Genomic DNA, 57,671 nt, shown 5'->3' with positions numbered 1-57,671 from the left:
GACTATACGTATTCACTAGAAAATCATTCGGTGTTGAGGCCGTCACTGCGCCATTGGAATGAGCCACCAATGTCCACCCCCCACCACTGGTGGTCATGTCACAATAAACCTCATAGGCCACGCCCGCACCAGCGCCATCGGGATCAATCACATAAATACCGTCGCCTTTCGAGGCCCCGGCATTCAGAATCGCTTTACATGAAGAATAGATCGTCTGGGTGTCTGTTTCCTTAATCCATAAATTTACTTCCGCGGCCCCGTGTGAGACTCCCATATCCTCCGACGCGGGAATGCCTGGCGGAGTCGATCCCCAAACGACGAAAGAACCAATCGCGTAAAACCAATTTGCGTGATTCACAGAACCATCGATATACGAGGAATTGCTGGCCGGCCCATGGGTGCCGTTTGAAAACTCTAGACCGCCCCAATAGTTCGAGTAAGCTTGCACGAAGTCCGTCTTGTAACCCGCAACGACCACGTCGGCACGAGGGCTGGTGGTTTGCCACCATAGATTTCTAAAACTTTCCCCGGGCCAAGTGATCCGAAAGTGATAACGATTGGTGGGGGTTTTAAAATAATCCATTTGATTGAGGATAGAATAAAGGCTGTTGTTGGGATCCGACGTGTTTTTAGCATCGGCATCCGCGGCGTTAGCAAAAAATCCTCCTGCTTGTTGATGTTTGAACAACCGAGTCCAGCCACCACCATCGGTCGTCATGTCGCAGTAGACAGGATAAGGAGAACTTCCCGAGGGGTCGATGTGATAGATGCCATCCCCGACTGAACCGCCATTGTTTAAAATGTCCCAGCAAGACTTGCAGCTTTGCAGCGCTAACCCCGGCACCGTCGCGGCTCGAAACGAACTCCACTCTGCCGCGGTCTTAGTGGACACAAAGAAGTCATTCGAGGCATCAGAATTCACAATCTTTTTGCAAACATTGTGGGCGTAAATAGCTTTCGTTGTCCCGCGCACAACCTTAAAACCACTATCGACGGTGTCAATTCCCATCAACGCCAAACCCAAGACGGAAAGCGCAATGAATTTCAGAAAAAGTGGCATTTTACTTTCCATCCACAAGAGCCTTTTCCAGTCTTTCCAGACGAAGTTTCAGTTCCAGATTCTCTTTTTCAAGTTGCTGAAATCTTTCTTCGGCGCGCGCTTGCGCTTGCACCCGTTGCTGATGTTCTTCTTTCAAAGCCTCCACCAGTATCGCGACGATATTTCCATATTGAACGGCCTTATACCCCGAGACCTTGTCGGTCTTAACTAACTCGGGGAAAACCTCTTCCACTTCTTGCGCAATAAAGCCCACAGTTTTTTCGTCGGTGCTTTTCCAAACGAAATTGACACCACGAAGCTTCAACGCTTTTGCCAAAGCTTGTGGCAGTGTCACGATGTCTTTCTTCAGGCGTGCGTCCGAAGTATAAAGATAAGCCGTTGCCTTCACATTCCCATTCACCTCTAAAGCTTCGCTCGGGGCCGTGGTGTTAATACCGGTATTGCCTGAAGACAAGATCGTGATTTTCGCCGTGTTGTTCGGGCCGATCTGCAAAGAACTGGCAACCGCGTTCGTAAGACCCGAACCGATCGTCACACTGTTTGAGGCTGTCACGGTGTTGCCTCGGCCAGCGACGTAAGAGTTACCTGCGTTGGCGACCGTGTTATTGCGACCAAAAAGATCCAGACTATAGGAAAAATTCAGAAGAGTTGTTGAAATCGCGTTGTTCGAACCGATGATGTTCATCGCACTGGCGTTACCCCCGCCCGAATTGGTGATGGAATTGGAGGAGCCGATAACCCAGTTTAACGCATTCGTGAAAGTGCTGTTGCCAGTCCCCATGATGGCAGTTCCATGCACTTGAAAATTTGCGACCGGACTTACCCCGACGCCCACTTCGCCCGAAGATAAAACTGTCAGGCGTGCGGTATTGTTTGTTTTGATATCCAGATTCGTCGCAGACGTGGTTCCCAGCGAAGTCGCTGCGCCGAAGTTATTTCCGCCGTTGACAAAGACCCCATCAGTTCCAGTCTTTGGCAGATCGTTGGAAGCCAAAGCGCGAAAGCTCGGGGCTGCGGCAGCACCCGAAGCCGGGCCAGCAAAAACTAAATTGGCCGATTGAGTTGCGAAATTAGCGGCACTCACGGAAATCGGTTGGCAAATGAAAGTATCTGTCGAAGATTGATACGTCAGCGTTTGCGCAGAGGTGCAAGTGGAATTTTCAAAAACCCCACCAAAAGGTGTGACCGTGGATTTGATGTCGCCTAAGTTGACGGTGCTTAAGCGCGTCACCCAGGACAAGTTACCCAACGCATCCGTGCCCAGCACCTGATTGGCCGAACCCACGGCTGTGGGCCATTTCAAAGTGTACGAACTTGTCACCGCCGCCGGGGCCTGAAGTGTGACCGTGTTACTGCCAGAATCGCGATACACATGGGAAGAAACACTCACAGCACCCGCATTGAAGCTTCCTGAAGCGTCTCGTTTCACAATTGTCGAAGCCGTATTTAGATTTGTAGCCGCGTTGGCAGCCACCGTCGCCGTATTGATATTGGCGGCCGTCGAGCCACCCACTGCGTTCACCGTCGCAATCACGGCCCCTGACCCACTGGCAGAAACGTCGCCGGTTAAAGATGAAATCGTGCCGCCGGCATTGTTATCCGAAGACGCGATCCATTTGCCGTTATCAAATTTTAAAAATTGTCCATGGCTTGGCGCCACGGTGAAATCGACCGGCAAACCTTTGATTTTATCCACACTTGTGGAAGTCTGTGTGCCGGAAACGTCGCCCGCTAAAGTTCCTGAAAGATTTGTCGCCGTCGTTGCGGCCGCAGCACTGCCGACAGTTAAACTTGCAGTATTTGTACACTGCCACCCGAGCGTGACATTCCAAGTAAGAAGCTGGCCCGAAGCGCAGGCCATAGGAGCGAAAGTGTCTCCCGTAGATGAATCGGTCATCACCAGACGATTGATTCCAGGATTTACAAAAAGTTTGGCGGTACTTACAGCTCCATCGGCAATATGACTTGTTTGCACCGCATTCGTCGCCAATCCAGGGCTGGGATAGGAACCAGACAATGCGCCACCCGCGGCGCCGTTGGGAGGTCGAGAATTTGTAAAACGAGAATCATTTCCCGCCGCCACGGTTCCCGCGACAGTACCCACGTTCAAGGTGATTTCTGGATTGACCGTATCGGCAGAGACTGCAAGATAAGGAGAGCTGCCGCTGGCAGCTGTCACCGTTTGCACGGTGCCACCGCTCGCCCCGGAAACTCCCGCGCAACCAAATTTTTTTGTCGTTGCATCCCAGGTCAGAAAGTTACCTGCAGAACAATTTAAATTGTCGTTCACTTCATTTTTCAAAACAAAATCAGTTGAAACGTGCGAGCCCAATTGCGCAGCCGACGCCGCAAAACCCGAAAACGGAACTGTGCGAATTTCATTATCAGGAGAAATGGTCTGCCACGAAGCCCCATCATGAAATTTAACTCTTAAAAAACGTCCATCCGTCAAACCTGGGTTGTAGGGCGAGCCACCGTCACAGGTAAAGGCCGTACCATTGCTGAAGGCGTCTAAGATCGTAAAGGTCGGTGAAGCGGGAAAGCTATGGGACGACCCGATCTTTACATCGAACACACCATTGGAGTTCGTCATATCGATATGATTAAGCTGTTCACGGTAAAGCACGCAGACTTTATTAGGCGCTAAGACTTCGAACTGAAAAGCCACGGCGTTATACTCCAAGGGAGCACCCGAACTTTTCACGATACGACCTTGATAAGTAAGCGCGGCGGGCGCTGCAAACGCAGGTCCACCTAAGAAGAACAGAGCTACCAGTAACGTTCCCGTCTGTTTCATACTCTTCTTATCGGAACCCATCTATGGGAACCTTAGTTACAATCTGGGAATACAACGGATTTTCATGTATTTAATTCGCAATTGGCGTGGTATTTCGCGGAACAAGACCCGAGCTCTTATATTCCACCCTCGGTCGCTTTAGCCCATCTTAGAAAGACCACATTTGCCAGAAGAACGGCAGCGAGCGATGCATACACCAGATATTTAAAGTCGCTGGTGCTCGAAAGAACACTGCCCGCGCCAAAAAGCAAAAGCGTCGCCAAAGTCGTCGTCAAGTGACTGAAGGAATTGAGCTGTCCTCTTTTTCCCTCGGGAATCATTCTTTGCCGCAACTCAAACTCTCCGTTGGAAAAGCCATACAGACCGATTCGCGAAAGCAAGATGCAGGATAAAAAGATGTAAGTGCTCCAGGAGGTCCCGAACGAAAACGCCACGATGCCCACGCAAAGGGTGAGTGCTTGAAAAGCCAGGTGCACTTTTGAACTTTCAATCAGTCCGACTTTTTTTACCAACACTGGAAAACTCAAAGTCGAGAACAGCCCAAAGATCGCCCCCAGTCCGCGAAAAACTCCGATCTCGGCTTCCGGCAACGCCATTTTGTCTTTCAGATATCCTGCTAACAAAACACCATGTGGACTGAGGACCGACAGCCACAACAGAGCGTAACTGAAGATCAACCAGAAAATCGGGCTCGTTAAAGAGTCCTTCCAATTAAAATAAAAAAGTTCGGCCCAGCTTTTCGCCGAACTGACTTCTTTGTTTTTCAGACCGGACTTTTTAATCACGTTGGTCAAAAGCAGATATTCCGGGGCAAAAGAAAGCATGTTCCAAAGAGCAATCAAAAACAGACCGAAGTGGTGACTGTACACCGAGCTCAAAGAAAAAAGAACGCCAGCAACAATCGGTGCACCCACCTCTGTCCCCAAATCAATACGCCGTAACCAACTGTTGAAATAGGTTAATTTTTCCGCGGGCACCAGGGTTGGAGCCAGATCGTTGCCAACACTAATATCGGTGATCAACGAACCCAATGACGCTAAAATCCCCACGCCAGAAAGTAGCAAAAACAAAGTGGCAATCCATAAATCCGACGGCGCGCCCGTATGAACAGCTTCATCAAGCACATAGAAAATAACGACACCACCAAGAACGGCAACAAATTGAATCCAGACGCCGGCCTTCACAACCCGCAGACGTTGATTGGTATCAATCCAGCGTCCCACCCAAGGCGTTAGCAGAAAGCCGCCGATTTTGATAAGTAGATAATAAAGAGCGGCGATTTGAATCTTCCCCGGAAAGACATGCAGAAGTGCGAAAGGAATAACAAAATCCCAAGCCTGGTCGCCGGACCTTGTCAGCAAACGGCCTAAAAGAATCTGGGTTTCCATCGTAAATAACTTTTTCATCACTCTTGACATCCTATCCCCGGGGAGGGGATATTTAGCACATGTCAAACAAAAAGCAACATGCAAGTCACGAGGATGTTTCGAAAAGGTTAAAGCGCGCCAAAGGGCATCTGGAAACTGTGATTGCGATGCTTGAAGAGCAGCGAGAATGCGTCGATGTTGCGCGCCAACTCCACGCCGTCACCAAGGCAATTGCTGCGGCGAAAAGCGTTTATATTCACGATCACATCGAGCACTGCCTGGACGGCAATCACAAAAATATTGATCTGGACGAGATCAAGGAAATCACAAAATATATTTAACTCGTCCGTAAAACGCTAAGGCTTTGCGGGCTGAATCTTCACCTTAAGTTCTTCAACCTTGCCTTTAACTTCAGACTTTACACCCAGCGAATAAGGTTCTTTTCCACCAGGAAGACCGAAGACCTCGTAAGAGTCTCCGTTATTTTTAAATTGCAAAGTCTCGGTTTGGCCGTTCTTAAGGGCGGTGACGGAAAGAAGTTTATGATCTTTGTTGAAGTCGAGTTCGGCGGCCTTCTTTCCCACGAAGAAAAGTTTGGCGGTTCGATCACCAGGCACCACTTTAAGAATCAGCAAACGCCCCTCTGCGCCGAACTGAGGGTCGCCGGGACGCGGAGGCTCTTGCGCCAAAGTCAGCGATGAGAACAACGCCGTGACGACGATTACGATCAATTTAAGATGCTTCATAGAGTTCCCTTCTTTAGGTCCTCTTTAGGATATCTTCTTTTTGCCAAAAGCCCAAAGGTTCTTCAGTTTTTTTCCCAAACGTAGATCAGATTTTCTTCACCCATCTGAACTGCCAGATAAAACTTCCCGTCCTTTAGCCAAGCTTTCGACCAGCTTTGATAGCCCAAGCGCATGTCCATATCCTGATGACAGCTAAAAGCGTTCTGAGGATTCACCCAGACGACCTGTTGCACCAGTTTTCCTTCGGAAAATTCATAGAGGGCGCGACGCTCACAGAACCCTTGCTCGCCTTCACGGTGATAGCGCAGAGTGTTCATTCCCGTATCTTCGAACTGATACTGAATTTTCAAAGAGGGGTTCGGCAAAGGCATCGGTTCACCCTGATAGATCAGACTGGTGAAAATCCACAGTCCTAGGATCGAGTTCGCAAGCATCAGAACCCCCTTTCAGCCAAAATGGCGCGCGCGGCCTGAAGATCTTCTTCCGTGCTCAATACCAGCGGCAGGACCTCGCGAAGATGCACGCCAAAATCCTGAAAATCACTGGATGGTACCAGCCGATTCAAAGTCAAAAGAGCAATTTGTCGTCCCCGGTCAGGGCCAAATCGAGTCGCTAAAGACCACAAAGTTCCACTGACAATTCCCGAGTCATGATAAAGACCGCCGTTCTTATCCGACAGCTTCAAATCATTCACAACAGAGCGACGGAACGGCCCCTTTAAATAGGCCGTTTCGCCCATGTTAGGGTTATTAAGTTGAGAGGCGGTGAAAAAATCTGCGAATGCCTCGTTCAAAGAACCGCCCTCCCCTTCGTAAGGCAGTCGCGCCACCGCCTCAATCAGGGCATGCACACTTTCATGCACGACAATGGAAGGATCCTGCGGAATGCGAGAATAGAACTCATCATCCCCGGCACCGAGTCGAATTTTGCCTTGATAATAGAAGGCCGCATTGGTTTTTTCCGGAGCGCCGACATGGATCTCTGCTTGAAGCTGAAAAGGAATTTTCACGTTCAGTTTATTTTCGAACCACTTTAAAGACTCTTCAATAAAATAGAACACCTGCACTTGATCAAAGCGGCTGTCTTGGGGATTGAATTTCAGTGGTTCAGTCACGCTGACGATTTTCGCAGAGGCTTGCGAGCTCACAAGAAGGCGAGAATTCGCCAACGTTGGTTGTGCTCTTAAATCTTTCAGCACCACTTCTTGGATCTGACTTTTTTTGGGACCTTTAGGGAAAATGGCGGCAACAGTGTCATGAAACTGCGAGCCCACTCTTTTCACGCCGCGAACCTCAAGCAGGCGACTCAAACGCACTTCCCAAGGAACCCCTTTTTGATCAGTATAAACCACTCGCCATAATGGTTCATAGAAACCACGATTGTAGGCTACGATCATCTCAATTTTTTCTGGGGCAAATTTACGAAAAATAGGGAAAGCCGTTTTTAAATCCTTGGCAATGGACACTTTCTTCAAGGCAAACTCGTCAAGTTTAAGTTGACTTAATTTCCCCTCTTCTAACGAGACGGATGCCCGCACCAGAACGTCGTCCCCGGTAGAATCTTTCAGATTTTTGACAAAACTATTTTCTACCGGAACACCCTGCACTCTCTGCTCGCGAAGTTCGACGACTTCGTCCAAGGATTGCATTTTCGAGGGCAGAGTTAAATTTACGTCATTGAGGCTTTGCAGGGCTGACGGCGGCTCACCTTTACGCCATTCGATAGGTTGCAGACCTTTTTTTTCTCCACACGACACCAAAAATAAAACAGCAATAAGAATAAGTTTTTTCATGGAGCGCGCCCCTCAGTGACATGAAATCACAAAGGGACCTTTGCAGATCCCTTTTGCGAACCGTGATTATTGAATTAGCTACTCAACGATCAAAGATTTTTCAAGGTAAGTTCCGTCGCCATTTTCGAAACGCAAAACGTGTTTGCCGGCAGCGAATTTACCCAAACGAACTTCTTTTTGGAATGGGATCAAGACCATCAAACACATGCCAGGGCTGACAGAGGCGATGGACTTGATTTCATGAGAATAGGTATCCAAGTGGCTCACATCCGCTCTTTTCCATTTATAGCATCCGTTTTGGAAAATTCCGTTCACAACCACAAAGACGTCAGACGCAGAATCGAAACCGCCTGGAACGTAAACACCGTTGATGCCAATCTGCACTTCTTTTTCAACTGGCTCTGCTTGACCAGCAAATGCGTTCAGACTCATAGAAACCATGGCTGCCAATATTAATTTTGCGATTTTCATAAATACTCCTTTTGTGGTTGTGAGCCTTTCGCTTCATCTTGAATGAGCATCCGAGCTCAATTGAATAAATACCACCGTGTAGACCCCCGGAATATGTCCTGGATCATAAACCCCGTGTCAGCCATAAGATTTCAGTTTTAGGAAATCTTCTGTTATGACTTATATAAAACAAGGAGACTGCATATGATCCCACGTTCTATTCTGGTTGCCGACGAACCTCACGCGACAGACGAACAAGCCAAAAAAAGATCGGCCTTAGTACAAAGACTTGGCTCCGATCTTTCCGTTATGCTGGAATGCCCCGTGGACTTAGTCTACGTGCATCATCTGAATGAGCATCTTGCGAAAAAAATGTTGAATGGGGACAGCAGAAGGAAATTTGTAGACTCACTTACAGAGAAATATGCACCCGTTCTTCGTAACTTTCAAAGACCTGGCAAACTCTTTGTCAAGCTGGGTTGGCCTATTGAAGAGATCGTTAAACTTGTGACCAAAGAAAACTTTGAAGGACTTGTGTTAGGCACGCGCTCCCTTCAGGGAATCGAAAGATTCTTCCTGGGCAGTACGGCCGAAGAGGTTGTCCGCAATGTCAAACGCCCGGCATTCATTCTTGGCCCTGGAGCTTTAAAAGAAGACTTCCACTTGGGAGAACACAAAAAGAAGCACTACCTTGTGGTGACGGATCTTACTAAAAAGTGCCGTGCGGCAGAAACCTATGCGGTGAGCTTCGCGCAAAAGACCGGCGCAAGTCTGACTTTCTATTATTCGCTGGCGGAAACAATGAGTACGGCACAACAGTTTGCCTATGCCTCTGGCGAAGCTTTGCCGACCTTCAACACGATCTTCGACGACATGAAAAAAGACGCCGAAGTCTCGATGACTAAGAAAATCGAACGCCTTAAAAAGAAAGGCCTGGACTGCTCTTTCCACATCGAATCGGAAAAGGCGAATCTGGTCGAAGCCGCATTGGCTTATGCCGGAGACAAAACGCAATTAATCTTCATGGGTCATCAAAGCCATGGCATTATCGCCAGCACCGTGCTTGGAAGCAACTTGCGTGCGATGGTCGCCACTGCCAAAGTACCAGTGGTCGTCGTACGTTCCTAATTTTTTTATTCAGGTAAAGACGCCGGGCTTGCATTGCAGGTCCACGTCTTTTAGATTTTGTTGGGGGGGCTTCTATGGCGAAGTTTTTAAGTCTTGTGGTGTTTTTTGGTTTTGGTTCGTGGGCTCAGGGGGAAGTTAAACCCTACATGGATCAAATGCTCAAAGAGATTTTCGTATTAAAACCTTATATCGTTTCTGACGTCGAGTATCGCGATCCGAAAAACTTCGAAAAGATCGACGAATCATTAAAGAACATGGTGTCTTTGAGTGAAAAGATCTCGCATGAGGGAAAAATCAAAAAATCGGGATTTGCCATTTCCAGCAATGCTTTGAATCAGCAGCTAAAAGAAGCGGAACTTATCTATCGCGTCGGCAATAAAGACTATTCACTGTGGATGCTGCGTTCGACTTTGAGTGTGTGCATGTCCTGCCACACCCAACTGCCGGCCACATCGACAAAGTTTGAGTTTTTCAATAAAGAACATGCGCTGACAAAGCCTTATGACGAAGCTGAATTCTTATTTATCGTCCGCAACTTCGACAAAGCCGTGCCTCTTTACGACGAGGTCATCGCTGACTATCCCGGTAACGGAGTGCCTTTTGAAAACGTCGAAAAGGCTGTCGCTCGCAAAGTTTACTACTTTGTTCGAGTCAAAAGAGATCTACCTGGCCTCATCAAGTCCTTAGAAAAGAATCAAAAGAACAAACAGCTGCCTGAGCTCCTGAAGAAAAAAATCGCAGGTTTTAAAAAAGCAGCCGAAAAAATGAAGAAAGAAGGCTACGCTGAGTTCAATGCCGACCAACAGGCCGAACTAAAAAAATATGTTGAGACTGAACTTAAAGACGAACTGCAAGGGGACTTTGAATTTTCCCCACAAAAAGACATCGCCTATCTGAAAATTTCCAGCGTACTTTATAAATACCTGGATCAGTATCCTGATACGCCTCTTAAACCGGATATTTTATACTGGCTTTCTTTCTGCGAAAGACGCTACGAACAAAAAGCCTTTTATTCGCTACCAGAACTCTACCTCAAACAATGTGTTCTGGAACATCCAGCCTCCGCTATCGCCCCCTCCTGCCTGAAGGAATATCAAGACTTGGTCACGATGGCCTACACGGGTTCTTCCGGCACGCATCTTCCCAAAGATGTCGATCGCGAACTGAAGAGCATGAAAGAGCTTATTCAAAAGATGAAGAAATAGATCCCCAAGCCCGCCTACGCGGGCTTTTTTATTTTCCTTGTTGCGCAAAAGAAAGAAAATTTACAGAGAGTAAGAAGATTTCATCGGCTTCGCCTATGGTGCCATACTTCTTCCTGAAGTTTTTGACAAAGGACTGCAGCTCGTTCAGGGCTTTTGTTTTATGCTGCTCAGACACTGCCATATAGGACACACCCATAAAACCCTGATCTTCGGGAGGGTTCCGAGAAACAAGCTCACGAGTTCTTTCCAGGCTTTCCAAACGAAGCTTTTTGACAACTTCCGTGGGCATTCGTTCGGAGCCGTAGCGCAGCTCCGCTTTAAATACTTCCCGATATCCCCCGTCTTTCCATTCAACAATCTGCATCTGCTCAAGATGTTTTAAGGCATTGCTCGCCTCTTGTTTTGAAACGCCGAAGTACCGGGCGATGCTCTCAGCTCCGCCATTGTAATGAGGTGTGGACATGAAAGGAGTAATCGCCATTTCAAGCCAGCTTAGTGACACTTTACTGACCGGCGCTTCAACTTCGATAACGTCGTATTTTGTCTTCCGTCTACGCTCATCCTGCATATGAGTTCTGAGAACTGATAAAGCCTGATCACGGTCTTTCGGATCCATTGCGACTTTATCAAAAATGACCACGGCCACAGGATAGGTGAGTTTGCGTTTTCCACTCATTATTTGCGACAAAGAGGTGGGACTGACCCCCAAAGTTCGCGCATAGGCCCGCAAAGAAAACTTCGGATTCTTGTTGTTTCTACTCTTGAAGTCCGCAATCAATTGTTCGACAAGTCGTTTTTGTGCATGAAGTACCGGCATTGCAACTCCCTGAATCAGTTAAGCAAAGCTTATGGAAAAAGGCCATTGTTCCCAAACACTTTCTGTTTCTAGCAAATTCTTAAATCTTGCCAGACACAAATCCTCAGCCGGATTTAGGTCATACTGAGTCGTCCCAAAAGCTATTGGTGAAGAAACGCCTGTTTATTGATCTCCACCATTTCAATGGGAAACAATTTAAGGTTCAGGGGGACTTTTTTTTGACTTCCCCAAAAGTTAGTTTAGTGAAAGGGGGTAAAAATGTCGGATGAAACGAAAATTCAAATAGTAAAGATCAAAGGAAGAAAAGCATCTGAGGAACTCGAAGTTCTGGACAATGAAGAAAGAAAGACCCTTCTTCGCCAGGAAATCTGTGCTCTGTTAAAAACGATTCTAAGTAATATTTTGCCAGAGGACGAAAAGCTTTCCATCGAATTCCACGTCGCAGAACGAACCACGATATTCAAAATCGACTGCCGCCAGGACAGCTACGGACATCTTGTTGGCCGGGGGGGACAAACCATCGAATCCCTGCGCAGAATCACCACCACGATGACCATGAAAAATGGCTTCAGATCGGTGATTGAAATTCCCTACTTTAATAATTCATCCCGCTGAAGATGTGTTGGCCCGCCGGCTAATGAATTCGGAAGCCAGTGCAGCGACGAAAACCAGTGTAAACGCACGCACCCAGTCGAAGAAATCCAAAGGCTGAAGCGACAGCTGTTGCGAAAGCCACGGGATCTGAACCAGAATCACGGTTGAAAACAAGGTAAGGATAAAAATCCAAGCGCTGGCTTTGGTGCCCAAGAACGTTTTACGAAGAACAAAGACGACGCTGGCCAGGCAAAGAATGACCAACGCATTGGCGCGCGCATGGCCAGCCCCTTTTTCTTCCCCGATTCCGAAGCGAAAGCTGGCGATCATGATCAGAAGAATCAATAAGCCATCAAATGAAATTAAAAATAATTTTTTGCGATTAAAGAAGTCGCCCAGCGTAGATTTATTCCCATCGCCCGCCACCGGAAGTTGAAAGGCCAAAAGAGACGTCGGATGTAGGATCAACTCCATCCAAACCAAGTGGACCGGAAGGAATAACAAAGGATATCCTACCAAAGGAATGATGGCGGCTCCCAAAACCAGAGGGATCTGCATAAAAAGCAGGTATTCAAAACTGACATTCAAATTTTTTAAAAGCTGCTTGCCTTCGCGGATTGCTTTCACAATCGTCGCAAAATTATCATCGGCAAGAATAATCGCAGAAACCTCGCGCGCAGCCCGGGCACCACGTTTTCCCATGGCAATACCAATGTCCGCTCTTTGCAGGGCCGGGACATCATTCACTCCGTCCCCAGTGACCGCGACAACCTTACCTTGTGTTTTAAGCGCTTCAACAATCCAAACCTTCTGTAAAGGATTGCAACGAGCAATGACATTATATTGGGCAATTTCAAAAATCCGACTTTGAATGTCTTCTTTGGTTTTATATAAATCCGTCTCTTCCATCGACAGAACTCGGGGCGTATTCTCGACCATCCCCGCCTGGGTCGCTATGGCGGCGGCAGTTTGAGGATGATCCCCCGTTAGCATGATGACTTTAATCCCGTGCTGACGACAATATTCCATCGCCCCCCTCACCTCTGGGCGAAGAGGATCCGAAAATCCTAAAAGCCCACCGAAGGTGAAACCTGAAGACGGCTCTGTCTGAGTGTTTTCCTTACCCCCCAGAGCCCGCTGCGCAAAGGCGAGCACTTTTTCCCCATTGCCGGACCAGTCAAGAACGACTTGCTTCCAGTGCTTTCGTTCTTCTTCGGGCATAGCGCAAAGATCAAAAATAATTTCAGGGGCGCCCTTAACGGCACAAACAACTTCTCCAGAAGCCCTTTGGTAAATCGCGGATTCTTTTTTGCGCAGCTCTGTGAAAGGAAAGCTGCAAAGTTTCGTCAAAGAGCTGACACTATTGGCAAAGCGAGAAATAGCAATATCCACGGGGTCCGTCGGAAACTCTTCCGAGGCCATTAAAGCACCTTCCAAAAGAAGATCTTTGGAAATGCCTGAAGCATTTTTAACATTCACGACTTGCAGCTCGCCAAGCGTAATGGTGCCTGTCTTATCTGTGCAGATGCATTCGACCTGGCCAATGTTTTCGACGGTCACAGCTCGTCTTACCAGGGCATTTTCTTTGGCAAGGCGATAAACACCAACCCCTAGGAAAAATGAAAATACAATCGGGAACTCTTCCGGCATTGCCGCGACAGCCAGAATCGCAGCACTTAGAATCGCATCCAGCCACCCTTTGCCCTGATAGAGGCGTACGGCCGCCAGTAAAAGGCAGCAAACAAACCCGGCAAAAGTCAAAGTCTTGACGAGTCTTGCGATATCAATTTGCAAAGCCGTTTTTTGTTGGGGGACATCCGAAAGAGTCTGAAGAATGGTGCCGTATTCAGTTTTAGGACCGATGGCTAAGACGCGCAAGACGCCATCCCCACGCACGACTCGGGTTCCCGCAAAACCCAAAGCTTCACTCGGCACTGACACTGGCGTCAGTAGATTGGCAGGGGGACCTTGATGCAGAAAATCTTTTTTCAGAGGAAGGGATTCACCTGTCAAAATAGATTCGTCGACCAGCAGTTTGTCCGTGCTCTCAAAAAATCCATCGGCCGCAAGATAATCCCCTGTTTTCAGCAAAACCCGATCCCCAGGGACAAGATCTAAGGAATCAATCTCGATTTTTCTTCCTTCACGCCAGACCCAGACGGAGCGATTGATTTGTGCTTTAAGGACGCGGGTTGAGGCCTGTGTGCGATGATGAAGGTAAAGATTCATCGCCAGTAAGGGAAGAATCGCCACGTAAAGCGTGATGGCTTCGCTGTAGTTATCTAGAAACAGAAACATAGATCCTGCGACAGCCAGCAAAGCCACCATGGGATCTTTCAGGGTTTCAATGAGAATGGCCCACCACGGCTGCGCAAAATCCTCGACAATTTCGTTACGCCCGAACTTTTTTTGTTGGGCGATCACGGACGCAAGGGACAGGCCCTCTTGACCAAGGACGATTCCCTGAAGATTTTCAAATGAGATAATTTTCTTCATATTTCATTATCAAAAGAAAAAAAGACAAAGAAAAGCGCCTTGTGGATTTTTGCGGTCCAGCACGAAAGAAGGCGCTATTTATTTTTAAATCCCAGAATATCCACGTAGGTAACACCCTTTGCAACCGAGGAAGATGGTGTCGCTCGCTGACCTTTGATCAGAATCTTGCCTTCCTTGAAAAGCTCTTTGTATTGGGTCCTTGTGATCTCTCGTAAGTTTAGATCCTCGTTCTGTGCCTTGATCGCGGCGAGCAGAACGGTGTCCAGACGCTTTTCAGATCTATTCAACTCCAACACAAGGCGGAAGGATTTAGGCGGTCTGGGCGGGATAAAGTCTTGCATGGGATCTACTTTCTTTAAACGGTTCCGACGTTGTAGCGACTCCTCTGGGAAAAGGCAACCCTAAGCTTCCTAGACCCTTTCTTTTGAAGATTTTGCGAGAGCCGATCTTGTGAGACACTTCTGCAAAGCACCTGGAGACACCGGATGAACTTAAAAGACTACTTGGCACTAAAAGAACGACTTGCCGCCACGGCACCCACCCATCGTGAACTTTGCACTGCCTGCATCCAGCCGCGTTTTTCGTGCTACTGTCGCCATATCGAACGCTTTCATCCGAATATTGACTTTGTGATTTTGATTCACCCTATTGAAGTACGCCGTCGTATCGCCACGGGCCGCATGTCCCACCTTTGCTTGGAAGGCTCTTATTTAATCCGTGGACAGAATTACACCGAAGTGCCTGAAGTGAATCAGATTCTAGCGGACCCTGATCGACAATGTATGATTCTTTATCCGGGTAAAACCTCGACAAATTTAACACCTTTAAAACGAGACGAACGAAAAGCTCTTTTTGACTCCACGAAGAAACTCACTTTGTTCGTGATTGACGGAACCTGGTTGACCGCCAAAAAAATGATGCGGCAAAGTCAGAATCTTACAAATTTACCACGTCTTTGCTTCTCCCCCGAAAAACCTTCGAACTTCCGGGTTCGCAAACAGCCGCACCAAGCCTGCTACTCAACTCTAGAAGCTATTCATCACACAATTGAACTTCTGGGCGACAGCCAGGGATTTGATATTTCGTCACGCACCCATGATCGTCTTCTCAAGGTCTTCGACTCGATGGTAGAGCTGCAATTGAGTTTTATCAGGAAAGCGGACGAACTCGACAAGCCGACGCGCTATCGTCGGCCGCAAACTCTACGGAAAAATTATGCCTAGTTCTTATTTTGATCAGGCCGTTTCATAAATTGTTCGAAGTTCCTTTTGCTTTCGAAATACAAAACGTGACCTGCGGGGTTTGCCGCAATGACGGCGCGCGCTTTATCAAGGCTCTTCCCCGTCAAGGCGTCTTTGGCCATTCTGGCGCTGGCATTTTCGCTTAAAGTTTTTTTGCAGTTGTCACAACAGCCATAATAAATTTTTCCGTCTACGGGAACCGCGATCTGCGGTCGGGCAAAATGGGTTTCGTTGACCATGCAAACTTCTTTATTGGGAACAATCTTCCAATTTGCGGCCTGGCTGACCGCTGACAGTAGAAAGGTCGTGATAATCATTATTAGAAGTTTCATTATTTACCTCGCAGTGCTTAAGAACGCTCGTTTTACATGAGGCTTTAGGAGCCTTCAATGACATTTGTGACAGATTAAGGTCTAATGAGGGCCCTCTCGCCCCATATTAAGACGGCAAATTCATAAATCACTTAATAAAGTGTTTCCAAGCACCGATAAGCCTTACAGCTATGAATACCGGGACGTGCTTGTTTATTATTCTTGGCGCTCTGATTTTATTAGGTTCACCCGCTTTTGCGTCACCTAATGCTTTGACGTATCAAGGTCGCATCGTCAATACGGACGGTCAGCCCCTCGAGCATAACAACGTCAGCTTTCTATTTGAAATCACCAGTCCCAACGGAAATTGCGTGATATACCGCGAACAAAAAGATGGCGTCAGCATGTTGAATTCACGTGGTGTTTTTGACGTTCCCATCGGTTCCGGAACAAAGCTCTTTCCCACCGATCCTCTTTTTACTCTTTTAGATGCGTTCAATAACTCGCAGGCGCAAATCTGTTATGGCGGTGGTGCTCCGTATGTACCTGGCTCCGGGGATATCCGGCTTTTAAAAGTGCAATTTCATGACGGAGCGGGATGGAAAGTGATCTCGCCATCGAATGAAATTCGTTCCGTGCCTTATTCTGCTTACGCGCGATCGGCAGAAAGATTGGGCACAAAGACCGAAAATGACTTTGTCGTCAAAACGGGAGTTCCGACTTGTGCCACCAACGAGTTTCTGAAATGGAACGGCTCTGCTTTACTCTGTGCTCCTGTTAGCGGCGCCAGTGGCGGCACGGTGACGAGTGTCACCTCTGCCAATTCCTATCTTACGATTACCAATAACACGTCGACACCTTTAATGACCTTGAATGTCGGCATCAGTGCCGGAACAGTTGCTGCCGGCGATGACACGCGCTTCAGCGACGCCCGCACTCCGAAAGGAACTGCTGGAGGTGATCTAGGCGGGACTTATCCAAATCCTTCTGTAGCGAAACTGCAAAACACTTTGATTTCAGCCGTCGCGCCGAGTTCAGGTCAATATTTCAAGTTTGACGGCACCCAATGGGGGGGCGCGGGAATCTCGATGGGTGATGTGACCAATCTGAGTGCCACCTTAAATACCTATCTTTTGAAATCGACTTTCGACGGATATGTCAGTTCAGCGGGCTGTTTGCCTCATCAAACTATGACCTGGAGCGCGGTGTTTGGCTTTCAGTGTCAGTCGATCAACGTCTCGGTTGCTGGAGATGTCAGTGGCACTATCGGAGCCGTTTCCGTTAACAAAATCAAAGGGGTTGAGATTGACACTACCGGACTCACCTCAGGTCAGATATTAAAATACGACGGTGTGAAATGGCTTCCTGCTGGCGACAACAATACCGGGGGCACTGTCACAAATATCGCGACAGGAACAGGCTTAACGGGTGGACCCATTACTGGCACCGGGACTGTTTCTCTTGCAAATACCGCCGTGACACCAGGTTCGTACACACGGGCAAATATCACCGTCGATGCCCAAGGTCGTTTAACGGCGGCCAGCAACAGTTCTTCCGTCGATCTTGCGGATGAAGTGACCGGAACGTTGCCGATTGCCAATGGCGGAACTGGACAAACCTCTGCGCTTGCCGCTTTCAACGGACTTTCGCCTTTGGCAATGAAGGGGGACCTTTTAGTTCGGGATGCCACAAACAACGCTCGTCTTCCTGTCGGGGCCAATGGCCAAATTCTTTCGGCAAATTCTGCACAAGCATCGGGTTTAGAATGGATCACTCCAAACTTCGGGACTGTCACAAATGTGACAGGCACGGCTCCGATTATTGTGACTTCGGGATCTTCGACTCCGGCGATTTCTATCAGTGATGCGACAACTGCGGCTAAAGGGGCAGTGCAAATCGGCGCCGGCATTGCGGTTTCTTCGGGGACTATCTCGGCAGATCCTGCGAACTTTCCTTCTGTCGTACCTGTTAACAAAGGGGGAACAGCGGCAACCTCTTTCATCGCCAACCGATTGGTCGCTTCAGATGGCACCGGCAATTCGCTGACGACATTTAACTGTGGTGTAGGCAAAATTTTGACCTTTGATTCTTCGGGAATGATGATTTGTACCGCCTTCACAGAAAGTGCGGTCTTTCTTAACGGCGGAAATTCTTTTGCGGGAACCGCCACCTTAGGAACGGTTGATAACAACGCTTTGAATTTTAAAACCAATGACATCGTGGCGATGACCCTCGCTAATAGTGGCAGCCTTGGAATCGGTACTGCAACCCCCCAGGTCCTACTCGATGTGAACGGCGAAATCCGCGCTGGCAACAAGGGCACGGCCTGTGTCCCCGCCAACGCCGGCGCTATTCGCTACAACTCATCGATTCCACAAATGGAATTCTGCAATGGCGCGACGTGGAGTTCTTTAGGAATTAATTTATCACAACGCCAATATTTTACGAGCCCGGGCGCTATGAGTTTTACTGTGCCTGCCGGCGTTTCCCAAATTCGTGTGACCGTCGCCGGGGCTGGGGCCGGAGGTTGTGCCGCGAATACCGCCTCAGGCGGCCACGGCGGCGCTTCAACTTTTAGCACGATCACCGCCTTCGGTGGTTCCGGTGGATGTAATGGCAGTTCGCCAGGTTCGGCTACTGGCGGTGACGTCAACCTTGTGGGCTCAGGGGCGTATGGTGGAGATGGCAGCACTTACGACGGAGGCTGGGGCGGACTGGCCATCAAAACTATGGCCGTCACACCGGGTCAGATTCTTACTGGCAGCATCGGTGCCGGCGGCGCTGGTGGACCGAATGGTGCTTCCAGCGGCGTCAACGGATCTAATGGATTTATTATTATCGAGTGGGCCGGCGGAACAACGACGGCCAGTGTTGGCAGCGGGACGGCCAGCTACGTGCCACTTTGGACAGGCTCTACAAGTTTAGGCAACAGTGTGATCTTTCAGAACTCAGGCAAAGTCGGTATTGGCACAACAAATCCCACGACAGCTCTGGAAGTCAACGGTGCTGTTCGTTCACAAACTAATGCGACCTATATTCCCCTATCAAGTGGTGGCATGTACGACTTCACCACAACCAGCGATGTCGCCGCGGGGCCTTCCAATAATGGCGGCTTCATCCCATGGTCCGATCTGAAAGCCGCGGGATACACAAAACTCTATATTAAACTTTCTTGCTGGATGCAGAACACAAATGGTGGCACCACCTACGCCTCGGTCGTTTATCAAAAAGACGATGCGAGTATTGTGAAACTCACGGCCACGGAAATTTCTCGTTCCGGCACCTTCGTCAAAGCTTCAAGCGGCTGGGTGGATCTGTGGGGAACTCTGGGCTTTGAAGAAAACGAAGCCCATCTTTATCTTTATGGCCGCTCAAGTGTGGGGACCGGGCAATGCCATCGCCCCACGATCATGATCAAAGCGGCTTGGTAACCCGACGGCCTTGAAGCCGAGATTTTCGCTTTATTCCGCTTCTGCAGGACTGACTTGTCCTGATTCATCCTCTGCGTCCTCGGAATCATCCTCGGGAGGAAGTTCAGCTTTGTTCTTCTTAAGTGTCTCGTCAACTATGGATGAGGGTGTTTTAGATAAAACAGAATTGCATATGTCTTTGGAGCGGAAGAAATGCTTCCACATCTCACCATCACTTTTTCCCTTCAGCTCAGGAGTCTGTAGTTCAGAGCCCATGTAAGAGCTGAATTTCGCAAAGTCCTTGAGCCGCTTTAAACGGGGCAATTTACGTTCCCCATCACACTCCCCTTGGGAAGCTTTACCACCTTCTGCAATAAAGCTGTACGCCTTCGGCGGAGATTTTCTTTTCGCAAAAGCCACAGAGCCCAGCATGGGCGGAAAGACTAGCACACTAACTACAATCGCGGATTTTAAAAAATTAACTTTCGACATATGCAAAAATGCTAGCAGTTGCGGGGCTCTTAGGAAAATAAAAAGATCCGTTACACATCACGGCACATAGACGCAGCGGAAGCCAATATTTGTACCTTCCCATCCGGAAATATTAGGCCAACCTAAATGCGCAAAGAAGACTCCCGCCAGACTGGTTCCATTCCACCAACAACCTCCTCGTAGGACACCGTTTTGACCATTGGACAGCGGAATAACCATGCCTAATCCCTGTGCTGAATTCCAGGCTCCATTGGCAGAACCTAATATGGCTTGGTTGGTAGGAGAAAGAGTGCTTAACTCTGTCCAAGCTGCGGTTTCGGGCAGGACCGGATTCCAACCCATAGATAAGTAGTCGTCGCGAATCCACTCGGCGACGTTGCCGGCAAAATCCCAGATGACTCTGCCGTTGGAAAGAACGTGTGTACGACGTTGTAGATTCCATACGGAACTACTGCAAGACTGCCCCGTTCCCGCACAAGCATTGTTATCATCGGTGTCTGCGGCAAGAGACGCTGACGGAGAATCGTCGCTATGGCCAGTATTCAAACTTCCAGAACCAACACTTCCACCGGACCAATTTGCATTCACCATCACGATATTTCTCGCAATGGCCTGCCATTGAGCATTGGAGATCAGATCATACTTAGACCCGAGATCTCGGCAAGCCTTCCAGGCGCCCCCTCCTCCGGATTCACCACGAAGAATAGAAGTCCAAGGAGCACCACTGGCCTGGGATGTGGGCACACCACCAATATTTTTTATTTCATACTTGGCAACACAGAAATTTTGATTGGCATATCCTGCCATCGCGGGCACAAGAATATAATTCGCCGGACATGGATCATTCATGCTTGTCCACAAGCGTGCCGCCGATTCACCACTCATGTTGCCGGCATTATCAAAAGCCCGAACTTTAAAATAGTAACTTGTGTTTAAATCTAAAGAAAGACCCGTCACCGCTGAACCACTCGCCAGCGGTGTCCACGAACTCATGCTAACGTCATCCGAGGTCCTGAAAATCTTCACCTCATAATAAGCCACACCAGCCCCCCCTGCATCCGTCGACGCGGTCCATGACAACGGAGGGGTTTCTGTTAATTTATCCGGCACAGCTCCAGCCAACAGATCCGCAGGGGTAGTGGGAGCGGTGGTATCTGCGATCCAACCATCTCCTTGAACTATCGATGACACATTTCCCGTATTATCGACCGCTCTGACTTCAACGGCATAAGCGGTGTTATTGGCAAGTGGTAATCCCGAAAAGCTTCCACCTGTAGTGAAGTTTTCCCAAGAGGTCAGAGGCGTCCCATCGGCTAACTTCACGATCCGAGCTTCATGTCTATTAAGTCCGCTTTCGCTGTCACTTCCAGAGATAAAAGTAACCACCGGACTGGCCGTGAGAGACGATAGATAGCTCTGATCGACGAGGGCCGAAGGCGCCGCCGGCGCCACACTATCAATCTTGGCAGACACGTGAACCAGGGAGCTATTGCCGGCACTGTCTTGGGCCTGGACATGCAAATAATACGTTCCAGAGCCAGAGCTTTGTGTCGCCGTTGTCGTAGAACTAAATGAAGTCGCTGGCGTGCTGACTGCGCTCATATCGACGAGGTGCCTGAAGGTGCAGGTCTCACTACAACTCCAGTTCCATGTCTTAGAAGTTCTCCAAGTGCCATCATCACTTAGACCTGTGATTGTAGGTGCCACACTATCATAAATTCGCGTCAGATCTGTCGCCGCCGCATTTTCGTTACCGCCGGCATCTAAGGCGATACGATCACTGATGGCGACAGTTACGGAGCCTTGTCCCAACGGCGTTACCACGAAATTATAAATTGCGCCGGAACCGCTTAACATCGACGCGATACCATTTGTGACACTCACATCGTCTAATGCAAAACCTGTCACATCCTCTGAAAACGTCGCCGTCACCGTCATCGTTGAAGTATTAAATTCTGTTGCGGCAGAACTTGAAAGAGACAGCATGGGGGATACACTGTCATAAATTCTAAGCAGGTTTGCCGCCGCCACATTGGCATTTCCCGCAGCATCTGTGACCACCGCTGCGCCTACGGACACCAAAATGGGGCCCTGACCGGAAGGCGCTACCGTAAAGCTATAGGTTGTTCCGGATCCGACCCATTCGGAAGCCACACCATTCGTAACTGAAATATCACTGAGTGTGAATCCCGCGACGTTTTCTGAAAACGTTGCCGTCACAGACATTGTCGGCGTGTTAAACGTGCTTCCTGCGGTGGAGGTCAACACTAAGGAAGGTGGCACTCGATCAACTACTAAGAGATTCGACGCCGTCGCGGAGAACTCGCTTTGCCAGTGGCCAGCTACATTTTTTCCCAAAGCACAGACCAGGTAAGTTCCGTCTGCAGCAATAGAAAAAGTATAACTTGTGCTAATGGCGGCTTCAGGGGCTGAGGTAAAATTGGCGCCGGTACAGGTGGACTGATTGTGCAACACCACTGCTTTATAATGGGTGATGCTTGGTCCCCCAATAGTGACAGTCCGATCCACACCACTGTTGCTGACGATGCCTGCCGGGACAAAATCACTGATCGTCGCCATCGCGATACTGCTATCTTTTTGCCACGTATATTCATAAATATCTTCCGCCGCCTGGCGATTTCCAGCGACGTCTTTACTCCAAACACAAAGCTTAAGAAGAGTATCGGCAAGGCCAGAAATATCAGCTGCCAGAACATTCTCAACATTTTCCCAAATTCCGTACCCCGTTGCGATATCGGAACAAGTGACACTACTAGCTGGTCCCACCTTATAGGCATACTGTTTGACATCAACCCCCGCCACAGAGGACGAAAGATAAATTTGCGGCGAAGGCGATGTCGGTAGACTTGCCAGCTGTGCAACATCAGGACGAATTGTGTCTTTCTGCGTGCTTCGGCTGTGCGTACTTTCATTTCCAGAAACATCTGCAAGCTGAGCACTCAGATTGACGACACCATCAGCTAACGAAACCAAGTTCAAATTAATGCCAAAGCTTCCACCACCGCATAAAATCGGCCATCTTAAAAGACCGCCTTCGATATAAACAAATTGACCGCTTTCACTGCAAGTTCCGCTGACAAAAAAATTTTCAACGTTATCTAGATTTATGTAGCTAACAAGCACATCTAGCTGCACCAAAGGCGGAGTGGTGTCTTTGGTTACAACCCATGAACGAGACCTCCCGTTGTCAGCAGTAAAAAGAAGTACACACGGCCCTTCTGGCAGCGTAGAAAGGTCGACATGTCCGCTGAAGACACCCTCCACACAAGGCAGTACTGTTTCGATCAAAGGATCTGAATCCGCCACCGCCAAAACAACTTGCGTCGCCCCCATCGGACAAAGTCCTGAAATGGGGAAGGTTGCCACATTATCAATATTCACGAAGCGAGGGGTTGATTCTACACCTAAAAATCCCGAATTCTTCTCGAAGCTCGAAAGAGAAACCTCAATCCCGCAGCCCGACGAAATCAGGGCTAGCAAAAATACAAGAAAAAACAGGCAATTTTGAGACATCTCTCTCCAATGAAAAAGAAGAACACTCAAAAATATCGGACCATCTTTTGGGGAACTTGAATAAGTTGGCATAAAGTTTTGCTCGCTGCGTGAGCGCGCCGACCCGCCAAAAGCTTTCCTTCAAGGAAAGACTCTTCTAAGAGCTTTATTGCTAATTCTTAAGACCTTTTTTTCCGCGATCAAAGCGGATAAGCCAAAGTGAGCCCGGCGCATCCGTCACTACCACTAATTTGCCATCATAAAAGATGGGTGTCGCCGTGACTCTCCCGTCCAGTTTGATTTTATGAATTTGATCGTTGTCGGTGTTCAATTGACAGAGTTCGTCTTCACCGCAACCAAAAAACAGATCTTTTCCAAGCTGAAGCAGTCCTGATTTGATGCTTCTTTCGCCGGTCTTCCACTCTTGTACGACGTTTCCATCCGAAGGATTTACTTTCTTTAGAAGGCCCTGACTATTCCCATAAAAAACATGTTTGCCCTGCGGATCCCAAAGAGGCGTTGACATATTCTGTCCCCCGTCTTCAAGCTGCCACAAGATTTTACCATTCAGATCCATCTTTCCCAGACCCCGTTTCCAATCAGAGAAATACAGGGAATGGTCAGCTACAAGAACACTGCTTTTGATCGGCTCTTCATGTACGGAATACTCAGCCTTTGTTTTGCCGTTATCAAGATCCACGACTCTGATTTTTCCATCATTACTACCAAAATATAAATTCTGACCTAGAACCGAAGGCGATGAATGGGATTGATCCGGAAAAAGATCCGACCGCCATATTAAAGATCCACTTTGCGGATCTAAAGCCACCAGCATCCCGCCCCATCGTTTCAAACTATTAAATTCGGTGTTAATCACCAGCATATTCTGCGACAGCAAAGGCGAAGCACCGATCGCATCTCCTAGTTTACGAACCCAGATAAGATCCCCGGTCATTTTATCAATTTTGTAGAAATCACCGGAGTAAGTTCCTAAAAAAATAGCTTTATCCCAAAGAAGTGGCGTCGAGTGAATTCCGAGCGGTGTGTTCTGAAAGATGAAGTTCCAAAGTATATTTCCGTCCCAGTCAAACTTCGTTAGACGACCGCTATCACTAGCAACATAAAATCCAGTTTCATCGGCTACGGGTGTCGACTTCGCCGCTGTGTGCACACCTGAGTTGAACTGAATCAGCTTTTTGGTTTGTAAAACAGCTCCTACCGATGCGCTAAAGACATTGTTGCGTTCCGGCCCACCTAAAAAATGTTCAGACAAAGAGCCTTTCACCTCAGGCGACAAAGAGTCATTGACGTGAACGACAGGTGCGACACCTTCAGCAAATGTCTCACTTTCCTGAATATTCACAAAATCGTGAGGTTTCAGAGCGTGGGACTCTTTACGTGAAGCACAGACATTTTTTTCCTGGATCAATGAGGTCCACTGTTGATCTGACGATCGTTTCGCAAAAAGGTATAAATGCGCTTCGCCATCGAATCCCCCCGACTTGAGTTCCCGACATTTGGATTTGGCAAACTGCCAGTACACCAGGGGTTCACAATGAATTCTGATGGTCCGAAAGGTACCAGATCTATCGTTCAAGGCTAATTCGGTCCACTGCTGCTTCTGCTGATAGAAAAGATATCCCTGACACTGCGAGTGCGCATCGATCATGTTCAAAGAAAAATAGCGCCCTTCGCCGGTCAAAGCTTCATCCCCGCGAATAAGATATCCGGGAAACTGCAAGCCTACAAAAATCCCCAATAAAATCGCCCCTGCTTTTTCCTGTCTCAGGTCATGCCAAATAGCCGAGCCATACTTCTGACCAAAAACAAAAATCGTCAAAAGAAAGAACATCACTAAAGGATAAAAGTATCCAACCTGATGCCAGGAATAGAGATGAAAGAAAAATAGCAAAATTAAAATGGCGGAGTGAAATCTTTTGGAAAACAAAAACCAAATTAACAAAAGCTCTAGAACAATGACAAAAACTGTTAGTACCTCGATGGGCACCACATGATTTAACGGCGCCATCAGCATTGCACTTCCTGAAATCCACTCTTTCGAAAGTTTCAATACGCCGGCAAAGAAGTAAAACAAGACGATGATAACTTTTAACAGGGACTCCTTGTTGCGCGCAAAAAGGTAAATAAGCACACACCAAAAGGGCATCCAATGATAATTCCCCATCAATCGATAATCTTGAACGAACAAAAGGGCCTTAAAAAAATACCCTGCAAAAAGCCAAACGAAATGGGCTTTCTGATTTCCTTTGAGCAAATAAAAACTGCTGAAAATTGCACAAGCCACCATGGCCCATAGAAAACCGGAGGAAAGGACTTCAGAAAAAGGCCTTAGAACATAACATGACGCAAAGAAAGGCCAACAAATGGACAGCTTCTGTTGCAAAATAAAGGGCACATCATTTTTCCAAAAGAATGCCGACAGCAACAGAATAAAATTCAAAGCCAAACCAAATTCGAAAAGCGCGGGGCGATTCTTGAAAGAGTCCAGCGAGAAATACATTGAAAGCTTCTTGATCATCTTTCAAACTATAACAGACTTATTCTGGAGAGCAAATGCAACAATATCATCGACTCATCACAACTTCCGCGGCACTGGTTGTGTTAGTGCTTGGGATGCACCTTCTGCTGATTCAAGGAGTGACCGAGTTGCATTGGGCCACCCTTGCCGGCTTTTTGTTAGCGCTCTTCGGCGAACATCTATTCAAGAACCTCTTCGCTCCTAAATTGAGTGCGCTTGCCCTACTGGTGTTGCAGATCACTCTAGTCTTTATTTCAATCTATCGCGTCCATCGCGGCGGTCCTTTAGACACCGTCTTTCTTTCTTTAACCTGCTTCTTTTTGATGGTTGCCTCGGTCGTGTTTTTAAGGGCAAACGCCCGAAGCCTCTCCGGCCCACAAAAGGGGCTGCTTTTCTTTGCCGGTCTGGTATCCGCGTTCAGCGTTTCTTGGATCGATACCTATTGGCTTCTTCTTTTGGCGTTCACCACCGTGTTTCTTTGCCCACAAAAGAAAACCTTAAACGGACTCTTACTCTATTTAGGCGGCCTCTTCATCTGCACGTTCCTAACCCCTTATCGCTACAGTGAATACTTTTTAACACGATTTTTAGGCAACGACGCTAAGTTTGAAATTATCCATTTATCGTCCAGCTACGGCGAGCTTCACTTCATTGCGCGCACCGAAAGAAAAGCGCCCGAGATCGTCTTTGACATCGCCAAACAATTCAGCTTTAAAAAATCGGATTACTATTTCCATAACTCCCGCCTGCGACAAAACATCAGCGCCAAATACTATACGGCCGCGGCGGACTTTGCCGCAAGTACGATAAAACCAGCGAAGCACTGTTTGATCATTTCTTCCGAAGTCGGCCAGATTGCTCAAGGACTTATTTCGGTTTGTAAAAGGATTGATATCGCCTCTGTTGATCCGGCTTTCAAAATTCTACAAAAAGCCTATTGGGCGCAAGGGTCACATCAATTCCTTGAGAAGATCAATTGGGTGCGAAGAGAATCCTTTCCGGCTCTGCGTGACGGTCATTATGACGTCATTTTTGGCGATTGTGACGATATTGAATTTCACGATCTAGCTGAATCTAATAAATTTGTCTTTTACTGCTCTCGCTTCAAAGATCTTAAAAGCCCGCATAAGGGCCCGAAGCGAGTCACCTATTCTTCCGCGTTCGGCGACAGCTTATCAATTCCTCAAACCCTCATGTCCGAAAACGGCAAGAACGACTTCTATAAGGAAGTCGCTCCGCATGCATTCACTCAATAGAGTGACAGCCTTTGCAACAAGAGGCTAGTACTCGACGAGCACAAAGCCTGGGGCACCTATACCACCGCCGCCATAGCAAGTATTCCCACCGTTTTCACCACTGCCGCCACCACCACCGGCACCGTAGGAACCACCATTTCCACCTTTCCAATTGCCATTACTGTAGCATGAACCACTGCCGCCGCCACCGCCACCGCTGTTAACGGTCGTAAAGGATGTTATCGTTACACTCGCACCATCGACGCCATTAGTGCTAGCTGCACCGCCGGATCCAAGGGCGGCACCACCACTACCAGCGCCACCGTTTCCTCCATAGCTATTTCCAGAACTGCTTAACCCATTGGCGCCATTGCCATTGAAACCACCACCAGATCCACCTCCGCCGCCGGAGTAGCTGGTGTTACCAGTATAGCCGTTCCCGCCACTTCCACCACTGCGTTGCACGGACCCACCAGTGCCAGTGCCACCGGCGCCACCGGTCGTATTTATTCCACTTTGACCACCCGTTGCACTGATCAAAGAACCAAACGAAGACGTGCCGCCAGCCCCGCCTGCCCCGCCCGCACCGACGGTCACGGTATATTGTGCTCCTGGCGTGACAGAAAAAACACCGTGCGCATATCCGCCACCGCCACCACCTGCGCCGCCGCCGGCCCAGACTCCAGAAGCGCCATTTCCCCCGGCACCGAGGACACTGACGCGAATTCGTGTCACACCTGCTGGAATAGTGAATGTCGTAGAGCCGGGCGTACTAAATGGCAGAGCTGTATTAAAGGTAGGGCTGCCACTATTTGAAGAACTGGTGAAGTAGTCCCAGCTCGTTCCATCACAGATGATTATAATAGTGTCGTATTGATAAAGCGCCACGGAGTTCACGGTATTGATAGTCTCTGCACCGTTCGCCTGAACTGTGACCGTGCCTGTGCCGGCATTTTTAAATCCGACCATAAAGCCAGCGCCCGCAGTGGCTGCAGCAGGTAACGTGAAAGTGATTGAGCCGGTTCCTTTGAAGTAGGTCGACTTATCAGCGGTGGTCACCGTGTAGTTTGCCGTTTTTGCTGACGTCACCCAGGCGCCGCCCGCGACGGCCCATGAAGCCACGCCATTGGCGTCTGAAGTTAAAACTTTTCCCGCACCTTGATTCGTGTCAACGATCTTCAGAGTTGCCCCCGCAGCGCCGTTGACTTCAAGTTTCGCCGTCGGAGATACCGAACCAATACCGACATTCCCCGCCGAAGTAATTCGCACCCGTTCCGTACTAAAGCCACCGGCCCCTGCATTCGTTCTAAATACCAAGGAAGACGGCACACTATCGGAAGCGGCGTCTTGTTCAAGAATACCCATGATCCCTGTGCCCTCTCGATAAGTACTTCCGTCGTAAAAATATGTGAAGGCTTTAAATCCAACGTCCTGTGCTTTACTCACGGTCGGAGCCGCCATCGTCCCTCGCGCTGAGTACGAATTGATTCGACCACTTAAAAGTCCCGTACCTGCTGCCGCCAATGAAAGAGAGGAATCATTTCCATCTTTTACAATTGATAGTTCACTTGATGGAGAGTTCGTTCCGATCCCGACTTTCCCAGAGAGTCTATACACATTCGTACCATCTGTGGACCAAGAGCCGACATCAGAACCCAATTTTGCCGCAGTCACGGCACTGTCAGCAATCTTTGCCGAAGTGACGGCATTATTGGCGATAGTCGTCCCCACGCTTCCTGCCGTCGTTGTAACATCCCCGGTCAGGGCCGGCATGCGTCCCGCTGGCAATGTGCCCGCAGAAATATTTGCCGCATTTGTCACATCGGTTGTGGCTGACGCTGCAAGGCCACTGACTTGGCCGCTGGTGATAGCGATATTAGTACATGACAGATTATCTGTTGCCGCCGTCCAAGTTAAAGTTTGTCCTGCCGTACAACCGGCAGCCCCGCCGCCGAATGTGCTGGCGCCAGTGACTGTTGAGCGAAGATCAAACATCGAAAGAAAACTTGGCACCAAATCAGTACCGTCATATCTAAAGACTTGCCCGGCTGTTGTTGGCGCTGCACTAACGGTTTTTCCCTTGATCTTGTCAACGCTCGTTGCATTGTAGGCCCCGCTGACGTCACCAGAGAACGTTGGCATTTGTGCCAAAATTCTGGCGTCTGTCACGGTATTGAAATCCGTTATGTCTGCCGCCACCAAACTGACAGCACCGGTTTTGCCAGCTACACTGGTAACAGCGCCACCACCACCAGCCACAGCCGTCCATACTCCGTCGTCACGAAGAAATTTTGTTCCGTCAGGTGTTCCAGTCGGAGTCATTGTCGAAAGAGCACCCAAACCAAGATTCGTTCGTGCCGCCGCCGCACTTGTCGCACCCGTACCACCATTGGCGATGGCGACGGTCCCTGTGACATTCACAGCTGTCGTTGCTGAAGGCGCGTTGTAAGTGCCGCCAGAAAGCTGACCCATCACCGCACCTGAGAACCAGTTTTCAACCGCCGTCTGGGTGATATTTGCTGAAGTCTTGATAAAATTCGCATCACTGAAACCGTTCAATGTTTCAGAGTTCGTTGCGAAAGGAACACTGCGCATATTGAAGTCCATGACGATAGGATTACCATCTAACTCTAACGACATTCGCAGTTTTCTAGTATCCGCCGCGCCAGGATTGTAGCCTTGATTGCTTGCAATAACATTATTAGAAGCATCTAAACAATTAAGACCACTTGCGATGTTCACCGCATTGTTAAAAACTTGCTGAATTGTTTTACCGGGATCATCACCCGTCGGCGTTCCTTTACCCACGACTAAAGTGAAATATCCATTAGTGATATTAACACCCGTGATGTCTTCGTCGCGAAGCACACAGCCCGCCGGATTTAGAATTTTCAAATTAACGGTTAAACCCGTCACCGTCGGCAGAGTGCCGTCAGGTCTTTTGATTGAACCTTGAAAAGTATAGCCTTTAATTTGTGCGAAGGCCGAAAAGCTCTGCAAGAGTACGAGAAGCAAAAGTGTGACACTATTGCGCATAAAAAGCTCCTTCGAGTTGATAGCCATTGCTGGAAGTTTGAGCTTCAGAAATTTCACCCAAAACACCCGTTGCCACGTAGTTATTAGGAGAGGTCACCGTTTCCCCATTTACAAAATCAGGCTCTTTGCGGTTATAGGGGTTGTCAGTGGGACCCGAAGGAAGTGCCTTATTCAATTCACTTAAACTTGCTTCCATCGAGCATGCTGAGATTGTAACAGCAATAAGTGCTATGAAAAAAAAGTTACTTACCAAGCTCATCTCCCACTTATTTACAGTCGCGTTCCAGACTGAATTTTCCTAACGTCTTTTTCAAGAAGGGATGTAGTGAGGCACCTATCCGTTCTAAAAAATTAACACTATAAAGTATCGGCTTATTCCTTCGAAACCTTAGGAAGGTTCGTCTACAAAAGGGCCTCAGAGAACAAAAATAGCATAATGTTCTCCTGAGAAACTCTCACAACTGAACCGTGATGATACGACTACTCTAACTAGACACCGACCTATATTGGTATGCGGCCCTGCGGCCTTAGATCATCTTTTTTTGGGGGGAAGTCTTCCTCTTTCACTAAGGTCTCTTTCGGCATTATTAAAATATCTATGGAAGCAAATGTTCGCTGGGAGATTAAAACATCAGCATTGGAATCTCAAGATGCGGAAGAACGTAACTAGACAATTTTCATCAACCAAACTTTATGTAAACTATAAAATAGACAGTGCCTAAGGCTTGAACGCTAGAAGACCAATAAACCCTTCAAGACGGCGGCCATGATCTTTGCATGTTGATTTTTTTGGGGGAAGATATGGAAACAAAGCGTCGAGTACTATTCATCTTATTACCGGGGATTTTGACATCTTTGGTTCTATTTCAAAACTGTTCTAACAATCCGATGCAATTTAAAGTCATCGAAGAAAGTGTGCAGTCACCAAGCGTTGGCACTCCAGATCTTAATACCGACATCATCGCTGATGACAATCCGACCCCATCCATTCCCGAGCCTGCGGCACCTCCCGCTTCAGCGCCCACTCAACCCTCTTATCCCGTTCAGGCCAGTCGAGACAACGCTCATTTGATGCGCGGTCTCGTTTATACGACAGCCATGGCGGGAGCAAAAGTGTTCTCGACTTCGGATGTTCTTCGCCCCGCAGGACTCGGAGCCGCCGTCCTCGCCGGGGGACTCTATGGTGACAATAAGGCCGACGTTTGTGAAAGTGACGAAATCCTGACTTTTGTCGTTCGATTAGTTTCATCGTCATCGACGGAATACCCGACGAATACCGTGGGAAGAAACTACCTAAAAGTGGGTGGTACGGCCGTTGCCGGAGTAGACTATCGTCTGCTGGGGCCTTTCGAGTTCGACCCGTCAGAATTAGGACGAGCCACCGGAGGCACCGTCACAAATATTTTTTATGGAACACACTTTAAAATCCAGTTGATTAACAACTCCCTCCGAGACGGGACGCGATCAATCACTTTGAGTTTAAACACCGCAACTCAGTGGATGAATAAAGCAACCGGTCAACTTTTAAATCCCCAACCTGCTTACGTGATTCAGCCTTGGGAAGAGTCGAACTTCACGATCAATATTAATGACGATGAGAATAAAGATAAAATCGTGTACGCCAGCGATATGGGGCATGAAGCGTGTCTTTATCGCAACGAACGACAGTAATCGGCAGAACTCGGGCGAAAGTTTCTTCGCCCTTTATTCGTGACTATTCACCAGAGCAAACAGTTCGAATGCAGGTAAAGGCACAATGACCATTTTCTCCGTCGTTTCTACAAGCGACACTACTTATGGCATAGGTACCCGGACAAGAAGGCATTCCCACGCTATTTGAAAGACTTATGCTCTCTACTCGACAAGTCACCTTGACAGGAACGCTTACAGGGGGACTGCTCGTCCCGCTGCTTGCTGTGCCACTCCCACTGCTGGCCGTGCCTCCTGCGCCCCCTCCTGAAGACGCCACAGCTCCTGCTTCCGCCGACGGCCCCGGAGGTCCTTGCGGTCCTGCCGGCCCTTGTGGACCCGCAGGTCCCTGTGGTCCTGCTGGACCTTGAGGCCCTGCTGGCCCGCGAAAGGCGACGGGGTCGACGCACCCATTGCTATCGGCGCTAAATCCGTTGAAGCCCGTAGGTAAATAAATTTTTCCGGCACCACCACAGGTCACCACGGGGGTCGCATTCGACAGGTAAATCCGCGACTGACGAAGCGAATGTCTTGTGGGATTAAAGAGAAGTCCCAAATCTTGGGACTTAGGTTTATAAGTAAACTCCACGCGAACGAAGTCCTGCGGACGTTTGCAATCGCTCGAACAAACGGGTTCCCAAAATAGGTTTACACGAAGAGGACAGGCATCGTCGCCCTTGGCCTCTGAGAAGGTCGAGCAAGGAGTGCCATTTGTAGCAAAGCCATTGTTCGGTTTCGTAGAATCGTAAACAAGAGTTTTTGAAGCATCATAAAGCTTGAAAGCATGTTTAGACTCGTTCACACATGCAGGACTGCCCTTTTTCAAACAATTGAATACAGATTCATTCGATGGATGTTCTATCGTAGCCGTCCAGGCGTCATCGTTCCCGATGGTCCCAAGCAAGTTCAACCGTATCTGTGTGACCGATGTGGTCAGGTTAAACTGCATCATGCTTTTGTTCATTTGTTGGCTTAAAGAAGCGACAACAGACGCCATGAATCCGACAGCTCCAATTAAGACTAATACTTGAACAAGGATGGATCCCGCCTCAGAGGTTCTCTTCTTAGGGACACTCACCTTTGCTTGCTTCGGAAAAAGGCGACGTTTCAATAGACATGAAGACCAAGAAAAAAATGTGTCTTTCAAAACAATCTCCCACTCTTTAAATTCAGACATTTCAGCTGAGGATCGTCAGAATTTCTCCGAAACACATAGATACGGATGAACTTTTCCTCTCAATCAACACTCGAATTATCGGAGCATTTCTGTGAAAGATTAGTCAAATCCACCAGGGATAGGGCACCAAGCGAACAAAAAAAAATTGAATTTAAATGCGAGAAGACCTTCCAAAGATTTCTCTGAAAAGTCTTCTCCGGGGAACTTCAGTGTCTATTACGCCACTTTTCTCTGAGGAGCTGCTGGTTCCACTGCTTCATTTTGATGCGACAAAAAGCGGGGGACGTCAGCCGCTTTCACCCCGTCGATGGCTTCAATCAGAATATGAACAGCGTTGGAGAGACTCTCAGACTGACTCGAAAGTTCCTGAGCTGAAGCCGCCGCTTCTTCGGATGTTGCCGCATTGACTTGCGTGACCTGATCCAGCTGGTTCATGGCCTTGCCGATTTGTTGGATCCCATGCGACTGTTCTTCACTGGCCGTTGCGATCTCGGAGTTAAGATCCGAAACCTTTTTTACAGAATTCACGATCTCTTCCAGAACTCGACCACTTTGTGAGGCTTGCTGACTGCCCACTTCAATCTTCGCCACACTTCCTTTTATAAGATCGGCAATGTCCTTAGCCGCTGAAGAACTTCTTTGGGCTAGATTGCGAACAGCTTCCGCCACAACGGCGAAACCTTTCCCCTGCTCTCCCGCCCGTGCCGCCTCGACAGCCGCATTCAAGGCCAGAAGATTTGTTTGAAAGGCGATATCATCTACGACACTTGTGATTTCTTCAATTTTTCGCGAGTCCTCGGAAATCACACCCATTGAATTCACCAAGAGACGAATTTCTGATTCCCCTTTGATGGCGATTTCGCGCGTGAGGCTGGCCAGTCTTGCCGCCTCTTTGGCATTGCTCGAGTTCAGTTTTACCATGGAGGTCAGCTCTTCCAAGGTGGCTACGGTTTCTTCCAATGAAGAAGCCTGTTCGGTCGAAGCGGAAGAGAGTTCTTCTGAAGCTGAAGCGATTTGCCGCGACGCCTGCGTGACATGGGTCGAGTTGTCCTGCAAATCCGAAATCACTTGGTGAATCGCCCGGCTTGCCGCTCTAAGAACCAAGAATGCCATCGTAACACCAATCAAGATCGATAACAGACTGATAAAACTCGTCAGGGTTTTCGCTTGGGAATAAGTATCGCTAGCCGCTTTTCTTGTTTTATTCATTTCTTCTATGTCGTGCTGAACCATTTTGTCGGTGGCTGCTTCTCCGGCCAAACGCAGGTCACGTCCTTTCGACAGGATAAGCTCCAATCCTTCTTTTTCTTTGCCGCCGACCATGAGCTTTACCACTTCGGCATTTGTTTTATGCCAGTTTTCATAGACCGCGACAAATTCGTCAAGATTCTTAGCCGCATGAGGATCGGAATGCTTTTTTCTTTCGTTGATCAAATCGCGGATTTCTTTGTCCCTTTTTACAATCAGCTCGGCGACACGGGCCTTACCTTCGAGCGTATCGTAAATCATAAAATTTCTTTCATTGATAATCTGCGTGTAAAAGATCTGTCGGATCTTTTCTGCCTCCATCACACTTTTCACGCGAACGTCAGTGATTTCTTCCAGGGAGCTATTTATGCCTCCCATCTGGTACAAGCTCATTCCGGAAATACAAATGCTCCCAAGTATTAAAATACTTATGACAAAAACTATCTTTAAGTTGAGACTCCACTTTTTCATTGCGCGATCCTTTATTCTTAATCCACCGGGGTGTGACGCTTAATGTTCGGCCCTGGGATCGTAATTCTTTAGATACAAAACGAAACCGCTTTCACTTTCCCTGACGAAAACCAATGTCCTAAATGTCTTTAGGACATCTAGGACATCGTTCCCTTGGGCTGAAAAATCATATTTTCGAGCTGGTATAATCCTGGGGGTCAGGTAGGATAAATCATGCTTGGTACCTACTCCCAACTTAACTCTGATGCCTTAAAACAGAAAATTAGCTTGCGAGAAGTCACCCAAACTCAACTTGCAGAATTTCTTGCCGTGAATATTAAGACCGTCCAAAGATGGGTCAACGGGCATGTCACCAAGGTCAAAACCGAAACTGTGCAAAGAATGAGTGATTTTCTTCAGTGCCCTATTGACGAGATCACCTTCCCCGAAAAAACGGTCCGCGTTCTTGTCAAAAACAAAATTCTTGATGAACTTTTCTCTAAGGACATCGTTCGGGCCTTACATTCCACCAAAAAATGGGACTCTTATTTGAATATCCTGAAGGAGTTTGAGGGAGTTCCTCTTCCTACTGATCAGGAAGCCCAGCTTTTCATGCACATAGGATACATCAAATATCAGTTGGGGCTGTATCGTTCAGCGAAACGGTATCTGCAAAAAGCTTTGGCTTTGTCACGGGCCGTGCAAGACTCGCGCATGACGGTCCACGTTCTCTGCTATCAAAGCTCTACATTTTTAATGCTGGGAGAAATTTCCGAGGCAACACAAAGCCTGGAACAAGCCCTGCAAGTACTTCAGGATACGCCGAACTCTCTTTTGCGATCAGAGGTTCTTTATCGCCAGGCGAAGATCCACCTCGCCCAAAACGATTTTATGATGGCCAATAGTCTTCTCAGAAAGTCTATTGCCTTAGAGCTTCGCACGCGCCACTCTCCTCGTCGCGGCATTTCGTTGAAGTATATCCAGTTGGCGCGCTTAGAAATCCGGCGCAAGAATTTTTCTCAGTCTGGCAAATACTATCACCGCGCTGAATGGCACGCCCGCCGCAGTAACTTCAGAATCACGGAAGCCGTTGCCCACTATGGACAGGCTTTGGTCGCGTTTCATTTCGAGGACGCTAGCATGGCGCGAAAACATCTGGAGCGCGCTCGCCAACTGGCCGGAGGCAAAAGCGAAATCCAAAAGAATCAGAAGCTTCTGCAAATCGAATTTATTTTTGCGATCCGTGAAAAAAACTTCGCCCTTTGCCAGAAGATCCTGCAATTACGCTATTCGCTAAACCGCCGCTCGAAACTTCTTGTCGTCAACACCGTCAAGATGGCCGTGATCTTAGAACGGGTTTCTAAAGGCGCCTACCCCGCACGCGAAAGCTGGATTTTAACCGCTAAAAAATACGCTAAGGCTCTTTCTAAAAGCGCCAATCAGGAACAATTCCGCAAGCTTTTAAGAAACTCTTACGAACCCAAAGGCCAGTTCGAAGACATTTTGGGTTATCTTATTCTTTAAGAAAATGCCGCCCACAAGAAAAAGAGGTCACTTCGCGAATGATCAACTAAGAGAAATAGGTGTTGGCGTTGGGGATCTCTAAAAGTTCCTGCAAGAATAGCGAAGGTATTCCCTTCCTAGTCAATAAAAAGGCCTTTCTTTTCGCCCTTGTTAAGGCGACATAAAAAAGGCGTCGTTCTTCGGCATAAGGAAAGACGTCCGCTTCTGGCATGTACATTTGCACAAAGGGATGATCATTTTTTATGGATGGAAACCCCATGGGACCACTGTTCATACCCAATATAAATACATAGTCGGCTTCAAGGCCTTTGGAGCCATGAAAACTCGTTCCTAAGATTTCCAGATTTTTCGAATATACCTTGTTCCACTCACGTATTTTGCTGGGATGCGGAAGCAAGTAGTTATACCTACTTAAAATAAATACTTTGGCTCGCTCATTTTTAGCGGTGAGTTCTTTTGCTAAGACCTGTAACTGCTTTTCGATTTCTGGGAAGGCTCCATAATCCGAGTCATAGCTCAAAACATCCAAAACACCTTTCCTTCTGTTGTCATGGGCAACCACGGCCTTCTTCTTTTGCAGAGGATTCTTTTGCACAAACCAAGAGGCAGCATCAGCAATTCCTTGATTGCTTCGAAATGTATTTGTCAGAAAAAGCTCTTGTGTCACACCAAAATACTTTTCTGCCCGCGTAAAGATGTCCAAATCCGCTCCGGCGAAGCGATAGATCCCCTGCCAATCATCGCCGACAGCGAACAAAGACGCCTCGGCATGCTGGTCTAGAAGAGCCTTCACCAGACGTCTGCGCCCTTGAGAAATGTCCTGAAATTCATCAATACAGATAAATTTATAGGGACTTCTATACGCTCTATTCTCGACATAAAGTGAAGCCCTAATTAGCATCTCTTCAAAATCTATAAGATTGTTTTTCCTTAAGGCGTGCTCATATCTTTTGAGGACCGCAAGAACCAAGTTGTGAAATGCCTGACTCAAAAAATCAAATGGTTTCACGTCGAGATTCTGGGATGTCTTGCCCTGATTGCGGATCTGCTTAATAATCGTCGCAAAATGTCCAATCAGAGCGTCTTTTGCTTCCGCAAATTCAGCAGATTCCGAATCAAGGTTTTTCGGCTCAGGATTCAAACCGAAAGTGCTCAATTGCGCTTTTAAAAAGGGCAAAACACTGCCATCTAAGAACATCGAACTATGAGTCTCAAAAAAACGCGTCTGACTTTCTTGAAAATACTTTCTTTTCCACTCTACGATTGAAACATACTTCTCGCCAATAAAAGCCGGCGCTTCGCCGTTTCTATCCAAAGCGAAGTGCTCGTGATAAACATCCACATCAGGATAATAAAAATCCGGATTGAAATGACGGCGTGTTCCTTGCTCTTCGCCATTTCTGAGAATTTCCGTTTCCTTTTCGTACACATATTTAATGTTGTGCAAATAAAGCCAATTTGCGATGATCAGCTCCTCCAATGACCGAACCTGTTCTCCATTTAAAGTCCTTAAAGACGGAGTTCTTTCGCGAGCGCTGTTTTTCATTTCCATCGTGTCAGATAAATCGTCATTAAATAAATCTTGATAGTAGACACGCTGCTCATAACTTGTGGCATTCCCAAACATCAGTGTTGAAACAAGCAAAGTCATTTCAGCATCACGCGCGGGATCCAGACAGACTTCCTTCACAATATCTTCAAGAACAGTTTTAAAAAGATCGCCCTTATGCGCCCAAGGAGCCAACTGAGGTCTCGCCCCTTCGACCGTTTGAATTATCAGCATTCCCAAAGAATGAAAAGTCCGAATGTCCGGAGTCATGCGCATATTCTGTTTTGCCAAAGCTTCTGCAAAGCGATTCTTAAGTCCTTCGGCTGCCTCGCTGGCAAAGGCCAGCATCAGAATTTCTTGTGGTTCGAAGTACTTCTTCTTAAGAGCATAAATGGCTTTGCCAACCAAAGATGATGTTTTTCCCGACCCCGCCGAGGCGATTAGAATATTCACATCTTGAAAGTATATAGCGGCCAGGCGCTGTTCTTCAGTCAAAGGACGCGCTTCGACACTGTCAAAGATTTTTCGATGCCGATCTAATTCTTGCTTTACAAAATCCTCATTACGTTGCCGCACAAGCTCTTCGAAATGAAATTTAAGACTTAAAACCGCTTTGATTTTCAATAGTAAAGAACTGACTTCGAAGTGAGATCCATCTATAGATTGATTGCGATCAAACTTACCGAGAAGAACGAAAAACTCTTCATCAAATTTTTGGTTCCAATTCCGTGCAAAACAATCTTTTTTTGATGCACTAATATAGAAATCTGAGCGCAAAAAGCCTTCGCTCATCTCGAAGCACTCGTTGATACGAGTCTTATTATTTAACAGTATTCTTTGAGATTGTTCTTTTAGAAAAACCTGTAGACGATCGTATGTCTCTTTTTCGACCCCGACCAACTTTAAAACTGCGGACCTTCCAATCAGTGTCACTGAGCCAAACAAAAATCCCGGCTGATATTGAATTTCTTCGGTTTCAACCACGTCCCATTGCCTACTTTTAAATATCCATTTTAAGACGATGGCGTCACCTGAAGCACGCAACGACCACCGTCCAAACCACAGCGTAAGGATATTCCATAATAATGAGGAAGTTCGGGATAACTCATGCATAAACAGCTTGAGGTGTATCGGCATTTTCGAAGTGATTTAGAAGCTACGATCGCGCCGAAACTAGATTTTTCAAACAAATCTATACTTAAGGACTAGTCCAACTGGAAGGGTTTATTTCCGACTATTCCAAGACTTGTATCAAGATGAAAAAACACCAGACTAAACGTTGATGTATAAAAAGATCAAGGTGATCACAACTGGCAATAGAAACGTCAGACCCAGCACTAAAAGTGTTTTAGATCGCACATTCTTTTCTTCATTTTGGATCTTGGAATCTGTAATCATTTTATTCCTTTTAAAAGCAGGCTGACCTAGTTTCAGACTATTATCGGTTTTCTTCGTATAGCCAGGGTATGCTAGTCTCCTACGAAGAATACTACCTGTCTACCTTAAACAATGTCGCCCTTCTATTCACCGACCGGTTTCACTTTCAGCTCCTTGGCCGCATTTTCGAGACTGCCTAAGTTCGTTAAATCCTTAAAACCAAGTTCCCGCATAATGGCGATGGCCTGACCTGATCTATTACCACTACGACAATAAACTTTATAACTATCTTGACGGCTCAGCTCGGAAACCTTTTCGCGAAAATTCGCATTTAAAAGATCTACATTAAGAGCATTAGGAATATGACCCGCCGAATACTCTTTAGGTGTTCGCACATCTAAGACGACATCCTTGGCATTAGCTTGAAAGCCAAACGATGACATAATAAGAAAACCTGCAACAATAACATTTCTTCTAAAGCCCACAAAACCCCAACATATTCTTTTTGAAAAGCCTATTCATCTTCTGTATTTCCGCCCTATTTTCACATCAAAAAAGCACGAAAACATAAATGCTTTTATCCAACTGTCCAAACACAGATTGAAACCCAATATACCCATACAGCTATAATTGAAAATACTCAACCGGGAGCTTTGATGGCGCCGCGGCCTATTTTGACATGCGAAAACCTGACTAAAGAATATCTCATGGGGGAAGTGAAAATTCAGGCGCTGCGAGGAGTGGACCTTGAGCTTTACGACGGTGAATTCGTCGTTCTGCTGGGCGCCTCAGGAAGTGGCAAGTCCACTTTGCTAAACATTATTGGCGGATTGGATACGCCATCGGCTGGCAGGGTTAAATACAAAGAAAATGTTCTATCCGAGTCCACGAACAAAATTCTAACCCAGTACCGAAGAGATCACATTGGATTTGTCTTTCAGTTTTACAATCTTATCCCAAATCTTTCCGCTATAGAAAATGTGAACCTGGTGACCGACATCTCAATTTCACCAATGCCCAGCCTGGAAGCCTTGGCATTGGTGGGACTTAAAGACCGCAAAGATTTTTTTCCCTCGCAACTTTCAGGGGGCGAACAACAAAGGGTGGCTATCGCCAGAGCCATTGCCAAAAGACCCCAACTTTTATTGTGCGATGAACCGACAGGCGCTCTGGATCTACAGACTGGAAAACTAGTGCTTCAAGCCATCGATAAAGTGCATAAAGAATTAGGCACTTTGGTGATAGTTATCACCCACAACTCTGCGATTGCAAATCTAGCAGACCGAGTGATCTATCTTGGCGATGGCAAGGTCATAAAGCAGGAACGAAACACCAAAAAAATTCCCATCGAGGAGGTGTTTTGGTGAAGGCTCTTTCCCGTAAACTCCAACGTGACATTTCCAGTCTTCGCATTCAGATCATCACGATGGCAGTCTTACTAGCGTGTGGGACGGCGATCTTGGTGGCCTCGTGGAGTTCTTATGTGACGCTAAAAAAGGCGCAAACGATTTATTATGAACAATACCATTTTCCTGACGTCTTCGCTGAGCTCGTGAAGGCACCAAAATCAGTAGTTGAGTCTCTTAAAAACATTCAAGGAATTGACCACTTCGAAGATCGAATAATTCTTGACGCCTTAATCGATCTTCCTGATTTGCAAGAACCCGCCGTAGGCAGACTTATCTCTTTTACCGAGTATTCAGTCTTAAATAAGATACATTTAAAAAAAGGGAGATTCCCTGAGCCCGGCACTATTCCCGAAGTTATTGTCCATGAAAGCTTCGCTTCAGCTCATCGTATTCAGCCAGGCGGTCAAATCTCGTTGCAGATCAAAGGGCAAAAGAAGATTTTTAAAGTTTCTGGCATTGGAATATCCCCTGAATATGTTTACGCTCTGAGCCCCCTTGTACCCTTTCCCGATGATCTGCACTTTGGCATCTTATGGGTGGATAAAAAGGAACTTTCACGCTTGGGTGATATGCAGGATTCATTTAACAATATCGTCGCCTCGGTAAAAAAAACCGATGATGTGGATAGCGTCCGTCTTAAAATCGACCAGCTTCTTGCGGTGTATGGTTCCACGGGATCTTACGACCGATCAAAACAGATCAGTAATATGTTTATTGAAGATGAGATTCGGCAACAACGTTCAATGTCGATTGTCGTCCCGGCTATATTCATCATCGTTTCGACATTTATACTTTACACAGTTCTAAGCCGACTGATCAGCCTGCATCGGGCCCAAATAGCGACCTTAAAGTCCTTAGGATACACCTCTTTCAGCTTGGCACTCTATTATCTTAAACTTGTCAGTATTATACTTTTCCTTGGCATTGTCCCCGCGCTTGTTTTCGCCTATGGGATTGGTCAGTGGTATGCTTATTTGTATGCCCGCTATTTTCACTTTCCCAGTATTGACTTCAGTCTCTCGCCTCAGGCTGTGGTGATAGGAACACTTGCGGGATTCTTGCCGGGCTGGATCGCCTCCTCTATTTCTTTATTTAAAGTTTTCACTCTGCAACCGGCAGAAGCGATGCGCCCGCCCGCTCCCGCGAAGTTCAGCCAAAGTGTCTTTGAAAAATGGCAATTGCTGCAATTCAAAGACATACAAACAAAGATGATCTTAAGAAATGTTCTGGCAAAACCATGGAGAACCTTTTTGTCCATTCTTGGAGTCTCGGCAGCCATAGGCATTCTGATTAACGGAAGTTTTTGGACCGACATGGTCGATTTCATGGTGCAACGCCAATTTCGCGAGTCCAGCCATGAAGATATGGAAATTTCTTTTCTTCATCCCCGCAAAGAAGATGTAATTCAAGAACTAGCACGTATCAAGGGCGTCTATCTTATTGAAGGCCTCCGAACGGCTCCCGTAAAAATGACTTATAAGAATATAGAAAAGATCACCGTTATAAACTCACGAGAAAACGCCGATTCATTAAGACCCATGATTGATAAAGAAGGGATGCATCTTCAGCCCAAAGAAAATCAAGTTATTCTCAGTCAGTACTTCAACAAAAAATATGGGATAAAAGTCGGAGACACTGTCTATTTTGAACTGACCGATCGCAGTAAGCCGAAATTCTCTGCGGTAGTCGGTGGGTTTATTGAAGATGTGGTCGGCGCATCAGTCTATGCAAACAAGTCAGACCTGCACCGATGGCTTTCTGAGCAACCCAATATCAACACCGTTTATCTGAAGGTAGATCCTCGCTGGAACAACGAAGTCTATATTAAACTTAAAGAGTTTCCAGAGGTTGCCTCTATCGGCGTCCGCAAGCTTCTGCTTGAGAGCTTTACAAAAAATTTATCTGACATGATCCAAACGTTCACGGTTGTTTTAGTGCTTTTTGCAATGACAATTTCAGCGGCGGTTCTATTTAACATGGCAAGAATAACTCTTTCCGAAAAATCTTGGGAACTGGCCAGTATGCGAATCATGGGCTTTGATATACCCGAAACTTTTAGGGTCCTCTATTTAGAATTGGGTTTTCAAGTTTTAGCCGCATTGTTCCCGGGCTTGGCTCTTGGATATGGGCTGTCCTATCTTAGTACTGTCTGGATACATACCGACACCTTTAGTTTTCCCCTAGTAATTAACACTGAGACTTACGCCAAAGCCATTGTTACTATTGTCATCATCTATGCAGTGACGGGATTTTTTCTTTATAAGAAAGTACGTTCATTGAGCATGGCAGAAGCTCTGAAGGTTAGGGATTGATATGCCATCAAAGGTTCGTTTTTTTTCCCGATTTATCTACGGATCCTTAATAGTTTTACTGGCTGTCTCTTTATGGCTTCTTTTCAGGGAAAAATCCGTTTTCGTCAACACGGTCAAAATAGAAAAAGGAGATTTCGAAGAATACCTACGCGTCGACGGTGTTATTAAATCAAAGACCAAAACAACCGTGACTGCTTTTACCACTGGTGATCTTGAAAGAGTTGATTTGAAAGTGGGCGATCATCTAAAAAAAGGACAATATATTTCAACTTTAAAGTGGGATTTTAAAAGAACCATAAAAAGTCCCGTTGCTGGAGTTGTTTCTAAAGTCCATCGCGAATCCGCCGGCCCCATTCAAAGAGGTGAGCCCATCATTGACATCATCGACGCCGACAATTTTGAAATTATCGCAAAAGCCTTAACAACTGATGCCACCAGGGTTTCCGTAGGTGCTCCTGTCAAAGTCACAGGCATTGGATCCGGCGAATTAATTCCAGCCCAGGTTGTGCTTATTAGCCGAGCCGGTTACGTCGAAACCTCAGCACTGGGTGTGGAAGAAGAAAAAACCGACATTCACATGAAGTTTACCCAGCAACCAAAAACTCTTATTGGCGACAACTTCCACACCGAACTCTTCATCAAAGTCTACGAAGCCAAAAACGTTTTAAAGATCCCCCTAGGCGCACTCTTCAAAGACGGCGACACGTGGAAGGTCTACAAAGTTGAAAACAACAAGGTCCACGCAAAAGAAGTACTCATTGGTAATAAAAATGAAAAAGAAGCCATTTTAGAAAATGGACTGAATCCAGAGGACGAAGTCGTCATGTTCCCCGACGACACGTTAAAGGATGGCGCAAAGGTCAAGAGAGCTGATCAAAAACAACGTCAGTAGTAAGAGGCCGCGGGACTGCGTCCACCTCAACAGGAACCCCGAAAAAACAAAAAGCCCTCGGCAAACCGAAGGCTTTCTAAAAAAGATTGGTAGTGAGAGGCGGACTTGAACCGCCGACCTACGGATTATGATTCCGTTGCTCTAACCAGCTGAGCTACCCCACCACACGAATCACGCAAAAGGTTGCCCGATGCGTGAGGCACGATTTTTAATTGTTGGAGTGCAGTAAGTCAATAATGGGCTTCGCGTTATAATGCGAAATTTAAATATTCCTATCTTTCCTCGCCTTAGGTCTTGACCCGGCTGGATTCTCACACTGCAATGACAGGTGTAGTAAGAAAACCACGGAGGGGGAAATACTATGAAAAAACTTATGATGGCACTGGCTGTGCCGGCGGTCCTTATTGGTTGTTCCAAGGACAATAAGCCAAAAAAACCCACATCTGGCGACGTCAGCAGCCTTTTCTGGACGCAAGAAGCCCAAGTTATCTCGATCACGGCCGTCGACGGCTCCCCGATTCAAAATGCTCAAATTTTGATCGGCGACGCTTTGGATGCTCCTTTTTCAGGCAATTTTCTAACGACGGATGCTAACGGCCAAGTAGCTCTTCCGGCGGCATGGACGACAGTGGAGGCTGTGACCGTGAGCGCTCCGGGCTATGTTCGCGCGACTTATTTTGCTCAAGAACCAGGCCCACTCACCTTCAAGCTGCGCACGCAACCCACCAGGACTCAGTATGAAGTCAAAGGGGTTTCCTCGGGCCTTCCGATCCAGGATAAAGACGGCTTCGTGGATTTCGCCTTGGTGATGCCTGCGTTCACAAAACTCGATATGCTGGCTTTTGACATTAATAAAGTGATCAGCCCGCAAACGGATCGAATTTCAGCAATGGGACAAGATATCGATGTTCCCGCCAATATCTCGCTTCCCAAACAAAGCGAAAAGTATTCGCTGTTCACGATCACTTTGGATAAACCCCATTATCGTATCTATTATGGCCAGCAAGGGATCAATCGCGTTTTTGCAGCTCGCGGCCGCTTCCCGTTTAAATCCACTGTCGACGCCCTTCGCGGCGGCGCCGAATTCTATGAGCTGATCAACGATTTCAAAATCACCGGCGGAGCAATTCGCGATATCGAAGTCAAATCGGGCCAAACAAAGCTGGATATGCCGACACGCGAGCTGAATTTCACCGAAGCCAAAGCGGTCACGGCCCCGCAATTTCGCGCAGACGAAATGTTTATCGCGGTGGGTATCGCCAATCAGTCGGGCTACATGATTCCTACGGATGTGAAAAAGATCGCGCAAGGCAAATCGGCAAACCTGAACGCGCTGACGGGCTCAGACCAAAAGATTCTTGGTGTGCTTAAAAGAACGGCAGACATGAAGAATGACAACGATCGTATGAGCGCCGCTCTTCTGCCATTCACAACCGGCACAACGCCTGAGATGCTGCCCTTGATTGCCGACCCAACGATTGCCGCTGACGGAGAAATCCTGATGCCTAAGTTCAACACGATCGCGGGCGTGAATCCGATCGCCACGTACTCGGTTCTTTCCAAAGAAGAGGAAGTTGTCCAAGGCAATGCGAAAGTTAAAATCCTTCATCCACAATGGGAAGTTTACTCTCAAAACTGGCTTGAGCGTATGAAACTGCCCCAATGGCCAAATGATCAGGCGATTGCTGGTAAAAAACGTTGGGAAGTGAACTTTGTTGGCTCCCAAACTGCTTCCCAAGCCCCTGTCGGCCCTGCTATGATTGAAGCCGCAACACATGTCACACACAGTTCGGTCTCTTTCTAAGAAAATTCTCGTATTACTTGTGATTCTCACAGGCTGCACACTATTTGGTTGCAGCCTGTTTGATAAAAAGCCATCTGCCCATCAGCGCATGGGACAAATCAGCAAACAAAAAGTTTTCTTTGCCTCTTATGATTCTGTCTGGCGAGCGGCGCACGCTGTTCTGAAATATCCTATCGCGCAAGAAAACCAAGACACGGGCGTCATCGAAACCGAATACATCAAGGGGCTTGACGGCTGGCTGCCACCCAATGAACAACGCCCGCCTTCCAGCGGCATCCGTTATAAATTGATTCTGACCTTTGCCAAAGGCACGACCCAGGGCCGCGAATCCACGCGGGTCACGATTGATAAAAGAATGGAAATTTTAAGAGATTTCTTTTCCGAGCCTGAGTCGATGGAATCCGATGGTCTTGAGGAAAAGATCATTTTCTATCGTATTGAACGCGAATTGCTGATTAACGAAGCTTTAAAACGCACCAACTAAAGAGCGATCTTTTCTTTCTTAAGATAGTCCTTCCACATTCCGACCAGCGCCGTGACCGGCATTTGCGACTTATCCAACTTCACGCCCGTCAGTTTTTCCAGACCACGCACGGCCGGCAATTGCACTCTTTGATCCTTGTCAGAAAGAAGGCCCGCAAAAATCTTCAGCTCATGATTGGCCGGTTTTTTTGCCAAAACTTCCACGATCTGGTGGCGAATCCACAGGCTTTGCGAGTTCTTGAAATTATACTTTTGGTTCAGCTCTTCCCATAAAAGATCGCGCGTTTCAGAACTGACGTTTTTTTCAAGAGCATTGACTGCGGCAGAACGCACCACCAAGGCTTTGTCTTTAAGAAGCTGCATGGCAAGCTTCTGTCCCTGCAAAGGGTTCACCTCTGTTAAGGCCACCAAGGCTGCATTTCGCATATACCATTGTTTGTGAGTTCCCGCTTTGAGTAAATCTGGTGTCGCTTTTTCTCCGCGTGCTTCGGCGGCTGCCATCAAAGCACGCCAGCGCAGACTCATGGGTTGGGACTCACTGAAAGCGACAGAAATAAAATGAGAGTAGTGTTTGTCACCCTGGCTATGAATGGCCATGCGACGGTTTTCACTTGGAAGCTTAAGAACTTCCATCGCTGAAGTTAAAGTACTGGATGAAGGTTTGGCTGCGACTGCGAAAGTACTTGAAGAAAGTCCAGCAAACACTATGGAAGCCACAAGAATTTTACTCATCACTTAGCTCTTTTTAGAAACGAAGTTTTCGAACTCATTCATCAGCTTGTCAGTTTCATCACCAGTTGCAGCAGCTTTTTCGCTGCCGTCCCCGGCTTTTTCAGCCGCTTTATCTAAGGCCTTTTGACCTTCAACGGCTGCTGCAAACTCTTTCATCAACTCATCATCAATCAAATCAGCAGAACCTGTTTCGGCAGGAGCTGCTGGAGCTTCCGGCGCCGCCACATCCACAGCTACGACAGGAGGAGGTTCCTCGGCCACAGGCTCACTGGGAACGCTTGGTTCTGCGGGTGCTTCTTCAGGCTGAACTGGTACGGGCTCTTCTTGCGGAGCCGCCGCAGTCGATGTTGCGCCCCCCGCCTTCAAAGCTTCGATTTCTTTTCTTAGGTTTTCGTTTTCTTCACGATAGCGAGATAGATCAGCAATGTCTTCGCTGATAATTTCATATTCCGCCAAACGGGCTTCAAGATCACGCAGCTTACCATCCAACTCGGCTTTTTCCGCTGCACTCAATCCGCCACTTTCCCCACCACTGGCAACCGGCGCTTGAGCCGTCGCGGCGGCTTCCGCTGCACGCAAGGCTTCTTTCAACTGCGCTTGAAGAGCTTCCACTTTCTTGGAGCTTTCACCTAATGAGGCACGCAGCTGTGCGACCTCTGCCGCAGATTCTGCAGAAGCGGCCTCACCCCCTGCGTCAGAAACAGGTGTTCGTTCCATCGCTTCTAAATCAACATCGGTGCTTAAATCATCCGTCGAAGCGGCGCGCGAGGTTTTGCTTACTCCGCCCGAGACTTGTTGATTTTCTAAAATTTTTTGTAAGGTTTTTTCCAATTGAGCCGCATCCAATCCACTATGAGATTCGGCTCCTTCCTCTTTGGATCTTTTCGCAAAAAAACTGCGATAGGCCAGGAAAAGAGACAGAAGAATCACAAGAGCAATCAAGCCCTCGATGATGAGCGTATTATAATGATCCCAGAAGGAGAGGAATTTATCCATTGTCACAGTCAAAATTGTCCCTTATCCCATCCCCTCCGTCAACCTATGTACATTCTGGAAGTCTACTGGACCTTTGAATGAAGGTAGTGATAGGGTAGCCCTTATCGAGGTGATACATGTCTCAACGCCCTTTTGACCTACTCATCCAAGGCGGAACTTGCCTGCTGCCCCACCCAACCTCTACAGGTTTGATCGAACAACAGGCCGACATCGGCATCCGTGATGGCCGCATCGAAAAAATCGCCACCTCCATCCAAGAGCCCGCGCAAAAAACCATCAAAGCTATGGGCCTTCATGTTTTACCGGGAGTCATCGACAGCCAGGTCCACTTTCGCGAGCCGGGGTTGACTCATAAAGAAGATCTGGAAACCGGAACCCGGGCAGCCATCCTCGGTGGAGTGACGAGCATCTTTGAAATGCCAAACACCAACCCAGGCACCACGACCGTCGAAGCTTTTCAAGATAAACTGAACCGCGCTAAAAACCGGGCGCATTGCAACTATGCCTTCTTCATCGGCGGCGCCCACGACAACGTCAATAACATCGCGGAACTGGAACTTTTACCTCATTGCTCCGGGATAAAAATTTTCATGGGAAGTTCCACCGGAACGCTGCTTGTGGAAGATGACGAAACCTTGGAAAGAATCCTTCGCCAGGGCCATCGCCGGGTGATTTTTCACTCCGAAGACGAGATGCGCTTGCGCGAACGCAAGCACATCGCCACGGAAATGGCTGATCCCCACTATCATCCCGTTTGGCGAGACGTGGAAACTGCGGTGAACTCGACCACCCGTCTTTTAGAACTGGCCCGCAAAACCGGTCGTAAGATTCATGTCTTGCACGTGTCGACCGGCGAAGAGATGGACCTTTTAAAAGATCAAAAAGACATCGCGACGGTCGAGGTGCTTCCACAGCATTTAACTTTGTATGCGCCTGACTGTTACGACAAACTGGGAACTTATGCGCAACAAAATCCTCCTATTCGAGAAAAGCGCCACCTGGATCGCATTTGGAAAGCCGTTTTGGACGGCACCGTTGATGTGATTGGCTCAGATCATGCGCCTCACACCAAAGAGGAAAAAGAAAAGCCTTATCCTTCCAGTCCTTCAGGAGTTCCGGGCGTTCAAACGCTTATCCCAATCATGTTGAATCACGTCAACGAAGGTCGCTTAAGTCTTTCCCGTTTTGTCGAGATGGTCACAATGAACCCCGCCCGCGTCTTTGGGGTCGTCAACAAAGGGTTCTTAAAACAGGGCTTTGATGCCGATCTGACATTGGTGGATCTAAAAAAACAAACGACCATTGATAACTCTTGGATCGCCAGTCGCTGTGGGTGGACACCCTTCCACGGGATGCCGGTGCAGGGCTGGATGACACACACGATTGTGGGTGGAAAATTGGTGATGGAAAACGACGAAGTTATTTTGCCGCATCAAGGTCAGCCCGTGAATTTTAAGGACACGCATTCATGAATCCTGCCGGAAGTCCCAAAGCGCAAGCGGCCAGCGTCTTTTTCGCAGGCCTTTTGCCCGTCATCGCGTTTACATTGATTGAAGAATATTACGGCACCATGGCGGGTCTGATTGCCGGGATGGTTTTTGGTGTCGGCGAAATTTCTTATGAACTTTATAAATACAAAAAAGTCTCGAAGATCACATGGTTCGGCAATGGGATGCTTTTTGTCTTAGGTGGCATCTCGCTGATTTCTTCTGAAGGCCTGTGGTTCAAACTTCAACCCGCCCTTATGGAAGGAATCTTTGCGCTGGCATTGTGGGGTTCCATTCTTATGGGGAAACCCCTGCTGGTGTACCTGGCAGAACAACAGGGCCACCAGTTTCCTGACTTTGTAAAAAGCAAAATGAAGGGCATCACTTTTCGCTCTGGTCTTTTCTTTGCCATTCACACAGGTCTTGCGGTCTGGGCCGCTTTGGCATGGAGCACATCGGCCTGGGCTTTACTGAAGGGTTTAGGGGTCACGATCAGCTTCGTGTTGTATCTCGTCATGGAGGGTGTTCTTTTACGCCGGGCCGTTTTAAAACAAAGATAGTATGAAATATTTAATCCTTCTGTCATTTGTGCTTTTAGCGTCAGCCTGTAGCCGCTCTGGCATCATGGTTCGGATGTTTGATGATCTGGCGACATCAAAGGCCGATGACTACTTCGAACTGACCAGCAAACAGCGTGAAGAGCTTAAAAAAGATCTGCAAAAAGACGTCGACGTTGCTCGTAAAGAGCTGCTTCCACAAATCGCCAAAAGTCTTCGCTCTTTGGAACCGCAAGTTCACAAAGACAAACCGGACGCGGAACTTCTGGCCGCACAGATGGCAGAGTTTCAAAACTATTTCAAAAAACTTTCAAGCTATTTTGGCGATACCGCCGTAAAAACCTCTTTGTCTTTGGAGCCATCGCAATTCTTTCATTTCGCCAAAGACGTGCGCGAGGACATCGAAAAAGACTCTGAAGCTAAAGCGCGGGAGAAAATAGAAAAACGCTACAAACGCTCGGTGGAATTTTGGATCGGTGGGATTTCGTCACTTCAGAAAGAGAAAATACAAAACTTCTTAAAGGCCCATCCCTTTCCGATCAAACTGGAAAAGGAAAGCAAAGAGCATGTCTTAAACCAGTTTTTGGAAGCTAAAAAGAATCAGGAAAACCTGAAAAAATTCGTGAAAGACTTCTTTACCGATTACGAATCCGTGCGACTGCCCGCTTACACGGAAGCCCTTAATGCCCACAAAAAAGCGTTTCAAAAGTTTCTTATCGACGAGTTCTGGGGCACGGTCAGCAAAAGTCAGAAAGACACCCTGAAAGAAAATCTTTCTTCCCGCGCAGAAGACCTGGAAAGTATCGCGCGCTACAACTAATACCCTGAAAACTCGGGCGTTTTTTTGTCCTTCATGGCCTGCAAAGCCGTGAAGTGATCCGCCGTGCGTTGGGTGATCCCTTGATAAGCCGCCGACACATCCAAGACCGTGTGCAGATCATTAAGATAAGCCATCTTCATCGCCTTCTTCGTCATCTGCACCGCCACAGGAGCATTTGCCGCAATCTTTTCAGCCACCTTGCGAGTTTCCGCCTCGAGCTGAGCTTCTTCGACAAAATAATTCAAAAGTCCCCAATGATAAGCCTGTTCACCCGCAATCAAATCACCGGTCAAAGACATTTGCATCGCCTTAGAAAAACCAATCACCCGCTGAAGAAAAAAAGTCCCGCCATCACCGGGGACCAGTCCGAGCTTCACAAAAGTCTCGCCAAACTTGGATTTAGCACTGCCGACACGCAGATCACACATCATCGCCAAATCACAACCAGCCCCAATCGCCGGCCCGTTCACCATGGCAATCAAAGGCGTCGAAAGCTCTTCAATGCACTTCGGAATCTGCTGAATCCCATGAATGTAACGCATACGAAGCTCATTGCTTTCCCCAGCAAACATCCCCGTCTTATTCTGCATAGCCTTCACATCGCCACCGGCACAGAAAGAAGGACCCTCACCCTGAATCACAATCACACGCACGCCAGAATCAAAATCCGCATACCGCAAAACCCGAGTCAAAGAGTCCACCATCTCCAACGAAATAGCGTTGCTCTGTTCAACATTATCCAACCTCAACCAAAGCACCGCCCCAGAAAGCGAAACCTTAAGATGCGTAAACTTCTGCAAATAGAAATCCATATTAAAAACCCCTACCCCTAAGATTGAACCAGAAGACCCACCCCCCAGCAACAACAAGAACCCCCAAAAACTAAAAAGGGAGCCAAAGGCTCCCCAAAAAAAAACGCAATAACACCAAAACCTACCAACCACCAAACAACCCCAAACTCCCTCGGTCTTTTATTCGAATGAACTTTGCATCTAGCAAAGATTTGCTGAGGGGAACTGCGACTAGGTGTGGGTCCGAAGGCTCGGCCTTAGCCGGCGCCACGATGGCGCGAACCGCGCAAAGCGCGGCGGCGATTGAGCCCGGAAGGCGTGCCGACCGAAGCGGCCCACACCTAGTCGCAGTTCCCCTCAGCAAATCCGTCGCAAGACCGCCCCAAAAACGAAAAAAGGCCCCCCGAAGGGAGCCTTTCCTACCGCCAAAATTACTGTTGGCAGAATGGTAGATCTGGTTGGATCTGGCAGATGATTTGACAGATCATTGGATCACCCAGTGGGCATTCGCCTGGCTCGCCAGGGTTGCCTGGATCAGGAAGACCGCCACCGTCATCTGGTGGAGGGTTCGGATTTGAACCGCCGGATTTAGCACCTACGTTGATGTTCAAAGTAGTCGCTGTTTTACCGTTAGCATCCGTCACAGTCACAGTTGTTGAACCGTTCGCAACAGCCGTCAAAGTTCCGTTGTTGTCGACAGTCGCAACTGAAGTGTTGGAAGAAGCGAATTTAAATGGTGACTTACCGTTAAGAACAGAAAGTGCCAAAGTCGAAGAAGGTTGGATCGTTGCTGCAGCAGGAACGACAACCATTTTCTTAGACATCACGGCTTCAACAGCTTCGTAAGCGTCAACGCGGCAGTTACATGCAGTTTCGATAGAAACTTTAGCACCTGTCGTTTGTAGAATCGCACGAACTTGCGCACCAGTTAAAGAAGGATCTTGAGCTTTCATCAAAGCCACTAGACCAGATACAAGCGGAGTCGCCATGGAAGTACCAGAAAGATTTCCGTACTTATTGTTTGGCAATGTGCTCATGATGTTTTCACCAGGAGCCGCTACGTGAACAGTCGCTGTACCGTAGTTAGACCAAGATGGTTTTGCATCAGAAGCACCGGAAGCCGCAACTGTGATAGAGTTAGGGAAACCGTTGTTTGCTGGATACATCTCAGTTTTGTCGTTGTTTTTACCATCGTTCGCCGCTGCTGCGATGAAGATAACACCTTTATCATCAGCACGTTTGATCGCCTCAAGAAGAGGAGCCGCTGTAGAACGAGGAACCGCCGCACCCCAAGATGCAGAGATAATATGCGCGCCTTTTTCGACCGCATAGTCGATAGCTTTGATCGCGTTATTCAAGTCACCAGAACCATCTTCACCCAAGAAGCGAAGTGGCATCATAGAAACTTCCGGAGCCAAACCGATGATACCACCGTCAACCAAACCAGTTGCACCTACTGCGCCCGCGCAGTGAGTACCGTGACCTGGATTTTGGAATCCTGTTTTATCCATTGGATCGGCATCGTTTTCTTTGAAGTCATAACCTGGGATCATGTTCGGAGCCAAAGATGGATGGCGGTAGTCAACACCTGTATCGATAACTGCCACGATCACATTGCGGTTCCCCTTATTACCCGCACGTTGCCAAGCTTTTTCAGCTTGAACTTTTGCGATCGCCCATTGCTCTTTTAATGCCGCAGCATCAACAGGAGCCGAGAAGGCTTTCAATTTGAAGTTCGGAACAACGTACTCAACGCCTGGTTGAGAAAGAAGACTCGCCAAAGCTTGTGCTTCGTGGCTTTTTACGATGTTCACTTTTACAAGACTTGCCGTTGCGTTGTGATCAGTCATTTGAACAGTCGCAACTTTAGACATTGTCATTGTGTTAAGCATGTTGAGCGCGCTTGTGTTCTTATATTTCACCAAGTATTCGCCAGCGAACGCCTGTGAACCGAACAACAATGCACCTAATAATAATGCACGTTTCATATTAAACCCCCTCCGTGGTAAAAAAATCATATTCAGATTTCATCCCCAAATGTTAGGAAAATCTTAAATAAATCTTAAATTTTTTGACACATTCCATCGAACATTGAACCCACGAAGGCAATTCTTAAGAATGAAGCGCACTGATTTCCAACAGCCAACTAAGGAACTCCTCAATGAATTATCTGCATGCGATCATCCTCGGTATCGTCGAAGGCATCACTGAATTTCTGCCGATTTCGTCCACGGGACACATGGTGATCGCCAGTTCGGTGATGGGCATTCATGACGATCAGTTTGTTAAGAACTTCGAAGTCATCATTCAGTTCGGCGCGATTTTGTCAGTGCTCGTGTTGTACTGGAAACGCTTCCTTCCCGACTGGAATTTCTATAAAAAACTTTTCGTCGCCTTCCTGCCGACTGGCATTATCGGGTTCTTGGTGAAAGACTTGGTCGATCAAATGTTGGGCAGCGTTCAGGTGGTCGCGTGGGCGTTGATCATCGGCGGCGGCATTTTGGTATGGTCCGATCGAATTTTTGCGCACCTCACGGCGATGGGGCGCAAAACCGATGATCTTTCCTATGGTGACTCGGTGAAGCTGGGGCTGTTTCAAGCCTTGGCCATGATCCCCGGAGTGTCGCGGTCCGCAGCCACAATCATGGGCGGATTGACGCTTGGCATGAATAAAAAGGAAGCAGCCGAATTTTCATTTTTCTTGGCCGTACCGACAATGGCCGCAGCCACGGGTTATAAATTGTTAAAGGTCTACAAAACAATTGAGGCAGGACAACTGGGAGTTTTGGCCGTGGGCTGCGTGGTGGCTTTTTTCGTCGCCATGCTGGCCATTAAGTTCTTCATTAATATAGTCGCACGATACGGTTTCCGAGGTTTTGGCTACTATCGCATCGTCCTTGGCATCATCATCCTTATTATGATTTATACCGGACACAATCTTCAGCTGACTTAGATTTGCATTCTTTGAGGTGATCCATGGAAAAGTTTCTTTTTGAACAAACCGAACTCTTCTCGCACGATCTGACCGTGGCTTTGAAAGCCACCGTCTTTGTCATTCCCAACTGGAAGTGGGGAGCTTTAGGTTTAGCTCTGGTACTCGGCTTCTTTCTTCGCCCCGTCTTTCAATTCATTTTAAAGGAATTCAAAAGACACAATCCTTTTATTAAAAAATTCCCGAAAAGCTTTTCGGCTTATTTCCTGGCTCTGCCTATCGAGCGCCCGATGGCCTGGCTTTTGGTGATCTTTTTCTGGTTTGCGATTGGTGACGCCATTGAGTTGTCGGGAAAATTCGGAACTTATTATGACCACGTTCTTAAAGGGCTGGTAGCACTTTATTTGATACGTGTGATTTACTATGCCGTCGATGCCTTAAGTACGGTCTTTATGGATATGGCCGCGAAGACGGAAAGCACCTATGATGACCAGCTTGTGCCCTTTGCCTCGCGCGCGATGAAAGTCGTCGTGGTGGTGCTCGGCGTGCTGATCGCTTTACAAAGTTTTGGCCTGAACGTGATGTCTCTACTCGCCGGTCTGGGACTGGGAGGTTTGGCTTTAGCCTTGGCAGCGCAAGACACCGCCGCCAATCTTTTTGGTTCCATCACAATTCTGGTCGATCACCCGTTTAAAATCGGCGACTGGGTGAAAGTGAAAGACATGGAAGGCACCGTGGAAGAGATCGGCTTCCGCTCAACTCGCATTCGCACCTTCTACAACTCGGTAATCACCATCCCCAATGCGATGATGGCCAAAGAAACCATCGACAACATGGGAGTTCGCCCCGCCCGCCGCATTCGTCAGATTCTGGGTCTGACCTATGAGACCACGCCCCAAAAGATTGAAGAGTTCTGTGAACATGTTCGCTACATTTTACGCCAGCACCCAGAAGTGAATCCAGACACCATCACGGTGGCCTTTAATAACTACAATGCCTCGTCACTGGATGTTCTTTTGAACTTTCATATCAATGTGTCTACCGGCGCTGAAGAACTTGCCTTGCAGCAGAAAATATTTTTAGAAATTCTAAAGATCGCGGAACAGCTAAAAGTGGATTTTGCTTACCCTACACAAACTGTGTATTACAAAAATCCTGAAAGCGCTTCGGTCTCGACATAAGCGGCTTGTGATTTTACAAGACCACTAATGCAGCGTTTCGATGCGGAGTGATATGCGCCCGTACCGAAATGCTGTTACTAATGAACGAATGCGTCCATCCGATCTTCTTCAGCACGAGCACGTCAAAACTGCGCAAAATAAAATTTTCTTCAACCTCCCCTTCTGGCTGGCTGCGGGAGCAGCTGCGGGCATCTCGGTGCTTTACAATGTTCTATTTAAAATCTGTGAAGAATGGGCTTTGCAGCATGCCAACTCTCACTTGTTACTCTTCACAGCACCTCTGGCGGTGCTAGCATCTTTTCTTATCGGGCACTTTTTTTCCAAAGAGGCCCTAGGCAGCGGCATTCCTCAAGTTCTTGCGGCCGCCGAGATGGCCCCCAGCAATCATCCATTTTTGAAAAAACTTTTAAGTATCCGCATGGTCATCGCGAAAATTATCGGCTCATGCCTTTGCATTTTCGGGGGCGGAGTCTCGGGACGTGAAGGTCCCACCTTGCAAGTTTCAGCCGCTGTGTTCTATCAGTTTTCTAAGTATTGGCCCAAAAAGTTTCCTCAACCACAGCTTCCTTCCATGATTCTTGCCGGCGGCGCTGCGGGCTTGGCCTCGGCCTTCAACACGCCTTTGGGAGGAATTGTTTTCGCCATTGAAGAGATGTCAAAAACTCATATCAGCGTGATTCGCACTGCCGTCTTTCAAGCAGTCATCATCGCCGGGATTTTGGCGCAGGTATTTTTAGGTAACTATCTTTATTTGGGTGATGCCCGATTCCAGGCATACAACTGGCACGCCCTTTATCAAACCGTGGCCATTGCCGCTATCGTCGGTGTCGTCGGAAGTTTCTTTGCGGAAAGTCTTTTTCGGGTTTCTTCCTGGCGAAACAAAAAATCCTTCTGGGTGAAAGTGCTTATTACACTGTTTTTTGGCGCCTGCCTAAGTCTGACAATTTATCTTTGTGGCCCGAGCACGGTCGGCGCGGGAAAGACCGTGATGGTTTCCATTTTAGATCACCCATTAAATCCGACGGAAGCCAGCTTGCCGATCGGTCGAATTTTGGGAAACTTTTTTACCTACGTCGGCGGCGTGATTGGCGGCGTGTTTGCTCCGGCTCTTGCCAGCGGCGCCACCTTAGGTCAGTTTCTGGCGCAGAGTTTTGGGTTTGAATACGTCAAGCTGATGATTATGGTGGGGATGGTTGCCTTTTTAACGGGAATCACGCGCACGCCATTTACTTCTTTTGTTTTAGTTTTGGAAATGAGCGATTCGCACGAAATTATATTGTATCTGATGCTGTCGTCATTGGTTGCAAATGTCATGGCTCGTCTGGTGAATTCGACGTCATTTTATGAGCAAGTGGCGCATAATCTTATACGCCAAAATGCCCCTGAACTTTTAGAGAAAAAACACTGATTATTTCTTGCAGACACGGGTCCATCGGCCCGTGAGCTTCAATGTAGCTTGCGAAGGAATGACGTTATAGGTGCCTTCCGCCTCGCCACTTAAATCATAACTTTTCGCTGTGACTTTGCCGCGCAAAGTCCCTTTGGCATTGAATTCACTTTTCTGACAGCTTAAGGAAGCTTGAAGCTGCATGCCCTTTAACTGCCAGTGATTTAACTGACAGTCGTTCTTCTTAAGTTCCTTGGTAATGGTCTCTTTGAGATTCTTTGTTTGGGTGCTGGAAATACACTCTTCATTTTCAGCTGGAGGCAGGGGAATCCCATTTAAGATCAGCACACTCTTAGTCTTCCATAGTCCCGGCTCAAGCTTTTGCGCTTGCGCAAAAGACGTAAGAAACACCGTCAGGATGATTGCGTATTTCATGAAAGGCACCTTCTCGTTTTATTTTTTGCCAGTCGCGGCGGCGGCAGGTCCGGGGGCTCCACCACGAACTGAATTGCTTTCGAAATCCCCAGAAGCGCTCACACAGGCTTCCAAGGCGGCGTTCAAAGCACGCATCCCCTCCATCGAACCGGAAAAGTTTTGGGCTGTTTTTTCCAATTCGGAAGCAGAGTTTGCTGAATTTAAATCCGT

At 47.6% G+C, this 57,671-nt stretch carries 47 protein-coding genes and 1 tRNA gene (2 of these 48 cut by a window edge); 20 read left to right on the top strand and 28 right to left on the bottom strand.

Going from position 1 to position 57,671, the window contains the following annotated elements:
- From OM95_RS09615 to OM95_RS09605, 3 genes are all read right to left on the bottom strand, one after another.
- Positions 1-1,060, bottom strand: partial view of a fibrinogen-like YCDxxxxGGGW domain-containing protein gene (locus tag OM95_RS09615; protein ID WP_041873182.1) — the 5' portion only. 365 nt of this gene lie to the left of the window's left edge; the window shows 1,060 of its 1,425 coding nt (coding positions 1-1,060); it begins with the start codon at positions 1,058-1,060; its stop codon lies beyond the left edge, outside the window.
- Position 1,061: 1 nt separating this feature from the next.
- Positions 1,062-3,857, bottom strand: a complete 2,796-nt coding sequence (locus OM95_RS09610; protein ID WP_041873181.1) for a tail fiber domain-containing protein — start codon at positions 3,855-3,857, stop codon at positions 1,062-1,064.
- Between the two features lie 116 nt (positions 3,858-3,973).
- Positions 3,974-5,263, bottom strand: a complete 1,290-nt coding sequence (locus OM95_RS09605) for an ABC transporter substrate-binding protein (protein WP_041873179.1) — start codon at positions 5,261-5,263, stop codon at positions 3,974-3,976.
- 41 nt (positions 5,264-5,304) lie between these two features.
- Here OM95_RS09605 and OM95_RS09600 point away from each other — a divergent pair, with 41 nt between their 5' ends.
- Positions 5,305-5,565 carry a metal-sensing transcriptional repressor gene (locus OM95_RS09600; protein WP_041873060.1) on the top strand — a complete coding sequence of 87 codons (261 nt, stop codon included), beginning with the start codon at positions 5,305-5,307 and terminating at the stop codon, positions 5,563-5,565.
- Positions 5,566-5,580: 15 nt separating this feature from the next.
- On the opposite strand, the gene OM95_RS09595 is transcribed toward OM95_RS09600, so the two are convergent.
- The 4 genes from OM95_RS09595 to OM95_RS09580 all read right to left on the bottom strand — a co-directional run bounded on the left by OM95_RS09595 (position 5,581) and on the right by OM95_RS09580 (position 8,233).
- A complete protein-coding gene (locus OM95_RS09595) occupies positions 5,581-5,970 on the bottom strand; it encodes a hypothetical protein (protein ID WP_041873059.1) in 390 nt (129 codons plus the stop codon).
- A gap of 62 nt (positions 5,971-6,032) precedes the next feature.
- The gene (locus OM95_RS09590) at positions 6,033-6,404 is read right to left on the bottom strand and encodes a hypothetical protein (protein WP_041873057.1); all 372 of its coding nucleotides are present in this window, start codon (positions 6,402-6,404) and stop codon (positions 6,033-6,035) included.
- Positions 6,404-7,762, bottom strand: a complete 1,359-nt coding sequence (locus tag OM95_RS09585; protein WP_041873056.1) for a hypothetical protein — start codon at positions 7,760-7,762, stop codon at positions 6,404-6,406. The genes OM95_RS09590 and OM95_RS09585 overlap by 1 nt, the downstream gene beginning before the upstream one ends.
- Positions 7,763-7,840: 78 nt before the next feature.
- Complete coding sequence (locus tag OM95_RS09580; protein ID WP_041873054.1) at positions 7,841-8,233, bottom strand: hypothetical protein; 393 nt, start codon at positions 8,231-8,233, stop codon at positions 7,841-7,843.
- Positions 8,234-8,416: 183 nt separating this feature from the next.
- On the opposite strand from OM95_RS09580, the gene OM95_RS09575 reads away from it, so the two are divergent.
- Positions 8,417-9,340, top strand: a complete 924-nt coding sequence (locus OM95_RS09575; RefSeq protein WP_041873053.1) for a universal stress protein — start codon at positions 8,417-8,419, stop codon at positions 9,338-9,340.
- Between the two features lie 74 nt (positions 9,341-9,414).
- Entirely contained in the window at positions 9,415-10,545 is a 1,131-nt protein-coding gene (locus OM95_RS09570) for a hypothetical protein (protein ID WP_041873051.1), read from the top strand.
- Between the two features lie 28 nt (positions 10,546-10,573).
- Here the strand turns inward: OM95_RS09570 and OM95_RS09565 are convergent, their stop codons facing one another.
- A complete protein-coding gene (locus OM95_RS09565; protein WP_041873049.1) occupies positions 10,574-11,362 on the bottom strand; it encodes a DUF4423 domain-containing protein in 789 nt (262 codons plus the stop codon).
- A 258-nt stretch (positions 11,363-11,620) separates the two neighbouring features.
- Between OM95_RS09565 and OM95_RS09560 the strand changes: the two genes are divergently transcribed.
- Positions 11,621-11,977: a KH domain-containing protein gene (locus OM95_RS09560; protein ID WP_041873046.1), complete on the top strand. Its 357-nt coding sequence runs from the start codon at positions 11,621-11,623 to the stop codon at positions 11,975-11,977.
- Here OM95_RS09560 and OM95_RS09555 read toward each other — a convergent pair.
- Positions 11,966-14,452 carry a cation-transporting P-type ATPase gene (locus tag OM95_RS09555; RefSeq protein WP_291516016.1) on the bottom strand — a complete coding sequence of 829 codons (2,487 nt, stop codon included), beginning with the start codon at positions 14,450-14,452 and terminating at the stop codon, positions 11,966-11,968. The genes OM95_RS09560 and OM95_RS09555 overlap by 12 nt on opposite strands.
- 74 nt (positions 14,453-14,526) lie before the next feature.
- Positions 14,527-14,793, bottom strand: a complete 267-nt coding sequence (locus tag OM95_RS09550) for a hypothetical protein (protein ID WP_041873044.1) — start codon at positions 14,791-14,793, stop codon at positions 14,527-14,529.
- 144 nt (positions 14,794-14,937) lie between these two features.
- Here OM95_RS09550 and OM95_RS09545 point away from each other — a divergent pair, with 144 nt between their 5' ends.
- A complete protein-coding gene (locus OM95_RS09545; protein WP_291516014.1) occupies positions 14,938-15,675 on the top strand; it encodes a tRNA-uridine aminocarboxypropyltransferase in 738 nt (245 codons plus the stop codon).
- On the opposite strand, the gene OM95_RS09540 is transcribed toward OM95_RS09545, so the two are convergent.
- Entirely contained in the window at positions 15,672-16,025 is a 354-nt protein-coding gene (locus OM95_RS09540) for a TRASH domain-containing protein (RefSeq protein WP_041873042.1), read from the bottom strand. The genes OM95_RS09545 and OM95_RS09540 overlap by 4 nt on opposite strands.
- 170 nt (positions 16,026-16,195) lie before the next feature.
- Here OM95_RS09540 and OM95_RS17245 point away from each other — a divergent pair, with 170 nt between their 5' ends.
- A complete protein-coding gene (locus tag OM95_RS17245; protein ID WP_291516012.1) occupies positions 16,196-19,435 on the top strand; it encodes a hypothetical protein in 3,240 nt (1,079 codons plus the stop codon).
- Positions 19,436-19,465: 30 nt separating this feature from the next.
- On the opposite strand, the gene OM95_RS09530 is transcribed toward OM95_RS17245, so the two are convergent.
- From OM95_RS09530 to OM95_RS09520, 3 genes are all read right to left on the bottom strand, one after another.
- Positions 19,466-19,906 (bottom strand): hypothetical protein, encoded by a 441-nt coding sequence (locus OM95_RS09530; RefSeq protein WP_041873039.1) that lies wholly within the window; start codon positions 19,904-19,906, stop codon positions 19,466-19,468.
- Positions 19,907-19,963: 57 nt separating this feature from the next.
- Positions 19,964-23,308 (bottom strand): Ig-like domain-containing protein, encoded by a 3,345-nt coding sequence (locus OM95_RS17240; protein ID WP_291516010.1) that lies wholly within the window; start codon positions 23,306-23,308, stop codon positions 19,964-19,966.
- A gap of 283 nt (positions 23,309-23,591) precedes the next feature.
- Positions 23,592-25,958, bottom strand: a complete 2,367-nt coding sequence (locus tag OM95_RS09520) for a PQQ-binding-like beta-propeller repeat protein (RefSeq protein WP_291516008.1) — start codon at positions 25,956-25,958, stop codon at positions 23,592-23,594.
- A 35-nt stretch (positions 25,959-25,993) separates the two neighbouring features.
- On the opposite strand from OM95_RS09520, the gene OM95_RS09515 reads away from it, so the two are divergent.
- Positions 25,994-27,214 (top strand): hypothetical protein, encoded by a 1,221-nt coding sequence (locus tag OM95_RS09515; protein WP_041873034.1) that lies wholly within the window; start codon positions 25,994-25,996, stop codon positions 27,212-27,214.
- A gap of 24 nt (positions 27,215-27,238) precedes the next feature.
- Here the strand turns inward: OM95_RS09515 and OM95_RS17235 are convergent, their stop codons facing one another.
- Together OM95_RS17235 and OM95_RS09505 are read right to left on the bottom strand one after the other, a co-directional pair.
- Positions 27,239-30,229 carry a hypothetical protein gene (locus OM95_RS17235; RefSeq protein WP_291516006.1) on the bottom strand — a complete coding sequence of 997 codons (2,991 nt, stop codon included), beginning with the start codon at positions 30,227-30,229 and terminating at the stop codon, positions 27,239-27,241.
- Entirely contained in the window at positions 30,219-30,425 is a 207-nt protein-coding gene (locus OM95_RS09505) for a hypothetical protein (RefSeq protein WP_041873031.1), read from the bottom strand. The genes OM95_RS17235 and OM95_RS09505 overlap by 11 nt, the downstream gene beginning before the upstream one ends.
- Positions 30,426-31,030: 605 nt before the next feature.
- Here OM95_RS09505 and OM95_RS09500 point away from each other — a divergent pair.
- Entirely contained in the window at positions 31,031-31,900 is an 870-nt protein-coding gene (locus OM95_RS09500) for a hypothetical protein (RefSeq protein WP_291516004.1), read from the top strand.
- 43 nt (positions 31,901-31,943) lie between these two features.
- Here the strand turns inward: OM95_RS09500 and OM95_RS09495 are convergent, their stop codons facing one another.
- The gene (locus OM95_RS09495) at positions 31,944-32,915 is read right to left on the bottom strand and encodes a hypothetical protein (RefSeq protein ID WP_291516003.1); all 972 of its coding nucleotides are present in this window, start codon (positions 32,913-32,915) and stop codon (positions 31,944-31,946) included.
- 396 nt (positions 32,916-33,311) lie between these two features.
- Complete coding sequence (locus tag OM95_RS09490) at positions 33,312-34,814, bottom strand: methyl-accepting chemotaxis protein (RefSeq protein ID WP_291516001.1); 1,503 nt, start codon at positions 34,812-34,814, stop codon at positions 33,312-33,314.
- Between the two features lie 213 nt (positions 34,815-35,027).
- On the opposite strand from OM95_RS09490, the gene OM95_RS09485 reads away from it, so the two are divergent.
- On the top strand, positions 35,028-36,317 hold the full coding sequence (locus tag OM95_RS09485; RefSeq protein ID WP_041873024.1) for a tetratricopeptide repeat protein: 1,290 nt from the start codon (positions 35,028-35,030) through the stop codon (positions 36,315-36,317).
- A gap of 46 nt (positions 36,318-36,363) precedes the next feature.
- On the opposite strand, the gene OM95_RS09480 is transcribed toward OM95_RS09485, so the two are convergent.
- The 3 genes from OM95_RS09480 to OM95_RS09475 all read right to left on the bottom strand — a co-directional run bounded on the left by OM95_RS09480 (position 36,364) and on the right by OM95_RS09475 (position 39,728).
- On the bottom strand, positions 36,364-38,979 hold the full coding sequence (locus tag OM95_RS09480; protein ID WP_291515999.1) for a UvrD-helicase domain-containing protein: 2,616 nt from the start codon (positions 38,977-38,979) through the stop codon (positions 36,364-36,366).
- A gap of 159 nt (positions 38,980-39,138) precedes the next feature.
- A complete protein-coding gene (locus OM95_RS17230; protein WP_291515997.1) occupies positions 39,139-39,264 on the bottom strand; it encodes a hypothetical protein in 126 nt (41 codons plus the stop codon).
- Positions 39,265-39,386: 122 nt separating this feature from the next.
- A complete protein-coding gene (locus tag OM95_RS09475; protein WP_291515995.1) occupies positions 39,387-39,728 on the bottom strand; it encodes a rhodanese-like domain-containing protein in 342 nt (113 codons plus the stop codon).
- A gap of 222 nt (positions 39,729-39,950) precedes the next feature.
- On the opposite strand from OM95_RS09475, the gene OM95_RS09470 reads away from it, so the two are divergent.
- The 3 genes from OM95_RS09470 to OM95_RS09460 are packed head-to-tail and all read left to right on the top strand — an operon-like array spanning position 39,951 to position 43,856.
- Positions 39,951-40,610 carry an ABC transporter ATP-binding protein gene (locus OM95_RS09470; RefSeq protein ID WP_291515993.1) on the top strand — a complete coding sequence of 220 codons (660 nt, stop codon included), beginning with the start codon at positions 39,951-39,953 and terminating at the stop codon, positions 40,608-40,610.
- Positions 40,607-42,964, top strand: coding sequence for an ABC transporter permease (locus tag OM95_RS09465; protein ID WP_291516053.1), 2,358 nt, complete (start codon positions 40,607-40,609; stop codon positions 42,962-42,964). The genes OM95_RS09470 and OM95_RS09465 overlap by 4 nt, the downstream gene beginning before the upstream one ends.
- Position 42,965: 1 nt before the next feature.
- On the top strand, positions 42,966-43,856 hold the full coding sequence (locus OM95_RS09460) for an HlyD family efflux transporter periplasmic adaptor subunit (protein ID WP_041873013.1): 891 nt from the start codon (positions 42,966-42,968) through the stop codon (positions 43,854-43,856).
- 87 nt (positions 43,857-43,943) lie between these two features.
- Here the strand turns inward: OM95_RS09460 and OM95_RS09455 are convergent.
- Positions 43,944-44,020, bottom strand: a tRNA-Met gene (locus OM95_RS09455).
- Positions 44,021-44,217: 197 nt separating this feature from the next.
- Here OM95_RS09455 and OM95_RS09450 point away from each other — a divergent pair.
- Both OM95_RS09450 and OM95_RS09445 read left to right on the top strand, forming a co-directional pair.
- Positions 44,218-45,660, top strand: coding sequence for a hypothetical protein (locus tag OM95_RS09450; RefSeq protein ID WP_041873011.1), 1,443 nt, complete (start codon positions 44,218-44,220; stop codon positions 45,658-45,660).
- On the top strand, positions 45,632-46,144 hold the full coding sequence (locus OM95_RS09445) for a hypothetical protein (protein WP_041873008.1): 513 nt from the start codon (positions 45,632-45,634) through the stop codon (positions 46,142-46,144). The genes OM95_RS09450 and OM95_RS09445 overlap by 29 nt, the downstream gene beginning before the upstream one ends.
- Here OM95_RS09445 and OM95_RS09440 read toward each other — a convergent pair.
- A complete protein-coding gene (locus tag OM95_RS09440) occupies positions 46,141-46,875 on the bottom strand; it encodes a HEAT repeat domain-containing protein (protein WP_041873006.1) in 735 nt (244 codons plus the stop codon). The genes OM95_RS09445 and OM95_RS09440 overlap by 4 nt on opposite strands.
- A 3-nt stretch (positions 46,876-46,878) precedes the next feature.
- On the bottom strand, positions 46,879-47,871 hold the full coding sequence (locus OM95_RS09435; RefSeq protein WP_291515991.1) for a hypothetical protein: 993 nt from the start codon (positions 47,869-47,871) through the stop codon (positions 46,879-46,881).
- 116 nt (positions 47,872-47,987) lie between these two features.
- Between OM95_RS09435 and OM95_RS09430 the strand changes: the two genes are divergently transcribed.
- Genes OM95_RS09430 through OM95_RS09420 form a run of 3 tightly spaced genes read left to right on the top strand, consistent with a single transcriptional unit; the run spans position 47,988 to position 50,735 of the window.
- A complete protein-coding gene (locus OM95_RS09430) occupies positions 47,988-49,343 on the top strand; it encodes a dihydroorotase (protein WP_041873002.1) in 1,356 nt (451 codons plus the stop codon).
- Positions 49,340-49,918, top strand: coding sequence for a septation protein IspZ (locus OM95_RS09425; RefSeq protein WP_041873000.1), 579 nt, complete (start codon positions 49,340-49,342; stop codon positions 49,916-49,918). Before OM95_RS09430 ends, OM95_RS09425 begins: the two co-directional genes overlap by 4 nt.
- 1 nt (position 49,919) lies before the next feature.
- Complete coding sequence (locus OM95_RS09420) at positions 49,920-50,735, top strand: DUF6279 family lipoprotein (RefSeq protein WP_041872997.1); 816 nt, start codon at positions 49,920-49,922, stop codon at positions 50,733-50,735.
- On the opposite strand, the gene OM95_RS09415 is transcribed toward OM95_RS09420, so the two are convergent.
- Together OM95_RS09415 and OM95_RS09410 are read right to left on the bottom strand one after the other, a co-directional pair.
- Positions 50,732-51,547, bottom strand: a complete 816-nt coding sequence (locus tag OM95_RS09415) for an enoyl-CoA hydratase-related protein (RefSeq protein ID WP_041872995.1) — start codon at positions 51,545-51,547, stop codon at positions 50,732-50,734. The two genes, OM95_RS09420 and OM95_RS09415, sit on opposite strands and share 4 nt — an antisense overlap.
- Positions 51,548-51,957: 410 nt before the next feature.
- Positions 51,958-53,514: a S8 family serine peptidase gene (locus OM95_RS09410; RefSeq protein ID WP_041872992.1), complete on the bottom strand. Its 1,557-nt coding sequence runs from the start codon at positions 53,512-53,514 to the stop codon at positions 51,958-51,960.
- A gap of 173 nt (positions 53,515-53,687) precedes the next feature.
- Here OM95_RS09410 and OM95_RS09405 point away from each other — a divergent pair, with 173 nt between their 5' ends.
- From OM95_RS09405 to OM95_RS09395, 3 genes are all read left to right on the top strand, one after another.
- On the top strand, positions 53,688-54,479 hold the full coding sequence (locus OM95_RS09405) for an undecaprenyl-diphosphate phosphatase (protein ID WP_041872990.1): 792 nt from the start codon (positions 53,688-53,690) through the stop codon (positions 54,477-54,479).
- Positions 54,480-54,502: 23 nt separating this feature from the next.
- A complete protein-coding gene (locus tag OM95_RS09400) occupies positions 54,503-55,639 on the top strand; it encodes a mechanosensitive ion channel family protein (protein WP_041872987.1) in 1,137 nt (378 codons plus the stop codon).
- 88 nt (positions 55,640-55,727) lie between these two features.
- Positions 55,728-57,047, top strand: a complete 1,320-nt coding sequence (locus OM95_RS09395) for a chloride channel protein (protein ID WP_291515989.1) — start codon at positions 55,728-55,730, stop codon at positions 57,045-57,047.
- Here the strand turns inward: OM95_RS09395 and OM95_RS09390 are convergent, their stop codons facing one another.
- Together OM95_RS09390 and OM95_RS09385 are read right to left on the bottom strand one after the other, a co-directional pair.
- Positions 57,048-57,461 carry a DUF3617 family protein gene (locus OM95_RS09390; RefSeq protein WP_041872985.1) on the bottom strand — a complete coding sequence of 138 codons (414 nt, stop codon included), beginning with the start codon at positions 57,459-57,461 and terminating at the stop codon, positions 57,048-57,050.
- Positions 57,462-57,479: 18 nt separating this feature from the next.
- Positions 57,480-57,671, bottom strand: the 3' portion of a protein-coding gene (locus OM95_RS09385; RefSeq protein WP_041872983.1) for a hypothetical protein. 684 nt of this gene lie beyond the right edge of the window; only the last 192 of its 876 coding nucleotides appear in the window; its start codon lies beyond the right edge, outside the window — the gene reads right to left on this strand; its stop codon occupies positions 57,480-57,482.

This window comes from Bdellovibrio sp. ArHS (assembly GCF_000786105.1).
In the GTDB taxonomy this organism is placed as follows: Bacteria; Bdellovibrionota; Bdellovibrionia; order Bdellovibrionales; family Bdellovibrionaceae; genus Bdellovibrio.
This window is presented reverse-complemented; position numbering and strand designations above follow the sequence as displayed.

Excerpts from the sequence above, each read along its gene's own strand:
- OM95_RS09460 (WP_041873013.1), top strand. The coding sequence starts at position 42,966 with ATGCCATCAAAGGTTCGTTTTTTTTCCCGATTTATCTACGGATCCTTA.
- OM95_RS09515 (WP_041873034.1), top strand. The coding sequence starts at position 25,994 with ATGCAACAATATCATCGACTCATCACAACTTCCGCGGCACTGGTTGTG.
- OM95_RS09500 (WP_291516004.1), top strand. The coding sequence starts at position 31,031 with ATGGAAACAAAGCGTCGAGTACTATTCATCTTATTACCGGGGATTTTG.
- OM95_RS09570 (WP_041873051.1), top strand. The coding sequence starts at position 9,415 with ATGGCGAAGTTTTTAAGTCTTGTGGTGTTTTTTGGTTTTGGTTCGTGG.
- OM95_RS09395 (WP_291515989.1), top strand. The coding sequence starts at position 55,728 with ATGCGTCCATCCGATCTTCTTCAGCACGAGCACGTCAAAACTGCGCAA.
- OM95_RS17230 (WP_291515997.1), bottom strand. The coding sequence starts at position 39,264 with ATGATTACAGATTCCAAGATCCAAAATGAAGAAAAGAATGTGCGATCT.
- OM95_RS09490 (WP_291516001.1), bottom strand. The coding sequence starts at position 34,814 with ATGAAAAAGTGGAGTCTCAACTTAAAGATAGTTTTTGTCATAAGTATT.
- OM95_RS09555 (WP_291516016.1), bottom strand. The coding sequence starts at position 14,452 with ATGAAGAAAATTATCTCATTTGAAAATCTTCAGGGAATCGTCCTTGGT.
- OM95_RS09480 (WP_291515999.1), bottom strand. The coding sequence starts at position 38,979 with ATGCATGAGTTATCCCGAACTTCCTCATTATTATGGAATATCCTTACG.
- OM95_RS09405 (WP_041872990.1), top strand. The coding sequence starts at position 53,688 with ATGAATTATCTGCATGCGATCATCCTCGGTATCGTCGAAGGCATCACT.
- OM95_RS09540 (WP_041873042.1), bottom strand. The coding sequence starts at position 16,025 with ATGAAACTTCTAATAATGATTATCACGACCTTTCTACTGTCAGCGGTC.
- OM95_RS09550 (WP_041873044.1), bottom strand. The coding sequence starts at position 14,793 with ATGCAAGACTTTATCCCGCCCAGACCGCCTAAATCCTTCCGCCTTGTG.
- OM95_RS17245 (WP_291516012.1), top strand. The coding sequence starts at position 16,196 with ATGAATACCGGGACGTGCTTGTTTATTATTCTTGGCGCTCTGATTTTA.
- OM95_RS09585 (WP_041873056.1), bottom strand. The coding sequence starts at position 7,762 with ATGAAAAAACTTATTCTTATTGCTGTTTTATTTTTGGTGTCGTGTGGA.
- OM95_RS09435 (WP_291515991.1), bottom strand. The coding sequence starts at position 47,871 with ATGGATAAATTCCTCTCCTTCTGGGATCATTATAATACGCTCATCATC.
- OM95_RS09450 (WP_041873011.1), top strand. The coding sequence starts at position 44,218 with ATGAAAAAACTTATGATGGCACTGGCTGTGCCGGCGGTCCTTATTGGT.
- OM95_RS09420 (WP_041872997.1), top strand. The coding sequence starts at position 49,920 with ATGAAATATTTAATCCTTCTGTCATTTGTGCTTTTAGCGTCAGCCTGT.
- OM95_RS09425 (WP_041873000.1), top strand. The coding sequence starts at position 49,340 with ATGAATCCTGCCGGAAGTCCCAAAGCGCAAGCGGCCAGCGTCTTTTTC.
- OM95_RS09520 (WP_291516008.1), bottom strand. The coding sequence starts at position 25,958 with ATGATCAAGAAGCTTTCAATGTATTTCTCGCTGGACTCTTTCAAGAAT.
- OM95_RS09390 (WP_041872985.1), bottom strand. The coding sequence starts at position 57,461 with ATGAAATACGCAATCATCCTGACGGTGTTTCTTACGTCTTTTGCGCAA.
- OM95_RS09445 (WP_041873008.1), top strand. The coding sequence starts at position 45,632 with ATGTCACACACAGTTCGGTCTCTTTCTAAGAAAATTCTCGTATTACTT.
- OM95_RS09610 (WP_041873181.1), bottom strand. The coding sequence starts at position 3,857 with ATGAAACAGACGGGAACGTTACTGGTAGCTCTGTTCTTCTTAGGTGGA.
- OM95_RS09560 (WP_041873046.1), top strand. The coding sequence starts at position 11,621 with ATGTCGGATGAAACGAAAATTCAAATAGTAAAGATCAAAGGAAGAAAA.
- OM95_RS09590 (WP_041873057.1), bottom strand. The coding sequence starts at position 6,404 with ATGCTTGCGAACTCGATCCTAGGACTGTGGATTTTCACCAGTCTGATC.
- OM95_RS09600 (WP_041873060.1), top strand. The coding sequence starts at position 5,305 with ATGTCAAACAAAAAGCAACATGCAAGTCACGAGGATGTTTCGAAAAGG.
- OM95_RS09415 (WP_041872995.1), bottom strand. The coding sequence starts at position 51,547 with ATGGATTTCTATTTGCAGAAGTTTACGCATCTTAAGGTTTCGCTTTCT.
- OM95_RS09440 (WP_041873006.1), bottom strand. The coding sequence starts at position 46,875 with ATGAGTAAAATTCTTGTGGCTTCCATAGTGTTTGCTGGACTTTCTTCA.
- OM95_RS09605 (WP_041873179.1), bottom strand. The coding sequence starts at position 5,263 with ATGAAAAAGTTATTTACGATGGAAACCCAGATTCTTTTAGGCCGTTTG.
- OM95_RS09575 (WP_041873053.1), top strand. The coding sequence starts at position 8,417 with ATGATCCCACGTTCTATTCTGGTTGCCGACGAACCTCACGCGACAGAC.
- OM95_RS17235 (WP_291516006.1), bottom strand. The coding sequence starts at position 30,229 with ATGCGCAATAGTGTCACACTTTTGCTTCTCGTACTCTTGCAGAGCTTT.
- OM95_RS09495 (WP_291516003.1), bottom strand. The coding sequence starts at position 32,915 with ATGGCGTCTGTTGTCGCTTCTTTAAGCCAACAAATGAACAAAAGCATG.
- OM95_RS09530 (WP_041873039.1), bottom strand. The coding sequence starts at position 19,906 with ATGTCGAAAGTTAATTTTTTAAAATCCGCGATTGTAGTTAGTGTGCTA.
- OM95_RS09580 (WP_041873054.1), bottom strand. The coding sequence starts at position 8,233 with ATGAAAATCGCAAAATTAATATTGGCAGCCATGGTTTCTATGAGTCTG.
- OM95_RS09485 (WP_041873024.1), top strand. The coding sequence starts at position 35,028 with ATGCTTGGTACCTACTCCCAACTTAACTCTGATGCCTTAAAACAGAAA.
- OM95_RS09470 (WP_291515993.1), top strand. The coding sequence starts at position 39,951 with ATGGGGGAAGTGAAAATTCAGGCGCTGCGAGGAGTGGACCTTGAGCTT.
- OM95_RS09400 (WP_041872987.1), top strand. The coding sequence starts at position 54,503 with ATGGAAAAGTTTCTTTTTGAACAAACCGAACTCTTCTCGCACGATCTG.
- OM95_RS09545 (WP_291516014.1), top strand. The coding sequence starts at position 14,938 with ATGAACTTAAAAGACTACTTGGCACTAAAAGAACGACTTGCCGCCACG.
- OM95_RS09430 (WP_041873002.1), top strand. The coding sequence starts at position 47,988 with ATGTCTCAACGCCCTTTTGACCTACTCATCCAAGGCGGAACTTGCCTG.
- OM95_RS09565 (WP_041873049.1), bottom strand. The coding sequence starts at position 11,362 with ATGCCGGTACTTCATGCACAAAAACGACTTGTCGAACAATTGATTGCG.
- OM95_RS09505 (WP_041873031.1), bottom strand. The coding sequence starts at position 30,425 with ATGGAAGCAAGTTTAAGTGAATTGAATAAGGCACTTCCTTCGGGTCCC.
- OM95_RS09595 (WP_041873059.1), bottom strand. The coding sequence starts at position 5,970 with ATGAAGCATCTTAAATTGATCGTAATCGTCGTCACGGCGTTGTTCTCA.
- OM95_RS09410 (WP_041872992.1), bottom strand. The coding sequence starts at position 53,514 with ATGAAACGTGCATTATTATTAGGTGCATTGTTGTTCGGTTCACAGGCG.